Annotated in this window: 50 protein-coding genes and 1 riboswitch (2 of these 51 cut by a window edge); of the genes, 18 read left to right on the top strand and 32 right to left on the bottom strand. The window is 71.4% G+C overall.

Going from position 1 to position 57,545, the window contains the following annotated elements; translation table 11 throughout:
- Positions 1-57, bottom strand: partial view of an ABC transporter permease gene (locus tag ACZ67T_RS03605; RefSeq protein ID WP_469981311.1) — the start only. Its footprint begins 900 nt before the window's first position; 57 of the gene's 957 nt are visible here — the first part of the coding sequence; it begins with the start codon at positions 55-57; the stop codon falls past the left edge of the window.
- 310 nt (positions 58-367) lie between these two features.
- Between ACZ67T_RS03605 and ACZ67T_RS03600 the strand changes: the two genes are divergently transcribed.
- From ACZ67T_RS03600 to ACZ67T_RS03580, 5 genes are all read left to right on the top strand, one after another.
- Complete coding sequence (locus ACZ67T_RS03600; protein ID WP_469981389.1) at positions 368-1,354, top strand: hydroxyacid dehydrogenase; 987 nt, start codon at positions 368-370, stop codon at positions 1,352-1,354.
- A 134-nt stretch (positions 1,355-1,488) separates the two neighbouring features.
- Entirely contained in the window at positions 1,489-2,583 is a 1,095-nt protein-coding gene (locus tag ACZ67T_RS03595) for a LacI family DNA-binding transcriptional regulator (protein WP_469981388.1), read from the top strand.
- Positions 2,584-2,990: 407 nt separating this feature from the next.
- Positions 2,991-4,373: a M60 family metallopeptidase gene (locus ACZ67T_RS03590; protein ID WP_469981310.1), complete on the top strand. Its 1,383-nt coding sequence runs from the start codon at positions 2,991-2,993 to the stop codon at positions 4,371-4,373.
- A gap of 39 nt (positions 4,374-4,412) precedes the next feature.
- The gene (locus ACZ67T_RS03585; RefSeq protein WP_469981309.1) at positions 4,413-6,848 is read left to right on the top strand and encodes a polysaccharide lyase 8 family protein; all 2,436 of its coding nucleotides are present in this window, start codon (positions 4,413-4,415) and stop codon (positions 6,846-6,848) included.
- 95 nt (positions 6,849-6,943) lie between these two features.
- Positions 6,944-8,851, top strand: a complete 1,908-nt coding sequence (locus ACZ67T_RS03580) for a DUF2264 domain-containing protein (RefSeq protein WP_469981308.1) — start codon at positions 6,944-6,946, stop codon at positions 8,849-8,851.
- Positions 8,852-8,856: 5 nt separating this feature from the next.
- Here the strand turns inward: ACZ67T_RS03580 and ACZ67T_RS03575 are convergent, their stop codons facing one another.
- From ACZ67T_RS03575 to ACZ67T_RS03555, 5 genes are all read right to left on the bottom strand, one after another.
- Positions 8,857-9,453, bottom strand: a complete 597-nt coding sequence (locus tag ACZ67T_RS03575) for a GTP-binding protein (protein WP_469981307.1) — start codon at positions 9,451-9,453, stop codon at positions 8,857-8,859.
- Positions 9,431-9,802: a DUF742 domain-containing protein gene (locus tag ACZ67T_RS03570; protein ID WP_469981306.1), complete on the bottom strand. Its 372-nt coding sequence runs from the start codon at positions 9,800-9,802 to the stop codon at positions 9,431-9,433. The genes ACZ67T_RS03575 and ACZ67T_RS03570 overlap by 23 nt, the downstream gene beginning before the upstream one ends.
- Before the next feature lie 2 nt (positions 9,803-9,804).
- A complete protein-coding gene (locus tag ACZ67T_RS03565) occupies positions 9,805-10,239 on the bottom strand; it encodes a roadblock/LC7 domain-containing protein (RefSeq protein WP_100591713.1) in 435 nt (144 codons plus the stop codon).
- A gap of 144 nt (positions 10,240-10,383) precedes the next feature.
- Entirely contained in the window at positions 10,384-12,405 is a 2,022-nt protein-coding gene (locus tag ACZ67T_RS03560; protein ID WP_469981305.1) for a sensor histidine kinase, read from the bottom strand.
- A 407-nt stretch (positions 12,406-12,812) separates the two neighbouring features.
- A complete protein-coding gene (locus tag ACZ67T_RS03555; protein WP_469981304.1) occupies positions 12,813-14,030 on the bottom strand; it encodes an MBL fold metallo-hydrolase in 1,218 nt (405 codons plus the stop codon).
- Between the two features lie 435 nt (positions 14,031-14,465).
- Between ACZ67T_RS03555 and ACZ67T_RS03550 the strand changes: the two genes are divergently transcribed.
- From ACZ67T_RS03550 to ACZ67T_RS03535, 4 genes are read left to right on the top strand one after another with little or no spacing between them, the layout of a single operon-like run.
- Positions 14,466-15,623, top strand: coding sequence for an acyl-CoA dehydrogenase family protein (locus ACZ67T_RS03550; RefSeq protein ID WP_469981303.1), 1,158 nt, complete (start codon positions 14,466-14,468; stop codon positions 15,621-15,623).
- Positions 15,620-17,263, top strand: a complete 1,644-nt coding sequence (locus ACZ67T_RS03545) for a 5-guanidino-2-oxopentanoate decarboxylase (RefSeq protein WP_469981302.1) — start codon at positions 15,620-15,622, stop codon at positions 17,261-17,263. The genes ACZ67T_RS03550 and ACZ67T_RS03545 overlap by 4 nt, the downstream gene beginning before the upstream one ends.
- Positions 17,260-18,447 carry a glutamate dehydrogenase gene (locus ACZ67T_RS03540; RefSeq protein ID WP_469981301.1) on the top strand — a complete coding sequence of 396 codons (1,188 nt, stop codon included), beginning with the start codon at positions 17,260-17,262 and terminating at the stop codon, positions 18,445-18,447. Before ACZ67T_RS03545 ends, ACZ67T_RS03540 begins: the two co-directional genes overlap by 4 nt.
- Positions 18,444-20,621, top strand: a complete 2,178-nt coding sequence (locus ACZ67T_RS03535; protein ID WP_469981300.1) for an acetate--CoA ligase family protein — start codon at positions 18,444-18,446, stop codon at positions 20,619-20,621. The genes ACZ67T_RS03540 and ACZ67T_RS03535 overlap by 4 nt, the downstream gene beginning before the upstream one ends.
- A 482-nt stretch (positions 20,622-21,103) precedes the next feature.
- Here the strand turns inward: ACZ67T_RS03535 and ACZ67T_RS03530 are convergent, their stop codons facing one another.
- Entirely contained in the window at positions 21,104-22,672 is a 1,569-nt protein-coding gene (locus ACZ67T_RS03530) for an APC family permease (RefSeq protein ID WP_469981299.1), read from the bottom strand.
- 192 nt (positions 22,673-22,864) lie between these two features.
- Between ACZ67T_RS03530 and ACZ67T_RS03525 the strand changes: the two genes are divergently transcribed.
- Positions 22,865-23,500 (top strand): TetR/AcrR family transcriptional regulator, encoded by a 636-nt coding sequence (locus ACZ67T_RS03525; protein WP_469981298.1) that lies wholly within the window; start codon positions 22,865-22,867, stop codon positions 23,498-23,500.
- Between the two features lie 108 nt (positions 23,501-23,608).
- Here ACZ67T_RS03525 and ACZ67T_RS03520 read toward each other — a convergent pair whose 3' ends face one another.
- Positions 23,609-24,400 carry an SGNH/GDSL hydrolase family protein gene (locus ACZ67T_RS03520; protein WP_469981297.1) on the bottom strand — a complete coding sequence of 264 codons (792 nt, stop codon included), beginning with the start codon at positions 24,398-24,400 and terminating at the stop codon, positions 23,609-23,611.
- Positions 24,401-24,626: 226 nt separating this feature from the next.
- Positions 24,627-25,427, bottom strand: coding sequence for a M23 family metallopeptidase (locus ACZ67T_RS03515; RefSeq protein ID WP_469981296.1), 801 nt, complete (start codon positions 25,425-25,427; stop codon positions 24,627-24,629).
- Between the two features lie 4 nt (positions 25,428-25,431).
- A riboswitch (cyclic di-AMP (ydaO/yuaA leader) is annotated at positions 25,432-25,612 on the bottom strand.
- Between the two features lie 407 nt (positions 25,613-26,019).
- On the opposite strand from ACZ67T_RS03515, the gene ACZ67T_RS03510 reads away from it, so the two are divergent.
- A complete protein-coding gene (locus ACZ67T_RS03510) occupies positions 26,020-26,817 on the top strand; it encodes a tyrosine-protein phosphatase (protein WP_469981295.1) in 798 nt (265 codons plus the stop codon).
- Between the two features lie 30 nt (positions 26,818-26,847).
- Here the strand turns inward: ACZ67T_RS03510 and ACZ67T_RS03505 are convergent, their stop codons facing one another.
- From ACZ67T_RS03505 to ACZ67T_RS03410, 20 genes are all read right to left on the bottom strand, one after another.
- Complete coding sequence (locus tag ACZ67T_RS03505; protein WP_469981294.1) at positions 26,848-27,021, bottom strand: DUF6126 family protein; 174 nt, start codon at positions 27,019-27,021, stop codon at positions 26,848-26,850.
- Positions 27,018-27,659, bottom strand: a complete 642-nt coding sequence (locus ACZ67T_RS03500) for a helix-turn-helix domain-containing protein (protein ID WP_469981293.1) — start codon at positions 27,657-27,659, stop codon at positions 27,018-27,020. Before ACZ67T_RS03500 ends, ACZ67T_RS03505 begins: the two co-directional genes overlap by 4 nt.
- A gap of 136 nt (positions 27,660-27,795) precedes the next feature.
- Entirely contained in the window at positions 27,796-29,181 is a 1,386-nt protein-coding gene (locus ACZ67T_RS03495) for an aspartate aminotransferase family protein (RefSeq protein ID WP_469981292.1), read from the bottom strand.
- A complete protein-coding gene (gene dxs / locus ACZ67T_RS03490; RefSeq protein WP_469981291.1) occupies positions 29,178-31,091 on the bottom strand; it encodes a 1-deoxy-D-xylulose-5-phosphate synthase in 1,914 nt (637 codons plus the stop codon). Before dxs ends, ACZ67T_RS03495 begins: the two co-directional genes overlap by 4 nt.
- 25 nt (positions 31,092-31,116) lie before the next feature.
- Positions 31,117-32,283: a flavodoxin-dependent (E)-4-hydroxy-3-methylbut-2-enyl-diphosphate synthase gene (ispG, locus tag ACZ67T_RS03485; protein ID WP_469981290.1), complete on the bottom strand. Its 1,167-nt coding sequence runs from the start codon at positions 32,281-32,283 to the stop codon at positions 31,117-31,119.
- 7 nt (positions 32,284-32,290) lie between these two features.
- Positions 32,291-33,313 (bottom strand): adenosyl-hopene transferase HpnH, encoded by a 1,023-nt coding sequence (hpnH, locus tag ACZ67T_RS03480; protein ID WP_266557652.1) that lies wholly within the window; start codon positions 33,311-33,313, stop codon positions 32,291-32,293.
- 5 nt (positions 33,314-33,318) lie between these two features.
- Positions 33,319-33,978 carry a phosphorylase family protein gene (locus tag ACZ67T_RS03475; protein WP_469981289.1) on the bottom strand — a complete coding sequence of 220 codons (660 nt, stop codon included), beginning with the start codon at positions 33,976-33,978 and terminating at the stop codon, positions 33,319-33,321.
- A complete protein-coding gene (shc, locus tag ACZ67T_RS03470) occupies positions 33,978-35,987 on the bottom strand; it encodes a squalene--hopene cyclase (protein WP_469981288.1) in 2,010 nt (669 codons plus the stop codon). Before shc ends, ACZ67T_RS03475 begins: the two co-directional genes overlap by 1 nt.
- 104 nt (positions 35,988-36,091) lie before the next feature.
- Positions 36,092-37,222: a polyprenyl synthetase family protein gene (locus ACZ67T_RS03465; RefSeq protein ID WP_469981287.1), complete on the bottom strand. Its 1,131-nt coding sequence runs from the start codon at positions 37,220-37,222 to the stop codon at positions 36,092-36,094.
- Positions 37,219-38,634, bottom strand: coding sequence for a hydroxysqualene dehydroxylase HpnE (gene hpnE / locus ACZ67T_RS03460; protein ID WP_469981286.1), 1,416 nt, complete (start codon positions 38,632-38,634; stop codon positions 37,219-37,221). The genes ACZ67T_RS03465 and hpnE overlap by 4 nt, the downstream gene beginning before the upstream one ends.
- Complete coding sequence (locus tag ACZ67T_RS03455) at positions 38,631-38,780, bottom strand: DUF6380 family protein (RefSeq protein ID WP_469981285.1); 150 nt, start codon at positions 38,778-38,780, stop codon at positions 38,631-38,633. The genes hpnE and ACZ67T_RS03455 overlap by 4 nt, the downstream gene beginning before the upstream one ends.
- Entirely contained in the window at positions 38,780-39,730 is a 951-nt protein-coding gene (hpnD, locus tag ACZ67T_RS03450; RefSeq protein WP_469981284.1) for a presqualene diphosphate synthase HpnD, read from the bottom strand. The genes ACZ67T_RS03455 and hpnD overlap by 1 nt, the downstream gene beginning before the upstream one ends.
- Positions 39,727-40,632 carry a squalene synthase HpnC gene (gene hpnC / locus ACZ67T_RS03445; RefSeq protein WP_469981387.1) on the bottom strand — a complete coding sequence of 302 codons (906 nt, stop codon included), beginning with the start codon at positions 40,630-40,632 and terminating at the stop codon, positions 39,727-39,729. Before hpnC ends, hpnD begins: the two co-directional genes overlap by 4 nt.
- Positions 40,633-41,059: 427 nt before the next feature.
- Positions 41,060-41,857 (bottom strand): ABC transporter ATP-binding protein, encoded by a 798-nt coding sequence (locus ACZ67T_RS03440; RefSeq protein ID WP_227298363.1) that lies wholly within the window; start codon positions 41,855-41,857, stop codon positions 41,060-41,062.
- Positions 41,850-42,779, bottom strand: a complete 930-nt coding sequence (locus tag ACZ67T_RS03435) for an ABC transporter permease (RefSeq protein ID WP_469981283.1) — start codon at positions 42,777-42,779, stop codon at positions 41,850-41,852. Before ACZ67T_RS03435 ends, ACZ67T_RS03440 begins: the two co-directional genes overlap by 8 nt.
- A gap of 94 nt (positions 42,780-42,873) precedes the next feature.
- The gene (locus tag ACZ67T_RS03430) at positions 42,874-43,746 is read right to left on the bottom strand and encodes a glycosyltransferase family 2 protein (RefSeq protein WP_469981386.1); all 873 of its coding nucleotides are present in this window, start codon (positions 43,744-43,746) and stop codon (positions 42,874-42,876) included.
- Between the two features lie 8 nt (positions 43,747-43,754).
- Positions 43,755-44,534 (bottom strand): CDP-alcohol phosphatidyltransferase family protein, encoded by a 780-nt coding sequence (locus tag ACZ67T_RS03425; RefSeq protein WP_469981282.1) that lies wholly within the window; start codon positions 44,532-44,534, stop codon positions 43,755-43,757.
- The gene (locus tag ACZ67T_RS03420; protein WP_453465568.1) at positions 44,512-45,576 is read right to left on the bottom strand and encodes an iron-containing alcohol dehydrogenase family protein; all 1,065 of its coding nucleotides are present in this window, start codon (positions 45,574-45,576) and stop codon (positions 44,512-44,514) included. The genes ACZ67T_RS03425 and ACZ67T_RS03420 overlap by 23 nt, the downstream gene beginning before the upstream one ends.
- A complete protein-coding gene (locus ACZ67T_RS03415) occupies positions 45,564-46,316 on the bottom strand; it encodes a phosphocholine cytidylyltransferase family protein (protein ID WP_100591690.1) in 753 nt (250 codons plus the stop codon). Before ACZ67T_RS03415 ends, ACZ67T_RS03420 begins: the two co-directional genes overlap by 13 nt.
- Positions 46,313-48,139, bottom strand: coding sequence for a DUF5941 domain-containing protein (locus ACZ67T_RS03410; RefSeq protein WP_469981385.1), 1,827 nt, complete (start codon positions 48,137-48,139; stop codon positions 46,313-46,315). Before ACZ67T_RS03410 ends, ACZ67T_RS03415 begins: the two co-directional genes overlap by 4 nt.
- Before the next feature lie 271 nt (positions 48,140-48,410).
- Between ACZ67T_RS03410 and galE the strand changes: the two genes are divergently transcribed.
- From galE to idi, 4 genes are all read left to right on the top strand, one after another.
- Positions 48,411-49,394, top strand: a complete 984-nt coding sequence (gene galE, locus ACZ67T_RS03405) for a UDP-glucose 4-epimerase GalE (protein WP_469981281.1) — start codon at positions 48,411-48,413, stop codon at positions 49,392-49,394.
- Between the two features lie 156 nt (positions 49,395-49,550).
- Positions 49,551-50,483, top strand: coding sequence for a cation diffusion facilitator family transporter (locus ACZ67T_RS03400; RefSeq protein ID WP_469981280.1), 933 nt, complete (start codon positions 49,551-49,553; stop codon positions 50,481-50,483).
- Between the two features lie 206 nt (positions 50,484-50,689).
- Positions 50,690-51,943, top strand: a complete 1,254-nt coding sequence (locus tag ACZ67T_RS03395; RefSeq protein ID WP_469981279.1) for a bifunctional class I SAM-dependent methyltransferase/N-acetyltransferase — start codon at positions 50,690-50,692, stop codon at positions 51,941-51,943.
- A gap of 114 nt (positions 51,944-52,057) precedes the next feature.
- Positions 52,058-52,651 carry an isopentenyl-diphosphate Delta-isomerase gene (gene idi / locus ACZ67T_RS03390; protein WP_469981278.1) on the top strand — a complete coding sequence of 198 codons (594 nt, stop codon included), beginning with the start codon at positions 52,058-52,060 and terminating at the stop codon, positions 52,649-52,651.
- Positions 52,652-52,660: 9 nt separating this feature from the next.
- On the opposite strand, the gene ACZ67T_RS03385 is transcribed toward idi, so the two are convergent.
- Positions 52,661-53,167 carry an ATP-binding protein gene (locus ACZ67T_RS03385; protein WP_469981384.1) on the bottom strand — a complete coding sequence of 169 codons (507 nt, stop codon included), beginning with the start codon at positions 53,165-53,167 and terminating at the stop codon, positions 52,661-52,663.
- Positions 53,168-53,455: 288 nt separating this feature from the next.
- On the opposite strand from ACZ67T_RS03385, the gene ACZ67T_RS03380 reads away from it, so the two are divergent.
- On the top strand, positions 53,456-54,214 hold the full coding sequence (locus ACZ67T_RS03380; protein WP_469981277.1) for an enoyl-CoA hydratase/isomerase family protein: 759 nt from the start codon (positions 53,456-53,458) through the stop codon (positions 54,212-54,214).
- Positions 54,215-54,229: 15 nt separating this feature from the next.
- On the opposite strand, the gene ACZ67T_RS03375 is transcribed toward ACZ67T_RS03380, so the two are convergent.
- Both ACZ67T_RS03375 and ACZ67T_RS03370 read right to left on the bottom strand, forming a co-directional pair.
- Positions 54,230-54,865, bottom strand: a complete 636-nt coding sequence (locus ACZ67T_RS03375; protein ID WP_469981276.1) for a DJ-1/PfpI family protein — start codon at positions 54,863-54,865, stop codon at positions 54,230-54,232.
- Positions 54,866-54,879: 14 nt separating this feature from the next.
- Positions 54,880-55,887, bottom strand: coding sequence for a GlxA family transcriptional regulator (locus ACZ67T_RS03370; protein WP_469981275.1), 1,008 nt, complete (start codon positions 55,885-55,887; stop codon positions 54,880-54,882).
- A 171-nt stretch (positions 55,888-56,058) separates the two neighbouring features.
- Between ACZ67T_RS03370 and ACZ67T_RS03365 the strand changes: the two genes are divergently transcribed.
- Both ACZ67T_RS03365 and ACZ67T_RS03360 read left to right on the top strand, forming a co-directional pair.
- Positions 56,059-56,928, top strand: a complete 870-nt coding sequence (locus tag ACZ67T_RS03365) for an SCO6745 family protein (protein ID WP_469981274.1) — start codon at positions 56,059-56,061, stop codon at positions 56,926-56,928.
- A gap of 100 nt (positions 56,929-57,028) precedes the next feature.
- On the top strand, positions 57,029-57,545 hold the 5' end (the start) of the coding sequence (locus tag ACZ67T_RS03360; protein ID WP_469981273.1) for a Tex family protein. Its footprint extends 1,967 nt past the window's final position; the window shows 517 of its 2,484 coding nt (coding positions 1-517); it begins with the start codon at positions 57,029-57,031; its stop codon lies beyond the right edge, outside the window.

The following is a 57,545-nucleotide window of genomic DNA, read 5'->3' as shown; positions in this document are numbered from 1 at the left end:
CTGCCCCAGCGAGAGGCGGTGAACTGCCCGTGGCGGGGCGGGCGTTGTATCAGCCATGGGGCGGCAAGTTAGTAATCGGTTACCCCTCGCGTCAATAGGTCGGGGCAATCAGCCTGGACAACACCCGCGGCGAGCACCTTTGGAACTGCCTGTTGAGAATGGGCATTTGGCTCCATCTCGCACTAAGGCGGGCCAGAGGCAGGGTCGGCGTGCTTGACGCTCACCCCCCGCGATCCTTAGCGTGCGGTGACTTCATAGAACACGTTTACTATCCGGAGGCAGGGTGCGTACCACTGACGAGTCGCCGGTCCAGGCCGACTCCGCCGGCTCCACACGGCCCCCACGCAGACCCCGTACCGTCCTGGCCATGGACGCGGGGCTGCTCGACGACGTCTTCCCGCCCGCCGTACGGCTCCGGCTCGAGGAGTCCGCGGACATCCGGCCGCCGCAGGTGGTGAGCGAGTTCGCGAGCCCGGCGGCCGTGGCCGCGCTCGCCGAGTGCGAGGTCCTGCTGACCGGCTGGGGCTGCCCGCCCATCGGCACGGACGTGCTCGACCGGGCACCGCGGCTGGGCGCGGTGATCCACTCGGCGGGCACGGTCAAGACGTTCCTGACCCCTGAGGCGTACGGGCGCGGCATCGCGGTGTCGTCCGCCGCGGCCGCCAACGCCGTACCCGTCGCGGAGTTCACCCTCGCGGCGGTCATCATGGGCGCCAAGCGGGCCTTCCCGCTCGCCCACCTCTTCCGCTCCCGCCGCTCCCACCGCACCGCGGCCGACCTCGACCGCCACCACTGGCTCGGCACCCACGGCATCACCGTCGGCGTGGTCGGCGCCTCACGCACCGGCCGTCGGGTCATCCAGCTGCTGCGTTCGATCGACGCGGACGTCCTGCTCCACGACCCGTTCGTGAGCGCCGCCGAGGCGGAGCTGCTCGGAGCCACCCGCACCGACCTCGACACTCTCGTCGCCACCAGCGACGTCGTGACCCTGCACGCGCCGTCCACCCCTCTCACGCACCACCTGCTCGACGAGCGGCGCATCGCGCTGATGCGCCCCGGCGCCCTGCTCATCAACACGGCGCGCGGCCCGCTCGTCGACACCGAGGCCCTGACCGCGCACCTGGTCAGCGGCCGGATCGACGCCGTGCTCGACGTCACGGACCCCGAGCCGCTGCCCGCCGATCACCCCCTGTGGGACCTGCCCAACGTCTTCATCACCCCGCACCTGGCGGGGGCGCAGGGCAACGAGGTGGGACGGCTCGGCGCCCTCGCGGTCGACGAACTCGCCCGCTACGCGCGCGGGGTGCCGCTCAACCACCCCGTACTCCTGGAGGAACTGGAGCGGATCGCGTGAACGGGCGCCCGTCGGACGCCATAGGCTCTGCGCACGGAAGGGGCGCGGGACGGGTCGCGGGATCCGCCGCGCAGACCGGTGACCAGGACGGTCAGGAAGACCAGGACAACCACGAAGACCAGGGGGAGGTCCGGATGCCCCGGCAGGGCTCGACGGCGAACGGACGGCGCGCGACCGTCGTGGACGTGGCACGGCTCGCGGGCGTGTCGACCGCGACCGTGTCCCGTGTGATGAACCGCAACTACCCCGTCGCGGCCGCCACCCGCGACCGCGTCGAGGACGCCATGCGCGAGCTGGGTTATGTGGTCAACGCCCATGCCCGCGCCCTGGCCGGTGTCTCGGGACGCACGGTCGGGATCATCATCAGCGATGTGGTCGACCCCTTCTACGCGTACATCGCGCGCGGAGTGGAACGCGAGGCGACGGCCGGCGGCCGGCTCTGCCTGGTCTGCAGCACCCAGGGCGACCCGCAGCGCGAGCTGGCTTTCATCGAGCTGATGCACGAGCGCCGCGCCGACGCGGTCATCCTCGTCGGTGGCAGCGTCGCCGACCGGGGCTACCGCACCGAACTCGCCCGCCGCGCCCGCGAACTGGACGCCGGCGGGTCGAAGCTCGTGCTGTGCGGCCGGCCCTCGCTCGGCAAGGACGCACCCACGGTCGGGGTGGAGTACGACAACGAGGGCGGCGCCTTCGCGATCACCGACCACCTCCTGACCGAGGGCCACGAGCGGATCCTGTATCTGGGCGGGCCGCCGGGGCTCTCCACCACCAAGGAACGGATCGCCGGGCACCGTCGCGCCCTGGAGCAGCGCGGGCTGCCGCGCGATCCGGCGCTCGTGCAGCCCGGTGCGTTCAGCCGCCAGTTCGGCCACCGCCGGATGACTGAACTGCTGTGCGACGGGCCGGAGTTCACCGCCGTCTTCGCGGCCAACGACATCGTGGCGGCGGGCGCGGCCCAGGCCCTGGAGGAGGCCGGGCTGCGGGTGCCGCAGGACGTCTCCCTGGTCGGCTACGACGACGTACCCGTGGCGCAGGAGCTGCGGCCACGCCTCACCACCGTGCACATCCCGCTCGAGGAGATGGGCCGCCAGGCCGTCCGCGTCGCCCTCGCGGGCGGCGACGAGGACGACTGGCGAGCCCCGACGACGGGCACCCTGCGCCTCGGCACGCATCTGGTGGTCCGGGACTCCGTGACGGCGCCGCGCGGGGTGCGACGACGCCGGGGGTGAGCTGGGCCGGGGGTGAGCTGCGCTCGGGCTGACGGTGTCTCGGTCTGCGGCGACCCGGCTCACGACGCTCCGGTTTGCGACGCCCCGCCCCACGGCCTCCCGGTTCGCGGCGCCCCGACTCACGACACTCCGGCCCGGCACACGGCACCCCGATACCCAGCACTCCGACACACGAAGCTCCGGCCTGGCTCACGCCACACCGGCACACGGCACCCCGGCTCACAAAATGCCGCCCCCGGACCGTTCAACGCCTTTCCGACCGGCTCTGTTCACCGGTTTCCTCTCTCAGGCCGTAGTAACAGACAGAAACTTGCCGGGCCCTCTTGCGGCGGGATAGCAAACGCTTACATGCTGGCGCGCAGCCCGCACATCACTCCGATGCCGTTGATCCCCATGGGAGTCTCTGGATGCGCTCTGCCCGTATGCCCTCCGCCGCCTCGGCCGACGCCGCTCTCCCCGCCGACGCCCCCGCCACCTCGGGCTTCTCCCGTCGTGCGGTGCTCGCCACCCTGGCCGGCGCGGGAGCCGCCACGCTCCTCGGCACCGGCACCGCACGTGCCGACGCCACGGGCGGTGTCACCGTCCCGCTCATCGCGCGCCCCTCCGCCGAGTCGGAGCGCCTCCGCCTCGGACAGGCCCTGCGCGCCACCGAGTTCCAGCCGACCGGGCAGTACGTCCCGGCCGGGACCGCGCTGCGCTTCGACGTGCTGCCCTACGACGGCCTCGTACCCACGCTCTGGATCGGGCAGTGGGACTACTACGGCACGGTGACGGAGCCGCGCAGCTACGCGCTGAAGCCCGGCGCCAACACCGTCACCGACCCGCACGGCGGTCCCGTCTACTTCTCCCTCGAAGGCGACGGCGAGCGCGCCGCCGTGAGGTTCAAGGCGGGCGCCACCGCGATGCCGGTCTTCACGCTCGGCCACACCTCCGAGGCCGACTACCAGCGGCAGTTGGACACCTTCACGGACGTACCGGTGGTCGAGCTGCACGCGCCGCGCACGATCATGACGCTGACGCGCGACGGCGCGCTCGCGTACCGCGACCAGGACCACGCGGCGCTGCTCCGGCTCGTCGAGGAGATCATCGAGGCCGAGTCGCGGATCAGCGGGCTCGACGGATCGAAGCCGGTGCACCGGCCGAAGGCGGGCGGCTACCACTTCACCGAGGTGTCGGTGGTCCCGTCCGGCGTCGGTGCCTACGCCACGCACGGCTACAACGGCTTCCCGCGCGCCTATCTCGACCGCGCCACCACCGTCGACGGACTGCGCACCCGGGGCTGGGGTCTCTACCACGAACTCGGGCACCTGCATCAGCAGATGGCGTACAAGCCGACGGGCCTGACCGAGGTCACCGTCAACATCTACTCGCTCGCGGTGCAGCGGGCCCTCGGCCAGCCGTCCAATCTGCTGACCGTCGACCCGAAGACGGGCCTCAACCCCTTCCAGTCCGCACGCGCGAAGTTCGGCACGGACGGTCTGACGTACGAGAAGTCCTTCGGGGCCTACGAGAAGCTCGTGCCGCTGCGACAGCTGGAGCTGGCCTTCGGTGACGACTTCTGGCCGCGGCTGCACCGGCTCGTGCGCGAGGAGAACCCGCAGTCCGACTACACCGAGACCGCCAAGCGGTACCGCGCCCTGTCGACCTACGCCAGCCGTGTCTCCGGCCGCGACCTCACGGACTTCTTCGTCCGCGACTGGGCCTTCCCCATCGACACCACCGGACTGGCCGAGATCGCCGCGCTCCAGCTGCCGAAGCCGGCGGTCGAACCGGCCACGCTGACCGACTGACCCGACTGACGTGACCGACCCGGAGGGGACCCACCGAACATGGACCTCACTCGCAGACAGACCCTGACCCTCGCGGGCGCGTCCGCCGCGGCGGCGCTCCCCCTGACAGCGGGCGTCGCGACGGCGGCGGACGCCGTGCAAGCGGGGGACGCCCCTGCCGCCGACGCCTTCGACGTACTGCTGGCGCGCGCCGAGGAGCAGCTCACCGGCGGCGCCTTCGACACCGCCGATCCGGACTTCACCGCCGCCGTCAAGGCCCTCGACACGCAGGCGTCCGCCTGGTGGAAGGACCTCGACCGGAGCGCGGGCAGGAAAGCGCTGTGGGCCGACCTCTCGCCGGCCTCGGACCCCGGCATGTTCGGCCAGAGCTACCCGCGCCTGCGCACCATCGCCACCGCCTGGGCCACCCCCGGCACCTCGCTGACCGGCAGCGCGGAGGTCGCCGACACACTCGTCGCGGCGCTGGGCTTCCTGGGCGGCACCGGCTACAACCCGGCCCGCGCCGAGTCCGGCAACTGGTGGTTCTGGGAGATCGGCGCGCCCCGGGCGCTGATGGACACCTGCGTACTCCTGCGGTCGAAGCTGCCGGCTGCGGACCTGGCCGGACACGTCGCGACCGTCGCGAAGTTCTGCCCGAACCCGGACCGGCGCACCAACTCGCCCTCCCTCTCCGAGACGGGCGCGAACCGCGCCGACAAGGCCGTCATCGTGGCCCTGCGCGGGCTGCTCGCCCGGGACGCGGCCACGGTGGCGCTGGCCCGCGACGGCCTTTCGGACGTGCGGGACAACGGGCGTCGCAGCCTGTTCACCTACGTCACGTCGGGCGACGGCTTCTACGAGGACGGTTCGTTCGTCCAGCACGACAGCGTCGCCTACACAGGGACGTACGGCAGTGTGCTGCTCGGCAGCGCGGGGCAGCTGATCGCGCTGCTCGCCGGGTCGGACTGGGCCGTGAACGACCCGAAGGTGTCGGTGCTGTACGAGGCGGTGGAGCGGTCCTTCTCGCCCGTCATGTTCGACGGGCTGATGATGGACGCGCTGCGCGGGCGGGCGATCTCGCGCGAGCGGGCCCGCGACTACAACGACGGTGCCGTGACGCTCACTTACATCCTCCAGCTCGCCGCGGGCGCCCCGGCCCCGTACGCCGAGCGCTGGCGCTCTCTCGCCAAGGGGTGGATCAGCCGCAACAAGGCCAATCCGTACGCGGGTCTCGTCGGCATCCCGGCTCTGGCGCGCGCGAAGGCTGTCCTCGACGACGGGGCGGTCCCGGCAGCGGAGCGTCTCACGGGTCATTTCTCGTTCGCCGACATGGACCGCGTGGTGCACCGGCGCCCCGGCTGGGCGCTCGCCCTGTCGCTCTCCTCGAAGCGCATCGCGGCGTACGAGGCGGGCAACGGCGAGAACCTGCACGGCTGGTACACCGGCGACGGCATGACGTACCTGTACGACGGTGACGACCTCGGCCAGTTCGGCGACGGGTTCTGGCCGACCGTCGACCCGTACCGGCTGCCGGGCACGACCGTGGACACGCGCGCGCGTGCGGACCTCGGCACGGGCGCCGGCACCGGCACGTACCGCCCGAAGAACGCGGTGGCGGGCGGCGCCGTCCTCCAGGACCAGTACGGCGCGGCAGCGATGGAACTCATCGCCGACGGCAGCACGTTGAAGGCGCGGAAGGCGTGGTTCTGCCTGGACAACGCGGTCGTCGCGCTCGGGGCGGGCATCACCGCGAGCGACGGACGCACCATCGAGACCGTCGTCGAGAACCGCAATCTCCGTGCCGGCGGGGCGCAGCGCCTCCTGGTGGACGGGCGGCGGCAGCCCGGCGAGCAGGGCTGGTCCGCCTCGCTGTCCGGCGCCGAGTGGGCGCATCTGGAGGGCACCGGCGGCTACGTCTTTCCCGACCATCCGGGAAGCGCACCGGATGGCGTCCCGCTGCGCGCGCTGCGCGAGGAACGCACCGGCACGTGGGGCGCCCTCAACTCCGGTGCGGACACCGGCGGCGGCACCGACCCGGTCACGCGTCGCTACGTCACCCTGTGGTTCGACCACGGTTCCTCCCCCACCGACTCCTCGTACGCCTATGTGCTCCTGCCGGGTGCGAGCGCCGTGGCGACCGGGGCGTGGGCGCACTCGCGGCCCGTGCGGATCGTGGCGAACGACGCCACGGTGCAGGCCGTCGAAGCGCGCCGTCTCGGGCTCGTCGCCGCGCACTTCTGGGGGCCCGGGAGCGCCGCCGGACTCACCTCGTCCGGTCCGGCCACCGTCCTGGTGCGGCGGCACGGCGACGGCATCGCGGTCGCCGTGGCCGACCCCGGCCGCACCGGGACGACGCTCTCGGTCGAACTCCCCTTCCCCGTACGCAAGGTGACGCGCGCCGACGACACGATCACGCTCACACCGGGGCGCCGCCCCGTTCTCACGGTCGATGTCGCGGGTTCACGCGGACACAGCCACACGGCCGAGCTGGCATGAGCACCTGTCCGACGGTTCCGACCGTCGACGTGCGTCCCCAGCGCGCATAGGGTCACCCCGGCCCGCCACTTCCGATCAAGGAGCGACACGCCCCCATGCCCGCACCGCACCTCTCGCTGCCGCCCACCGACCGTGTCCTGTCCCCGCTCACGGGCTGGACGCGCAGCCACTGGGAGGCTCTCGCCGACCGGCAGTTGGAGGCGCTCGTCCCGTACGCGACCCCTGGGTTCGCGCAGTACCGGCTGCCGGGGCGGGCCAGCTGGTCGGGGGTCGTGTCGGACGGGCTCGAGGGGTTCGCGCGGTCATTCCTGCTGGCCTGCTTCCGCATAGCGGGCGCGGGCGGGGACGTGGATCCCCGACTCGTGGAGCGCTACGCGGAGGGTCTGACAACCGGCACGGACCGCGGGCGCGGCACGGGCCTCGACGGCGAGGCCTGGCCAGAACTCACCGACTGCTCACAGCAGATGGTGGAGGCGGCGTCCATCGCGATCGGGCTGCACGAGACCCGCCCCTGGATCTGGGACAAGCTGGACTCCCGGGTGCAGGAGCGGATCGTGGACTGGTTCTCCGGCTTCGTCGGCGGCCGCACGTGGGACAACAACTGGCGTCTGTTCCAGGTGGTTTCGGAGCAGTTCCTGGCCTCGGTCGGGGCGCCGTACAGCCAGGACGACATCGACGGCGGCCTCGACCGCATCGAGGACTGGTACGTCGGCGACGGCTGGTACACCGACGGCGACGGCCGCAACTTCGACTACTACATCGGCTGGGCCATGCATCTGTACCCGCTCCTGTGGGCACGGATGGCGGGCCCGGACGGCGACGGCGGCCGCGCGAAGGTATACCGGGAGCGCCTGTCGCAGTTCCTCACCACCTACCCGCACTTCTTCGGCGGGGACGGCGCGCCCGTGCACCAGGGCCGCTCACTGACATACCGGTTCGCCGCCACCGCACCCGTGTGGATGGGCGCGCTCGCGGACTGCACCCCGCTGGAGCCGGGGCTCACGCGGCGCCTCGCGTCGGGCACGGCGCGGCACTTCGTGGAGCGCGGCGTCCCCGACGAGCGCGGCCTGCTGCCGCTCGGCTGGTACGGGACGTTCCTGCCGACGACGCAGGCGTACTCGGGCCCCGCTTCGCCGTACTGGGCGAGCAAGGGGTTCCTCGGACTGCTGCTGCCCGCCGACCATCCGGTGTGGACCGAGCGCGAGGCGCAGCTGCCCGTCGAGAAGTCCGAGCAGTACACGGCGCTGCCCGCGCCGGGCTGGCTCCTGCACGGCACCCCCCACGACGGGATCGTGCGACTGATCAACCACGGCAGCGATCACAACCCCCTCGACGGTCCCGCCACGGACGATCCGCACTACGCGAAGCTCGCCTACTCCACGGCGACGGCGCCCGAGGCGGCCCCGCACGCCTGGCAGCGGACCGTCGACAACCACGTGGCGCTCCTCGCGCCGGACGGCACCCCGTCGCGCCGCCGCCGGATCCACCCGATCTCCTGCGAGGGGCGCGTCGCCTCGTCCCGCCACGACGCCCAACTGCCGGGATACGACCAGGAGTTCCCGATCGAGTCGACGACCGTGCTGCACGGGCCGTGGGAGATCCGCGTGCACCGGGTGCAGGCTCCCGCGGGCGTGACGGTGCGCGAGGGCGGCTACGCGGTCGCCGACGAGACCAGTGTCCACGCCGAGCGGGGCCCGGGCTGGTCGCTGGCGCGCACGGAGTCCGGGGTGACGAGCGCGGTGGTGGCGCTGCACGGCTGGGACGAGGAGTCCGGCATCGCACGCGAGGTCGAGGCCAACGCCTACGGCCCGCACTCGGCGACGCCGTACCTCCGCTCGGCCGGCCACCCCGGGGGATCCAGCGTGCACGTCACGCTCGCTGTCCTGACGCGCGACGTCGTGCACCCGCAGGCCCTGCGCGAGTCGATCTCATGCGTGGCGGACCCCGGGGACTGCGGGCAGGTGCGGATCACGTTCCCCGACGGCGGGACGGTCACCGTCTGACGCCGTCATGTGTGGGCCCCGTACGTCGGCTGGGCGGGGGCGTGGGCCAGGAGGTGCCTGACGAGGGTGAGGAGGGTCTGGATGCCCGAGCTGGAGATCCGCGCGTCGCACCGCACGACGGGCACCTGCGGGTCGAGGTCGATCGCCGCCCGCACCTCGTCGGGGTCGTAACGGTAGGCGCCGTCGAACTCGTTGACGGCCACGATGAAGCCCATGCCGCGCTCCTCGAAGAAGTCGACGGCGGCGAAGCAGTCCTCGAGACGGCGGGTGTCCGCGAGGATCACCGCGCCGAGCGCCCCCTCGGAGAGCTCGTCCCACATGAACCAGAAGCGCTCCTGCCCGGGCGTGCCGAACAGATACAGCACGTGCTGCGGGTCCAGGGTGATCCGCCCGAAGTCCATCGCGACCGTCGTCTCGACCTTGTTCTCGATGCCCTCGAGGTCGTCGGTCTCGGCGCTGACCGTGGTGAGCAGCTCCTCCGTGCTCAGCGGGGCGATCTCGCTGACCGCGCCGACGAAGGTCGTCTTGCCGACACCGAAGCCACCCGCGACCAGGATCTTCAGCGCGGTGGGGAAGGCGTCAGAGCTGTCGTCGTAGTCCATCGAGCACTGCCTCCAGTAGGGACCGGTCAGTGGGGTTGTCGTGGAACGTGGGGGGCTTGGTGGTGATCGCCCCGCAGTCGACGAGGTCGGACAGCAGGACCTTCGTGACGGCGGCGGGGAGTTTCAGATGGGCCGCGATCTCCGCGACCGATGTGGGGTGGGCACACAGATTGAGCGCCTCACCGTGTTCGGGCCCCAGGTAGCCGAGAGGGGTGGCCCCGGTCGCCATCACCAGCGACAGGAGATCCAGCGAAGTGGTCGGCTGCGTCCGCCCGTTGCTCACCGTGTACGGGCGGACGAGGCGGCCGGCCGCGTCGTCGAGCCACGGCCCGTCCTGCGGGGCCGTCATGCTCAGTTCCTCATCGCCGTGGGTTCGGCCGCGTGCTGACGGGGCGCGGTCATCAGGTACGGGCGCACGCTCTTGACCAGCATGGCCATCTCGTAGCCGAGTACCGCCGCGTCGGCCTCACGCCCGGCGAGCACCGCGAGGCACGTGCCGGAGCCCGCCGTCGAGACGAACAGCAAGGTGGAGTCCAGCTCGACGACGACCTGCCGGACCTCACCCCCGTCCCCGAAACGGACGCCGGCGCTACGGCCGAGTGAGTAGAGCCCCGACGCCAGGGCCGCCATGTGGTCGGCGCTGTCGGCGTCGAGGCCGTGGACGGACTTGACCAGCCCGTCGGACGAGAGGAGGACGGCGCTGCGGGTGTGCGGCACACGCTGGACGAGGCCGCTCATCAGCCAGTCGAGATCGGACACATGACCCGTCGGCACATCGCTCGCCATGGGGGATCGACTCCTTGGTGGACTGCTGGGGGTGCGTTGACTGTGGGTGGTGCGGGACCGGTGGCGGCATGTGGCGGGTGCAGAGCGGGCCGGCGCTCAGGGGACGGGATCTCAGGCGGCCGGTGCTCAGGCGGCGGGCGAACGTCATCCGGCGGTGTCGCTCCCGTCGTGCCGTGAGTCCGGTTCGTAGGCGGCGAGTGACCCGGTGGCGGGCCCGCCGGACGGCTCGGGACCGGCGTGGGGCAGGTCGCGCACGCCGAGGGTCAGATCCCGCGCCTCGGCCGCCTCCGCGAGCCCGATGCCTCGCTGGAACGCCGCCATCAGACCCGGGTCGTGCAGTACGGGCGTCTCGTTCTCGGGACGCTCCTGCCGCTGCGCCGGTCCGCCCCTCAGCTGCGGCGCGAGGTGTTCCTGGACACGCCGCCTGGGGAGTTGGGGCCGCCCCATGGTGCCGCGCACGGCGCCGTTGACCGGGGTCGGCGGGACGGGCGTGTGCTCCCCGGCGGCCTGCCGGTCCTCGGCCCGGATGCCGGGCAGCGCGTCGGCGGGTGTGCGTCGCTCGTCCCTGGCGGTACGCAGCGGGAGCGGCGGCGCGATCCCGTTCGCGCCGGGATGCCCTCGGTCGGAGGCGCCGCCCTGAGGCTGCCGCGGGACGACGGCCACACCTGCGTGCGGGGTCTCGCGGGGCGGAGGGGGTTGCTGCGGTGCCTCGTACGGCTGGGGGTCGGGCTGAGGGGGACGGTGGACCTGGTGCTGCGGTTGCGGGCGGTGGGGTTGGGGTTGCGGGCCATGGGTTTGGGGTTGGGGCTGGGGCGGCTGTTCGAGCTGGTGCTGCCGCCCCTGCTGGCCCTGGTGTTGCGAGAGTCGCCGTTCATGCGCCTGGTGCCGCTGGTGCATGGTCTGCGCGCTGTCGTCCGTCGCGTCCGAGGCACTCCGTGGCCTCGGCGCGGGCTCGTTCTCGTCGCCGCCGAGCAGGCTCTGCGGCACGACGAGGACCGCCTGCACACCACCGTAGATATTGCTCTGGAGCCGGACCGTGATGCCGTGCCGGCGGGCGAGCTGCGAGACGACGAAGAGACCGATGCGCCCGTCCTGGAGGAGGCTCGCGACGTTGACCTGGTCCGGGTCGGCGAGCAGCGTGTTCATCTTGTTCTGCTCGGTGACGGGCATGCCGAGGCCGCGGTCCTCGACCTCGATGGCGAGACCGGACGTGACGGTGTTGGCGCGCAGCAGGACTTGGGTGTGCGGGGCCGAGAACACGGTGGCGTTCTCGACGAGTTCGGCGAGCAGGTGGATGCAGTCGGAGACGGCGTGCCCGCGCAGGGTGCCGTCGACCGGCGGGACGAGCTTGACGCGTGCGTACTGCTCGACCTCCGCTATGGCCGACCGCATGACCTCGGTCATGGAGACCGGGCGGCTCCACTGGCGGCGGGACACGGCGCCGCCGAGCACGGCCAGGTTCTCGGCGTGCCTGCGGATCCGGGTGGCGAGGTGGTCGACGTGGAACAGGCCCTTGAGCAGGTCGGGGTCCTCGACGTCGTTCTCGAGTTCGTCGAGGATCGAGATCTCGCGGTGCACGAGGGACTGCAGACGCCGGGCCAGATTGACGAAGACCTCGACCTTCTGTTCGCTGCCCGCGTGGCTGGAGAGCTGGGAGGCCTGGACGACGGCGGTGACGGCCACGTCCTGGGCACGTGAGATGTCCGCGGCCAGCGCGTCGAACTCGTCGGCGTCCGGGGCGGCCGCGAGGGGCTGCCTGCGAGGCGGAGGCCCCTCCCCCTTGCGCAACTGCTCTACGAGACCGCGCAGTTCACCCTGCCCGCGCGCGCTCGCACGGCGCAGGACACCGACCCGTTCGCGTACGGTCCTGGCGGCGCGGCTGGCGGCCACCGCGGCGATCACGATGCCGGCCAGGGTGACGAGGCACGCTCCGGCGAGGACGGCCCAGAGGGCGAGCCCCGGGCGGGCGCCCGTGGAGCGGACGGTGAAGAGGACGGCCGCGCTGGCGCTCAGGGCGACGGCGAGCGGGGGCAGTACGGCGAGGCGCAGAAGCTGGGGCCGTATGTGGGTCTCGGGCTGCGGGGGGACGGACCGGCCGCCCGGCCTGCCGTGCCGACCGCCCTCTCGGCGGTCTGCGCGGGGGGCCGGCGGGCGAAGGTGAGACATTCGGCGTCCTCGTACGTGGGGGCTCCTGCGGGTCGGCGCGAGGCGGGCAGACGGCATCGCGCTCCCGGCCGGGAGCGGGTGGGAATGCCGCCGCTGCGTCGCTCAGCGAGCACACACGGTAGTCGGGGACGGCTCACATGCGGTGGGCAGTTGCCAAAGTCCGGCGGCCCAGATCCCGCTCTGGTATGAGGACTCGTACGACAGACCGATAACAGGGCCGGCCGCCCGAGCGGTCATGAGTACAGGCGTTCCCTCAACCGCAAATACGTCCTATTACGGCGCGCGGCACACCGGATGTTCGTTCGGGGAGTCAAGCCACGACAGCTCGCGGAGATCCGGAATCGCACGCGCGGAGGTCCGGGCTCTCGCAGGACGCTCACCTGAAAGCCCGGACCTCATTGACCTGCTCAGACCGCCGGCACGGCCTCCTGCTCGCCGGAGCCGGCCCCGGCACCTGGGCCACTCGGCGTCGCGCCGGCGTCCGACCGGTCCGCCGGCTCCGCCTCGGGCCATCCTTCCGCCGGCTGCGTGGCGATGCCGCGCCACCAAGGCTGCGCTGGCAGCGTCTCGGCCGTGGGCTCGAAGGGCTCACCCGGGCACGGGAGCGCGACCTTGGCACCGGCGCGCCGCCCCGCCGCAAACGTGCCCTCACCGGGCTCGGCCCACGGATGCGGCGCCAGATTGAACGTGCCCCAGTGGATCGGCAGCAGCGGCCCGCCGCCGGGCCCGCCCTGGAGGTCGAGGTGGGCGCGCATACCCTCCTCGGGGCGCATGTGGATGTCGGGCCAGAAGTCGCTGTACGCGCCGATCTGGATCATCGTCGCGTCGAACGGCCCGTGCTCCGCGCCGATGTCCTTGAAGCCGGGGAAATAGCCGGTGTCACCGCTGTGGTAGACGCGGTGCTCTGGACCGGCGACGGCCCAGGACGCCCACAGGGTGTGCTGCTCGTTGCGCAGTCCCCGGCCACAGAAGTGGCGCGCGGGCGTGGCCGTCAGCGTCAGCCCTCCCACCTTCGTCTGCTCGTTCCAGTCGAGTTCCCTCAGGCGGTCCGCGGGGACGCCCCAGCGCTCCAGGTGCGCGCCGACGCCGAGCGGCACCGCGAACACCGTGTCCGTGTCGGCCAGCGCCCGGATCGTGGGCAGGTCGAGGTGGTCGTAGTGGTCATGGGAGATCACCACGACGTCCACCGGGCCGAGCGCGGCGAGCGGCAGGGGCACGGGGTGCAGTCGCTTGGGGCCCGCGAAGCTGAACGGTGAGCAGCGCTCGCCCCAGACGGGGTCGAAGAGCACGCGGCTGCCGTCGATCTCCGCCAGGACGCTGGAGTGTCCCATCCAGGTGAGCCGCAGGCCGCTCGCCGGGGGCTTCGCCAGGTCGGCGAGCGTCGTGGAGTGCACGGGGACGGTGCCCGTGGGCGCCCGGCGGACGCGCCCCTCCTTGGCGAAGAAGACCTTCGCGAACTCGATCATGGAACCTGCGGGCCTGGTGCGTGCGCCGACCGGGTTCTGGAAGCTGCCGTCCGCGAAGTTCGGTGACCTCCGGATCCGCTCGAGTCGCTCTCCCGCCGGGTCCGCGCCGAAAGCGGCAGGCCGCAGCGGGCGGAGCCCGGAGCTCAGGGAACGTGACACAGCGCCTCCCGGTGGGTCGATCGGGGATTCCCGATCAGGGATTCCATTATGAGCGGCCCCGCTGACAGTGCCCGATCCGGGACCCGGACACACAAGGAATTCCAAGCCACGCCCCGAACCTGTCGCCAACGTGTCGCAGAACCCGTCGCACCGCATCACTGGGCGTTACGGCAGGTCACTCGCCCGCACCTCGCCCGCACTCCGCTCGCACCTCCCGGTGCGGCGAGCCGGGCGTCTCGCCGCCCCGCGCCGGAAAGCCGTGCCGCGGAGTCACGCATGAAAGCCGCGTCGGAAAACTGATTCATCATTCAGTAGCCGTTGCGTTGACACCGGTCTTCGCCGCCTCAGATACTGACTGGCGATTCAGTAATCGGGGCAGCGATCCGCGCCGGTCGGTGATCCCCTCGTCGGTATCCGTCAGTTTCTGGAGGCACCGTGTCAGAGCTCCCCATCGAGCTGGTCCCCCTCACCCCGGAGCAGCGGGACATCGTGGACCTCACTAGGACGTTCGCGCGTGAGGAGATCCGGCCGCGCGGGCGCGCCGTGGACGAGGCGGACGTGGAGACGCCCTGGGATCTGTGGCGCGCGGCCGCGAAGGTCGGCATCACCGGATTCATGCTGCCCGAGGAGTACGGGGGCGGCGGGTTCACCGACGTGTTCACACAGGTCCTCGTCCAGGAAGAGCTGTGCGTGGGCGACCTGGGGATCGGCAACCTCCTCTGCTCGAACGGCTTCTTCGCCGACCCCGTCATGGAGCTCGGCACCGAGGAGCAGAAGCGCGCGTGGCTGACGCCGCTGGCCGGTGCCGACACCCCGATGACCTCGCTGGCGACGACCGAGCCGGGCTCCGGGTCCGACGCCGCGTCGATCGTGACGACCGCGACGCGCACGGCGGGCGGCTACCTCCTGAACGGCCAGAAGGCCTGGATCTCGAACGCGGGCGAGGCCGAGCAGTACGTCGTGTTCGCCAAGACCGACCCGGCGCAGCGCTCGCGCGGTGTCACGGCGTTCCTGCTGCGCAAGGGCGCCGAGGGGCTCACGTTCGGTGAGCCGATGCGCAAGATGGGCCAGCGCGCGATCGTGTGCCGCGAGATGTTCTTCTCCGACGTGTTCGTGCCCGACGCCGACCGTCTCGGCGACGAGGGGCAGGGATTCGCCGGCCTCATGCGGACGTTCGACATCTCGCGCGCCGTTCTGGGCGCGGCCGCCACGGGTGTGGCGCGGGCCGCGTACGAGTACGCCCGTGACTACGCGCGCACGCGCGTGCAGTTCGGCAAGCCGATCATCGAGCACCAGGCCGTGGCGTTCCGCCTCGCGGACATGCGGACGCGGATCGAGCAGTCCCGGCTGATGACGTGGCGTGCCGCGCGGCGCCTGGACGCCGGGCTCGACGCGACCGCCGAGGCGGCCATGGCCAAGCTGACCGCGTCGGAGACCGCGGCGTACTGCACCTGGGCGGCCGTGCAGACGCTCGGAGGCTGGGGCTACTCACGGGAGTTCCCGGTCGAGCAGTGGATGCGGGACGCCAAGCTCGAGGAGATCGAGGAAGGCACCTCCGACATCATGCGCCTGGTCATCTCGAGGTCGCTGTGAAGGATGAGACGGGGGCCGAGGCGATGGGGACCGGGCACCTGCGGACGTCGACCGGCGGCGAGGCGCTCGTCAGCGCGCTCGCCGCCCATGGGGTCTCCACCGCGTTCGGCATCCCGGGCACCCACAACCTGGAGATCTACCGGCACTTGGCGGCGTACGGCATCACGCATGTCGCGCCGCGTCACGAGCAGGGCGCCGGGTACGCGGCCGACGCCTACGCGCGCGTGACGGGGGGTCCCGGGGTGGCGATCACGACGACGGGTCCCGCTCTCCTGAACATCGCGGCCGCGGTGGGGCAGGCGTACTCGGACAGCGTGCCGCTGCTCGTCGTGTCGCCGGGCATGCCGCTTCGCCATCCGCGCCAGTCGACGGGCCTGTTGCACGAGATGCGCAGCCAGACGGAGGCGCTGCGGAACGTGGCGGCGTTCAGCCATCGGGTGTCCTCGGTGGAGGAGATCGGGGCGGCGGTGGCACGCGCGTTCAGCCTCTTCCGTACACAGAGGCCGCGCCCCGTGCACATCGAGGTGCCGCTCGACCTCCTGGAGGCGACGGAGCCCGCCGGGCCGGTACGGCGCGCTCCGCTGGCGGCGCCCCGTGCGGCGGACGGCGCGTCGCTCGACGCGGCGGCCGCGCTGCTCGCCGGCGCGGTGCGGCCCGGCCTGGTCCTCGGCGGTGGCGCACGGCGTGCGGCCGAGCAATGCCGGGCACTGGCAGAGCAGTTGGGCGCTCCGGTGGCGACCACGGCCAACGGCAAGGGCATCGTCGACGAACGCCATCCGCTCGCCCTCGGCGTGTCCCTGCACAGCACCTCCGTACAGAAGTGGCTGGCCGACTGCGACGTCGTGCTCGCCGTCGGGACGGAGCTCGCCGAGTCGGACCTGTGGTCCGCGCCGCCGGCGCTCGGCGGCCGGCTGATCCGCGTGGACGTCGATCCGGCGCAGATGTACGCGGGTGTGCCCGCGGACGTGGCCCTGGTGGGCGACGCGCAGCCCACGGTGCAGGCCCTCAGGGAGCGGCTCGCCGAGGTGCCGGGACCGGCGTCCACGGACGCGGCCTCGCGGACCACGGCCGCCGTGCTCGCCTCCCGCAATGACGAGACACGCGCGCGTGACGCTCGTTGGGTGCCGCATCTCGATGCGGTCAGGAGCGTCCTCGACCCCGATGCCGTGGTGACGTCCGACAGCGCCCAGTGCTGCTACTACGGCGCGCTCCCGCACCTCCCGATCGGCCCCGAGGGGCGCTATCTGCACCCCACCGGGTTCGGCACGCTCGGCTACGCGCTCCCCGCCGCGATCGGCGCGAAGACCGCCTGCCCGGACCGGCAGGTGGTCGCGATCAGCGGGGACGGCGGGCTCCAGTTCTCCGTGCAGGAGCTGGCCACGGCCGCTCAGCTCCACCTTCCGCTGCCCGTCGTCGTGTTCGACAACGGTGGCTACGGCGAGATCCGCGACGAGATGGCCGCGCGCGGCGACACACCGGCCGCCGTCGACCACGCGCGCGTGGACCTGGCAGGCCTCGCACGGGCCTTCGGGGGCCGGGGTGCCCCCGCGCACTCCCCCGGCGAACTCGCCGCGCTTCTGACCCGGGCCCTGGCCACCCCCGGACCCACCCTGATCACCGTCCCCGAGGAGACCGCATGACCGCGCCCGCCACCCCCCTGATGTCGCTCACCTGGACCGACCACGTCACCGGCAGGCATGGCTACCTCGTCGTCGACCGGCTGGTGCGCGGCGTGTCCAGCGGCGGGCTCCGGATGCGTCAGGGCTGCACCCTCGACGAGGTCGCCGGTCTCGCGCGCGGGATGACGATGAAGGAGGCCCTGCACTACAACCCGCAGGGCCGCTACATCCCGCTGGGCGGCGCCAAGGGCGGCATCGACTGCGACCCGCAGGACCCGGAGGCGTACGGCGTCCTCGTGCGCTATCTGCGCGCGATGCGGCCCTACATCGAGTCCTTCTGGACGACCGGCGAGGACCTGGGGCTCACCCAGGACCTCGTCGACAGGGCGGCCGAGGAGGCCGGGCTCGTCTCGTCCGTCCAGGCCGTCTACCCGCTGCTCGACGACGAGGCGGCCGCGCGCCGGCGCCTCGCCGACGCCTTCGCGGTGGACGTCGACGGCATCGGCCTCGACGAGCTCGTCGGCGGCTGCGGGGTCGCCGAGTCGGTGCTCGCGGCCCTGGACCGCGCGGGCGTCCCGTACGAGGGCACCCGGGTGTCCGTGCAGGGCCTGGGCACCATGGGCGGGGCGACCGCCCGGTTCCTGGCGCGCGCCGGTCTGCGGATCGTGGCGGTCGCTGACGTGAAGGGGACCGTCGCCAACCCCGATGGCCTGGACGTGGAGGCGCTCCTCGCCGCCCGTGACGCCTATGGGACGGTGGACCGCTCGGCGCTGCGCGAGGGTGACCGTGAACTGCCGGGCGACGCCTGGCTGTCGGCCGACGCCGAGGTCCTCGTGCCCGCCGCCGTGTCGTACGCGGTGGACGCGGCGAACCAGGAGCAGATCACGGCGCGCTGGATCGTCGAGGCCGCCAACATGCCCGTGCTGCCCGAGGCGGAGGAGCTGCTCGCGCTGCGCGGCATCACCGTCCTGCCCGACGTCGTCGTCAACTCCGGTACGAACGCCTGGTGGTGGTGGACCCTGTTCGGGGACATCGAGGCCAACGCGGACGAGGCGTTCGCGTACACGCGGCGCTCCATGCGCGCGCTGATCGACCAGATGCTGGCGCGGGCCGAGACGGACGGGACCACGCCGCGTGCCGCCGCGCACGCGATCGTCGCGGACCGTCTCCCGGTGATCGCGGAGCGGTTCGGGTGGTACAGGTGACGCCTCCCCCGCCGGACGCCGGTGTGCACGCGCGCGTGGACCTCGACGCGCTCTTCGACCCCCGGTCGGTCGCCGTCGTCGGGGCGTCCGACAACCCGGAGAAGTGGGGCTACTGGCTGGCGTCGGGGGCGCTCTCGGGCCGCGACCGCCGGTCCGTCCACCTCGTCAACCACCGCGGCGGCACCCTGGGCGGCGAACCGTTCCTGCCGGACCTCACGTCGCTGCCCGTAGCGCCCGAGCACGTCGTCGTCGCCGTGCCGCCCCGTCATGTGCGGCCGGTGGTCACGGACGGGCTCGCGGCGGGCGCCCGGTGTTTCACCGTGATCACGTCGGGCGGCGCCACCGCCGAGGAGGAGCGGGCGCTCGCCGAGCTCGTCACGGCCCGGGGAGCGCGACTGCTCGGCCCGAACTGCATGGGCGTGGTGGACACGACAAGTGAACTGCGCCTCAGCTGGGGCGAGTTCCCCGCGGGCGGCCTCGGTCTCGTGTCCCAGAGCGGCAACCTCGCCCTGGAGATCGGCCGTCTCCTCGCCCGCGCCGGGCAAGGCTTCTCGCGGTTCGTCTCACTGGGCAACCAGCGGGACATCGACGCGGCGGACGCCCTGGAGTCGCTGATCGCGCACGGCCCCACGAGAGCGATCGCCGCGTACGTCGAGGACTTCCGCGACGGCCGGCGTCTCGCGCGGGTCCTGGCGGCCGCGCACGCCGCCGGGAAGCCCGTCCTGCTGCTGACCGTGGGACGCAGCGCCGCGTCCGGGCGCGCGGCCGCGTCCCACACCGGCGCCCTGGTGAGCGCCCGCGCCACGGTGGAGGCGGTGTGCCGTGACGCCGGCGCCCTGCTGCTCGACACAGCCGGCGAACTGGTCGACACGGCCGTGTACTTGCTGGCACAGGACGTATGCCACCGGAGTGCGGGTCGCACGGCGGCCGGTGCACCACGACAGCTGCGCAGCGTCGCCGTGGTCGGGGACAGCGGCGGCCAAGGTGCCCTCGCCGCCGACGCGTTCGCCGCCCAAGGTCTCGACGTGCCCGCCCTCGCGGACGGCACGCGCGAGGCGGTGGCGGAGCAGCTCCCGGGCGGGGCCGGGTGCGGCAACCCTGTGGACCTGGCGGGCGCGGGCGAGGCCGATCTCGGCAACTACGCGCGCGTGGCGGGCACCCTGCTGCACTCGGGGGACACCGACACCGTCGTCCTCACGGGCTACTTCGGCGACTACGCGACCGCCAACCCGGCCCAGGCGGAGCGCGAGTGCGAGGTCGCGCACGCGCTCGCGGACGCCGCCGTCGCGTCCGGGCGCGCCCTTGTGGTGCACACGATGGCTCGTGACACCCCGGCCCTGACGGTTCTGCGGCAGCGCGGCGTGCCCGTCTACGAGCGCATCGAGCAGGCCGCGACCGCCGTCTCCTCGGCGGCCCGCCTGACGGATCCTCCGCCCGCCGGTGAGGATCCGACGACCCCGGCGACGTACAGGCTGACGGACGGCGGTTACGAGAGCGTGCGCGAGCTGCTCGCGTCCTATCAACTCGCCTTCCCCGCCGCCGAGTTCGTCACCGACGCCGACGGAGCCGTGGAGGCGGCGGAGCGTCTGACGGGGTATCCGCTCGCCCTCAAGGCGATGGGGCTCGCGCACAAGACCGAGGCGGGCGGGGTCGCGCTGTCGATCGCCGACGCCGACGCCTTGCGGGCCGCCTTCGCGCGCATGAAGGCGGCGACGGCCGCGGACCGCTACGCCGTGGAGGCCATGGCCACACCACCGTACGGACACGAACTGATCGTCGGTGTGCGGCGCGACCCGGCGTTCGGGCCCGTCGTCATGGTCGGCATCGGAGGGGTCACCGCCGAACTGCTCGCCGACACGGCGCTGGCTCTCGCGCCCGTGACACCCGCACGCGCACGCGCCCTGCTCCTGAGGCTGCGGCATGCGCCGTTGCTGACGGGCTGGCGCGGCGCGCCCGGAGCGCATCTGGACGCGGCTGCCGCCGCCGTGTGCGCGGTCGCGCGGGCCGCCGTCGACCATCCCGAGCTGGCCGAACTGGAGGTCAATCCGCTGCTCGTGCACCCGGGCGGCGCGATCGCTCTGGACGCGCACGGTGTCCTCGACCAGGACTGCGCCTCACCGGCGCCCCTCCAAGGCGTCGACCAGGAGGGCGGCGGTCTCCTGATCGAGCGGTAGGAACGCCTCCCGTTGCAGCCCGGCGAGCGCGACGTCGACCGCAGTGCCGAAGCGTGGTGAGCGTGCCCAGGGGGCGCAGCTCACCACGCTTCGTGCGCAGCCGCAGCGGGACGGCGAAGCCGAGGTGGTCCGGACCGGCCCGTCGGGGCCGGTCCGGACCAGGTCCTCTCAGTTCGGCGACCAGCCCTTCCGTAGGCGCGTCGAAGGCCTCCTTGCACGACACGAGATCCCCGCGCCCGTCGATGATGACCGCCGGCACGGCAGATGCGCCTCCATGACCTCCTCCTCCCCCTCGTGAACGAGGGGGAATTTCCATGTCTTGCGCCGTGCGGCTTCCTGCTTCGTCACCGACTGGGAGCGCAGTTCGGAGGAGGCGGAGAAGCGGGCGACAGCGATCAGCGCCCGCCCGGTTCGTAGGGATCCGAACACGCGGGAGGGCCTTCCCCGACCATGGGGAAGGCCCTCCCGTGCGCGCGAGCGCGCTACTCGCCCACGCGCCGGCGCGTCCTCGCCCCCATCGCGTAGAAGACGAGCCCGATGCCGACGAAGAGCAGCAGGGGCACCACCTGGCTGAGTGTGTACTGGGCGCGCTGGCCGGCGAACGACTCCGGCAGTGAGTCCGCCGCGCTGCCCGCCGAGCCGAACCAGCCGACCCCGAAGCCCGGCCAGATCAGCACGATCACGGTGAACGCCACGAACCCGGTGGCGAGGGCGCTCACGACCCACGCGCCCACGCGTCCGCCCGGGACGGCGTACGGGCGGGGCGTATCCGGGTACTTGCGGCGCAGCGCGGCGAGGCTGGGGAACGTGATGACGTACGAGATGAAGGTGGTGCAGATCGTCAGGCCGAGGCCCGCCGCGAAGTACTTCTCGCCGTTGCCGCCCGTGAGGTTGAGCGCGACCACGAAGAGGATCGAGCCGAGCACCGCGGAGAGCAGGTTCACCCGCACCGGCGTCCCGTGCTTCTCGGAGATGCGGCCGAACCACGCCGGACCCGCGCCGTCCGCACAGGCGACGGCCTGCGCGCGGTGGGCGCCCATGGCCCAGGTGACGCCCGAGGTGAGCAGGCCGATGATCAGGCCCGCCGCGGCGACCCCGCCGAACACGGAGCCGAGGCCCGTGAGCGTCACCGTGCCGTCGGCGGCGATCGAACCGCCGTAGACCGTGAACACGGCCTTGCAGGCGTCGATGAAGCCGCCGAGGCTGCCGATCTCCTGGCTGGGCAGCACGAAGAGGATGCCGAGGATCGGGCCGCCGTAGAGGAGGACGGCCGCGAAGCCGGAGCGCAGGATCGACAGGGGGATGTCGCGCCGCGGGTTCGTCATCTCCTCGGCCGCGGAGCTGGGCAGCTCGAAGCCGACGTAGTTGAAGATCAGGACCGGGACCAGCGCCACGAAACCGGCGTACGTCGGGACGAACTCACCCGCGGGCAGCGCGTGCACACCGTGCTGGACGGCGAACACCACCACGGAGATCAGGAAGAACCCGAGGAGCACGATCCGGGCGACGGCGCCCGCGATGGGCACCCACTTGCCGATCCGCACGGACTGTACGACGGCCAGTGCGCCACCCCAGATGAAGACGAGGCCGGCCGCGTACTTCCACAGGCCCGGCAGCGGGGTGAAGAACTCCTCCCACGTGGTGAGCGCGATGATGCACAGACTGCCGCCCACCCAGACGGGGTTGGAGATCCAGTACAGGAGTTGATTCACACCGGCGACGAGCCGCCCGAACGCCAGGCGCGTCCACACGTAGGGGCCACCCTGCACGGGGAAGGCCGAGCCGAGTTCGGCGACGAGCAGCCCGTAGGGGAGGAAGAACGCGAGGGCGAGGATCGCCATCCAGGTCAGACCCTGGGGACCCTGCGCGGCCACGGAGCCGATCGTGTCGAGGCCGACCAGGGTGCAGATGAGGAAGAACAGCACGTCCAGCCTGCGCAGGTCCTTCTTGAGCCTGGAGCGCTGTTCACCCCATCCCTCCGACAGGTCGGGCAGGTCGGGTGCGTCCGTGGCGGACGGCTCGGTCGGCGGGATCGGCGGCGCTTGGGTCACGGGGAAACTCCTGCTGCACGGCTGGGCACGGGCGTGACAGTTGTTCTTGAGACGGCCTATTGACTGAACGGCCAGTCAGTAAGCGAGACTGTGACGGGCACCACTGGGCACTGTCAAGAGTCGTGCACGAGGCGTTCGCACCGGGTTCGCCGCCCGGCACCCGACGCCGGTGCCCGTGTGTAGGGTTACCGCGTGGCAAGAGTGCGGTTGAGCGTGGCCGAGCGGCGCGAAGAGTTGCTGGGGGCCGCCATCGAACAGATCGAGGCGCGGGGCGTGGCAGCCGTGCGCATCGCCGACGTCGCCGCGGCGCTCGGGGTGAGCAACGCGCTGGTTCTGTACCACTTCTCGACGAAGGAAAAGCTCGTCGCCGCCGCGTTCGCGCACGCCGCCGAGGGTGACCTGGCGCATCTGCGCAAGCTGCTCGGCAAGCGCACGACGGCGCTGCGTCGGCTGCGCTCGGCCGTGCGCTGGTACGCGCCGACCGGGCAGGCCAAGGGGTGGCGGCTGTGGATCGAGGGCTGGTCCGCGGCGCTGCGCGAGCCCGCGCTGCGGGAGGTCACCCGCGGCCTGGACAAGCAGTGGAAGGCGGCGCTCACCGAGGTCGTCGCGGAAGGTGTGGCGGCGGGCGAGTTCCGCTGCCCGGACCCGGCGGGCGCCGCGCTGCGCCTGACGGCGCTCCTCGACGGGCTCGCGGTGCAGATGACCGCGTACACGGGGACGGTTTCGCGGACCCGCATGCAGGAGTGGGTGGACGACGCGCTGGCCCGTGAGCTGGGACTTGAGCGGGAGCAGCTGACGGCGACGACGACGGCTACGACGTCGAGCTGACGGCGGCGCGACGTCGGGCTCCCCGGGGAACCCGGGGTGGCACCCGGCAAAGCGGCGCGGGGGAGCCGCCCCCAGAGGCAAGCTCCCCCATCACGTGCGCCGTTCCCGTCAGAGCGGCAGCAAGTCCGGCCGCTTCGCCGCCACATGATCCCCGGACGACTCGCCCCGCAGCCGTCGGCCGATCCACGGCACCAGGAACTCCCGCGCCCAGTGGATGTCGTCGCGCCGGACCTCCAGCGTGCCGCGCGGCGGCTGCGCCGGCCACGGCTGGTCCGGGTCCGCCGGCACCTCGATGCCGAGCGTCTGCCCCGCCCGCAGCGCGACCCGTGTGTGGCCCTCGGGCGAGAGGTGCAGCCGGTCGTCGTCCCAGGCACGCCGGTCCTGCACGGTCTTGAGGGACCACAGGTCGAGCACCGGGCAGCCGTAGCGGTCGGCGACCGCGCGCACATGCCCGTTGTACGTCGCTATCTTGCCGCGCAGATGCTTGAGGACCGGGACGTCCCGGGTGTCGAAGCCGGTGGTCACCATGACCGTGCCGACGGCGGAGGTCAGCCGGGCCACCGCCTTCTCGAAGCGCTGCGCGACGTCGTCGGGGTCGGTGCCGGGACGGATGATGTCGTTGCCCCCGGCGGCGAAGGTCACCAGGTCCGGGGCGAGTTCGACGGCGCGCGGGAGCTGGTCCTCCACGATCTGGTCGAGGAGCTTGCCGCGCACGGCGAGGTTCGCGTACCGGAAGGAGTGCTCGGGGGTCCGGTCGTCCAGGAGGACGGCGAGACGGTCGGCCCAGCCCACGAAGGCCCCGTCGGGACCGGGGTCCCCGACGCCTTCGGTGAAGCTGTCCCCCACCGCCGCGTAGGACCGAATCGTGCCGCTGCTGAGTGATCTCGATTCGTTTGCCACGACCACACATCTTTCACCCTGCGATGTGACCTACGCGACCGTAGGAAGGGGTTGACGGGTGGTGATATAGCCCACCCGGTCAGTTTCGCGATTTCAGGAATACCAGGAATTCGACAGGGTGCGGCGGAGGATACGACGAAGGGGCGGGCCCGGAACCGGGCCCGCCCCTCACGTCACGCCTCAGCGAGACAGCTTCACGTCACACGCTCACGTCACGCCATCGAGGTCAGAGAGAGACCCCGTGCCCACGGAGGTACGCGACCGGGTCCACGTCCGAGCCGTAGCTCGGGGTGGTGCGGATCTCGAAGTGCAGGTGCGGACCCGTGACATTGCCGGTCGCGCCGGAGAGGCCGATCTGCTGGCCCTCGGTCACGGTCTGCCCGGACGAGACGGAGAGGGACGACATGTGGGCGTACTGCGAGTACTTGCCGTCGGCGTGCTGGATGACGACCTCATTGCCGTACGCGCCGTCAAGGCCGGCCGACACGACGGTACCCGCGGCGATGGCCTTGAGCGGGGTGCCCGTCGGGACCACGAAGTCGACACCGGTGTGGTAGCCGCTGGACCACATGGCACCCGCGGTCTTGTACGCCGTACCGATGTTGGCGCCCTGGACGGGCAGCGTGTAGCCGGAAGCAGTGGTGGCCTGGGTGGCCGTGGCCGGGGACTTCGCGGCGGGGGCCGCGGCCTTCTGGCCGATCGTCAGCTTCAGGCCCGGATGGATCAGGGACGGGTTGTCCCCGACGGCCGAGCGGTTGTCGGAGTAGAGCTTCTTCCAGCCACCGCTGACGTTCTGCGCGTCGGCGATCTTCGAGAGGGTGTCCCCGCCCTTCACGGCGTAGGTCTTGGCCGCGGCGGGAGCGGCGACGGCCTGCGCGACCGAGTGGGCGCCCGCCGGGGTCGCGCCGTGGGCTTCGGCGGCACCCATCAGCGGCAGTGCGAGCGCGGCGCCGCCCGCTGCGGCGACGGCGATCGAGCGCGCGAAACGCGGGGACTTGGGACGGCGGTGCTTACCCTTCGCGGGCATGGGGGATTCCTCTCCGTCGCCTGCGAGGTGAGCTGTCGGGTTCGGGCTGGAGTTGCCCGGCCGCACCCCTTTCGGGCACGGCTTCACCCCGAGCCGTGCCCGGTGTTCCGGACACGGCGCTCTACCTGGGTCCCCCGCTCCTGCCGAGCACGGATCGATGTGCGGATTCCGGGCGGCGGCAGGATTAGGCGGTCCGTCCGGATTGCGCTGAACGTAAGCGAGCGGGGAGCGCGGAAACAAGGCGCGAATCCCCTTGGGCATTCCGGTTCTTGATCCTTAAACGGCCTTTTCCGGAAAATGCCGTCACACTCCGTCTATTTACGATCTTTGCGACTGCGATACCTACCGGAAATCCATGCGGCCCGTCCGCCACGTACGGTCACGGCTATGACCCTGCTCACGCATTGCTCACCATATGCCTGTGTTTCAGGGCCAGTTACCCCATAGAGGGCAATTACTCCTTACCGCCTCATATCGGGCATTGGATATGTAATCGCCTGGCGCCTCTCACATGGTTGCCCCTGGCAGCCATGTCGTATCGTCGAAGGCGCCCGCAGGCGAGCAGCGCCGCGGCCGACCGGGAGGAGCCCCCGTGACGCAGCAGGTCCCGTCCACCGAGCCCGAGTTGGCCGGAGTGCGCAACTTCCGCGATGTGGGTGGCCTCCCGACCGTGGACGGCCGTCGGGTCAAGCAGGGCGTGCTGTTCCGCAGCGGTCACCTCGCGCACGCCACGGACGAGGACGCCGCGTTCCTCTCCTCGCTCGGGCTGCACACGATCTTCGACTTCCGCAACGCCGCCGACCAGCGCCTCGAAGGCCCTGACGTCACGCTGCCCGGCGTGCGGAACGTGAACCTGCCGCTGACCGACCCCGCGGACGGCGCCGAGTTCTGGCAGATGGTGCGCGACGGCAATCTCGACGAGCTGCGCGCCGCCCTCTCCGAGGGCCAGGCCGCGGACCGCATGATCACGTCGTACCGGACGATCATCGCGGAGCGCACCGCCGAGCACAGCCAGGTGCTGCACTCCCTCGCCGAGGACAGCGTGCCCGCGCTCATGCACTGCGCGGCCGGCAAGGACCGCGCGGGCCTCTCGATAGCGGTCACGCTCCTGGCCATGGGTGTGGAGCGCGACGCCATCGAGGCGGACTACCTGGAGTCGAACGCGGCACACCGCCGCTACAAGGTGCACCGCAGCAGCGCCTCGAAGGACGCGATGTCCCCCGAGGTCATGGAGCTGCTGAGCCCCCTGTTCGACGCCCGCGCCGCATACCTGGCCGCCGCCTTCGAGACAGTCGCACAGACGTGGGGTTCCACCGACCGCTACCTGGAGGAGGGCCTCAAGCTGTCCCCCGCGCAGCGCGAGCGGCTGCGCGAGCGCCTTCTCGACTGAGACCGGGACCGACAGTCCTGGTGAGGGGCGTCACCCGCGTGACGCCCCCAGCGCGAACAGCAGATAGATGAAGCCCGCGACGAGGTGCCCGGCGAAGACGTAGACGAGCAGGCGCACCCAGATGCCGCGCGGGAGCCTGTCCTCGATGTCACGCCGTGCGGGCTGCCGCTCGGGCTCGGTCACGTCGTCGGGCACTGCGCTCATCGAGAGCCTCCCTGAGATGGTTCGCCGCTGCCCACCGCCGGGCCGAGACACAGCGCGGCGGACGGGCTCTGCAGCAGGGTGTGTACGAACAGGAGCTCGGCGCCGTCGCGGTCGGCGGCGGCGATCCGGTGCGGGGTGAGCGAGTCGAAGTGGGCGCTGTCCCCCGGCGCGAGCGCGTACGCGGTGTCCCCGAGCCGCAGCCGCAGCCGCCCTTCGAGGACGTACAGCCACTCCTCACCGGGGTGGACACGCACGATGTCGCCCTGGGCGCCGAACGGCACATGGACGCGCAGCGCCTGCATGCCGCGTCCCGGGGCGCCCGCCTGCCGGTAGATCCAGCCGCCCGCCTCGGTGGCCTCCATGTCGGCGGAGCGCACGACCGCGTCCCTGTCGGCGGGCGTTTCGCCCAGGAGTTCGGAGACCGTCGTACCGTAGGTGCGGGCGAGGGCGAGCAGCATCGGGAGCGAGGGCTGACGGCGGCCCGTCTCCAGGCGGGAGAGGTGCGCGGGCGAGAGCCCGGCGGCACGGGCCGCGGCCTCCAGGGTCAGGGCGGCGCGACGCCGTAGTTCGCGCAGCTGCGGGGCGACGGCGGGCAGCTCCGTGGGTTCCGGAGCCGGCTCCGGAGGGACAGGGCTCATACCGTCGATTGAGCCAGAGCCGTACCTCTGGGGCAAATTTATTGCCCCAGAGGCAACAGCCCGTCTTCCGGGCGTCCCTCTTCTGGAGGCACCTGGAGGCACCCCTGCGAATCCGAGAGGTGCCCCGACGGTGCGGTCAGCGGTTGGCCACCGCCTGCTTCACCAGCGTCTTCCCGAAGTCCCACATCAGCCCGCCGCCCGAGTGCGCGTCGTCCATGACGGCGGTGAACGCCTCGACGAAGCGGTCCACCTCGTGCTCTTTGATGATCAGCGGCGGGATCAGCTTGATGACCTCCAGATGGTCGCCGGAGACCTGCGTGAGGATCCGGTGCTTCTGGAGCAGCGGCACGACGACCATCTGCGCGAAGAGGCCCTTGCGCGCGGCCTGGAGCATCGTCCAGCGGCTGCGCAGCTTCAGCGACTTCGGCCGCCCGAACTCGATGCCGATCATCAGGCCGCGGCCGCGTACCTCGCTCAGCAGTTCGTAGCGGTCGACGAGGGCGGCGAGCCGGGACTTCAGGAGCTCACCGGTCGCCCGGGCGTTCGCGACGACCTCCTCGTTCTCCATCACGGAGAGCACGGCAAGGCCTGCGGCCATGGCCTGCGCGTTCGAGCCGAAGCTGGCCGAGTGCACCAGGACCCGGTCCAGGGACGAGTAGACCTTCTTGAAGATCCAGTCCTTGCCGAGCGTCGCGCCGACGGGCACATAACCGCCGGAGAGCGCCTTCGCCACGCACACGAGGTCGGGCTCGACGCCGTCCTCGTGCTGGTAGGCGTAGAAGTCGCCCGTCCTGCCGAGGCCCGTCTGCACCTCGTCCACGATGAGCAGCGCCTTGTGCTGGTGGAGCATCTCCTGGGCGGCGCGCAGATAGCCGGGCGGCGTCCCGTGGACGCCCTTGCCCTGGATGGGCTCGACGATCAGCCCGGCCACGTCGCCCTTCGCGAGCTCCGCGCGCAGGGCGTCGAGGTCTCCGAGCGGCACGGCGGTGTCCGGCAGGAGCGGCGCGAAGCCGTCCCGGAATCCGGACTCGCCGTTCACGGACAGAGACCCGGTGGTCAGCCCGTGGAAGGCGTGCCCGCAGTACAGGACCCTGGGCCGGCCCGTGGCGTACCGGGCGAACTTCAGCGCCGTCTCGACGGCCTCCGTGCCGCTGTTGCCGAAGAAGACCCGGTCCAGGTGCGGGCTGTGCGCGAGGAGCCGTTCGGCGAGCAGGCCCGGCAGCGGCTGGCAGTCGAAGCGGGTGAGGTCGGCGAGCGAGGCGTCGAGGACGTCGTGCAGCGCCTTGCGGACGACGGGGTGGTGCCGGCCGAGGCCCATCACACCGAACCCGGCGAGCATGTCCAGGTAGTCGTTGCCGTCCGCGTCCCAGAAGTAGGCGCCCTCCGCCCGCTCGTAGACCTTGTCGAAGCCGATGGTGTGCAGCATGCGCGGGAGCTGGTGGTTGAGGTACCTGGCGTGCAGCTCGTAGCGCTCGGCGCCGCGGTCGGCCAGGAGTCGTGCGAGATCGAACTCCTTGCTCATACGTCGTCGCTCTCCTTGCCGGCCACGAGGGCCGCCGTCTCGGCCCTGCGGGCCATGCTGGTGCCGATCCGCCCGGCGATCTCGACGGGCGTGAGCCCGATGTCCGCGAGCACCTCACCGCGCTTGGCGTGCGCGAGGAACTGGTCGGGGATCCCGAACCGCCGTACGGGTACGTCGACTTCGGCCTCGCCGAGCGCGAGCGCCACGGCGGAGCCGACGCCGGCCGCCTTGCTGTTGTCCTCGACGACGGCGACGAGCCGGTGCCGTGCGGCGAGCGGCGCGAGGTCCGGGTCGACGGGTTTGACCCAACGCGGGTCCACGACCGTGCAGTTGATGCCGCGCGCTGCCAGGAGTTCCGCGACCTGGAGGCACACCGGCGCCATCACACCGACGGAGACGAGGAGCACGTCGGGGTCGTCGGACCGGTGCAGTACGTCGAGGCCGCCGATGCGGTCGACCGCCGGGATCTCGGGGCCGACGGACTCCTTCGGGAAGCGGATCAGCGTCGGGGCGTCGTCCACGGTGACCGCTTCGCGGAGCTGGGCCCGCAGCTGCTCGGCGTCGCGGGGTGCGGCGATGCGCAGGCCCGGTACGACCTGGAGGACGGACATGTCCCACATGCCGTTGTGCGAGGCGCCGTCGACGCCGGTCACACCAGCCCGGTCGAGAACGAAGGTCACGCCGCAGTTGTGCAGCGCCACATCCATGAGGAGCTGGTCGAAGGCGCGGTTGAGGAAGGTGGCGTAGACGGCGACGACCGGGTGGAGGCCACCCGTCGCGAGTCCGGCCGCCGAGACCGCCGCATGCTGCTCGGCGATCCCCACGTCCCACACCCGGCCGGGGAACTCCTCGGCGAACTTGGTGAGTCCGACCGGGTGCAGCATCGCCGCGGTGATCGCCACGACGTCGTCGCGCTCCCGTCCGATGCGGGCGATCTCGTCACCGAACACCGAAGTCCAGGACGGGCCGTTGGACGGCACGAGCGGCTCACAGGTGAGCGGGTCCATCACGCCGACGGTGTGGAACCGGTCGGCCTCGTCCGCGAGGGCGGGCTCGTAGCCGCGGCCCTTCTCGGTGAGGCAGTGCACGAGCACGGGCCCGTGGAACCGCTTCGCACGTCGCAGCGCGGACTCGACCGCGCCGAGGTCGTGCCCGTCGATGGGCCCCACGTACTTGAGCCCCAGGTCCTCGAACATGCCCTGGGGCGCGAAGGCGTCCTTGAACCCCTTCTTGGCGCCGTGCAGGGACTCGTACAGCGTGTGTCCGATGACCGGCGTGCGCAGGAGGACGTCCTTGCCCCAGGCCAGGACCTTCTCGTAGCTGTCGGTGGTGCGCAGGGCCGCCAGGTGGTTGGCGAGTCCGCCGATGGTCGGGGCGTACGACCGTTCGTTGTCGTTGACGACGATGATCAGCGGGCGGTCCTTGGCGGCCGCGATGTTGTTGAGCGCTTCCCAGGCCATGCCGCCGGTGAGCGCCCCGTCTCCTATGACGGCGACGACGTGGCCCCGCTCGCCCAGGACCTGGTTGGCCTTGGCGAGGCCGTCCGCCCAGCCGAGCGCGGTGGACGCGTGGCTGTTCTCGATGACGTCGTGCTCGGACTCCTCCCGCGAGGGGTAGCCGGACAGGCCTCCCTTCCCGCGCAGCTTCGAGAAGTCCTGACGACCCGTCAACATCTTGTGTACATAACTCTGGTGGCCGGTGTCCCACAGGATCCGGTCGACCGGCGACTCGAAGACCCGGTGCAGGGCCATCGAGAGCTCCACCACCCCGAGGTTGGGTCCCAGATGGCCGCCGGTCCTCGCGACCGCGTGGATCAGGAACTCCCTGATCTCCGCGGCCAGTTCACCGAGCTGATCCTCGCTCAGCGCCTTCAGATCGCGCGGCCCCCGGATGCTTTCCAGAATTGTCACGCTCGGGCCCCCTCTCCGGTTGTCCTCAGCTCACGGTGACGTCGGGAGCGCCCGAGGCCGCCCCGGCGTCCGTCATCTGCTCGGCGATCTTCATCGCCTCTTCGATGAGGGTCTCGACGATCTTCGACTCGGGGACGGTCTTGATGACCTCGCCCTTCACGAAGATCTGGCCCTTGCCGTTGCCCGACGCGACACCGAGATCCGCCTCGCGGGCCTCGCCGGGACCGTTCACCACACACCCCATGACGGCGACCCGAAGGGGCACCTCCATCCCGTCGAGGCCCGCGGAGACCTCGTCGGCCAGCTTGTAGACGTCGACCTGCGCCCGCCCGCACGACGGGCACGACACGATCTCCAGGCGCCGATCGCGCAGCCCCAGAGACTCCAGGATCTGGATGCCGACCTTGATCTCCTCGACCGGCGGCGCGGACAGCGAGACGCGGATCGTGTCGCCGATCCCCTCACTCAGCAGCGCACCGAAGGCGACGGCGGACTTGATCGTGCCCTGGAAGGCCGGGCCCGCCTCGGTGACGCCGAGGTGCAGCGGGTAGTCGCACCGGGCGGCGAGCTGCCGGTAGGCGTTCACCATCACCACGGGGTCGTTGTGCTTGACCGAGATCTTGATGTCCTGGAAGCCGTGCTCCTCGAAGAGGGACGCCTCCCACAGCGCCGACTCGACGAGCGCCTCGGGCGTCGCCCTGCCGTACTTCTTCAGCAGCCGGGCGTCCAGGGAACCGGCGTTGACCCCGATACGGATCGGGGTGCCGTGGTCCTTGGCCGCCTGCGCGATCTCCTTGACCTTGTCGTCGAACTGCTTGATGTTGCCCGGGTTCACCCGGACCGCGGCGCAGCCCGCCTCGATGGCCGCGAAGACGTACTTCGGCTGGAAGTGGATGTCCGCGATGACGGGGATCTGCGACTTCCTCGCGATCGTCGCGAGCGCGTCCGCGTCGTCCTGCGTGGGACACGCCACCCGCACGATCTGGCAGCCGGACGCCGTCAGTTCGGCGATCTGCTGCAGCGTGGCCCCGATGTCCGAGGTCCGTGTCGTCGTCATCGACTGCACGGACACCGGCGCTCCGCCCCCCACTGCCACCGGCCCGACGTGGATCTGCCGACTCGTTCTGCGGTCGGCGATCGGTCGGACCGGCAGCGAGGGGAGCCCCAGCGAAACGGGCTCTCCGGCGGTCATGACGGTGTCACCCGCGGTTTCCGGAGACGGTCTCGCGGGCGGCGCGGATGGACTCCTTGAGCGAGCCCATCGTGGCGAGGACGGCCGTCGGCTCGTAGCCGCAGTGCGCCATGCAGTTGTTGCAGCGCTCGTCCTTGCCGCGCCCGTAGGCGTCCCAGTCGGTCTTCTCGATGAGGTCCTTGTACGTGGTCACGTACCCGTCCGCCATCAGGTAGCAGGGCTTCTGCCAGCCGAAGAGCGAGTAGTTCGGGATCGCCCACGCCGTGCACGGGAAATCGACCTTGCCCTCGAGGAAGTCGAGGAACAGCGGTGAGTGGTTGAGGCGCCAGCGGCGCCTGTTGCCGCCCGCGAAGGCCTTCTTGAAGAGCTCCCGGGTCTGCTCCACGCCCAGGAAGTGCTCCTGGTCGGGCGCCTTCTCGTAGGCGTAGGCGGGCGAGAGCATCATCTCGTCGACCTCGAGGTCGTCGTTGAGGTAGTTCAGGACCTCAATGATGTTCTGCGGGGTGTCCGTATTGAAGAAGGTGGAATTGGTGGTGACGCGGAAGCCCCGCTTCTTGGCCTCCTTGATGGCCTCCACCGCCTCGTCGAAGACACCTTCCTTGGCGACGGACTCGTCGTGACGCTCGCGCATCCCGTCGATGTGCACCGTGAAGGCGAAGTACGGCGAGGGCGTGAACTTGTCCATCTTCTTGCGCATGAGCAACGCGTTCGTGCAGAGGAAGACGTACTTCTTCCTCGCCACCAGCTGCCGGACGATCTCGTCGATCTGCGGGTGCATGAGCGGCTCGCCGCCGGCGATGGACACCATCGGCGCGCCGGACTCCAGGACGGCGCCCACGGCCTGCGCCACGGGCATCCGCTGCTTGAGCACTCCGGCGGGGTGCTGGATCTTTCCGCAGCCCTCGCACTTGAGGTTGCAGGCGTACAGCGGCTCCAGTTCGACAATGAGCGGGAACTTGTCGCGCCTGCGAACCTTCTGTTCAAAGAGGTACGTCGCGACCTTGATGGACTGACGAAGCGGCATGGCCATCTGGCTCACCTCCGGGGGAGCAGCAAAGAACGGTGCCATTCGAAAAATGCGGGAAGCACGGCACGAAGAACGCGGAAAGCCGATATTCCACCGCGCACCGTGCTGATACGGACGAGTTCATGTTCTGGAGCGTCCACGACCACCCGTACGGCCGCAACCGGGCGCGGGCCCCGCGCGGCCGCCGTGCGCAGCGTGGCCGCGGACTCCATGTCCACGGCGATCGCGCCCGTGGCGAGCAGGTCACCGCGCTCGTGACCGCGCACGACATGGTCGGATCCGGTGAGCGGACCGGTGTGCACGGTCCGTCCCGGTACCGCCCTGACCAGCTCCTTGACGAGGAGTTCCGTGCCGGTGCACGGCGTGGAGCCGTCCGTGTCACGGGTCTCCTCGGCGACGACCAGGTCGCCCGGGTGCATGCCGGGGGCGAGGCCGGCGCAGAAGCCGGTCGCGACGACGGCCGCGTCGTGCAGGGCGGGGTCCTCGATGGCCTTGGCCACGGACCGCTCGGCCGCCTTGGGCCCCATGCCGGTGCGCAGCACGGTGACCCGGGCCGGTGCTCCGGTGCGGGCGCCGGTGCGCAGGGCGAAGTGCTCGATGCCGAGCGCGCAGGCGACCAGCAGCGGGGCGGCGTCCGGCGGGCGCGGGGCCGCCGGTGATCCGGTCATCAGCTCCCCTTGCCCGTCAAGGCCGCCTGATCGGCGAACGGCTCCCCGTGCACGTACCGGCCCAGTGCCGTGAGCGGGAAGACGTGGCGGTAGAGGTGATAGTTGATCGAGAAGTCCCACGGGAAGCCGGTGCCGGTGAAGTACGGCTCGTCCCAGGTGCCGTCCTCCAGCTGGGTCTCGGTCAGCCAGGCGACTCCTCGCTCCACGGCCTTGGAGTCCCGCTCCCCCGCCGACAGGAGCGCCATCAGCGCCCAGCCGGTCTGCGAGGCGGTCGAGACGCCGTGGCCCTTCCAGTCCTCGTAGCGGTAGGAGCGCAGGTCCTCGCCCCAGCCGCCGTCGTCGTTCTGGACGGATTCGAGCCAGGCGACGGCGCGGCGGACGGCGGGGTGCGAGGCGGGCAGTCCGGCTGCGGTCAGGGCGGGCAGCACCGACCCTGTTCCGTATACGTAGTTGACGCCCCAGCGGCCGAACCAGGCGCCGTTCGGCTCCTGTTCGGCGAGCAGCCAGTCGATGCCGCGCCGGGTGCGCGGGTCGTTCGACATGCCCTCGACGGCGAGCATCTCCACCACGTGCCCGGTGACGTCCGCGGACGGGGGATCGATGACCTCACCGAAGTCGCAGAACGGCAGCCGGTTCGGGAAGGGGCTGGTGTTGTCGACGTCGAAGGCGGCCCAGGCGCCGTTCCTCGACTGCATGCCGAGGTTCCAGCGCACGCCCCGCTCGATGGCCTTCTCCATGCGCGGCCGGTCCGGGTGCCGGACGCGGCGCAGCGCGAGGACGACCTCGGCGGTGTCGTCGATGTCGGGGTAGTTGTCGTTGTGGAACTCGAACGCCCACCCGCCGGAGTCGAGTTGGGGCCTGCGAACGGACCAGTCTCCGGGCCGGTCGACCTGCTCCCGGAGCATCCAGTCGGCGGCCTTGACGAGCCGGGGGTGATCGGCGGGCAGGCCGGCGTCGGCGAGGGCGATGACGGCGAGGCAGGTGTCCCACACGGGCGACTGGCAGGCCTCGATCATCCGGGCCCCGTCCTCGCGCCACACGGCGAACCGGTCGAGGGACTCCAACCCCGCCTTCATCACCGGGTGTTCGAGGTCGTAGCCGAGCAGATGGAGCGCGATGACGGAGTACACCGCCGGGGGCTGGATGCCGCCCCAGCAGCCGTCGTTCTCCTGGCGCTCGATGATCCAGCGGGCGGCCGAGTTCATGGCCGCCTTGCGCAGCCGGCGCGGCGCGACCCTTCGGTACAGGTGCATCGCCTTGTCGAGCCGCTCGAAGACGCCGTCCCAACTCGCCACGGGGGCAGGAGGCTTGGCCGGGTTGGGATTGCGCGCGTCGGTGTGGAGCTCGTCGAGCGGGAAGGGCGCGGGCCGTACCGGGCGCTTCGCGGAGACGACCGTGAGCGGCACGATGGTCTGGCGGGCCCAGCAGCCGAAGTCGTAGATGTTGAGCGGCATCCACTTCGGGAAGTAGATGAGCTCCGGAGGCAGTTCGGGCAGGTCGTCCCACTTCCACCAGCCGAACAGGGCCAGCCAGATGCGGGTGAAGACGCGGCTCGCGGCGATCCCGCCCCGCTCCCGGATCCAGGCGGAGGCCTTCGCCATGTGCGGCTCGTCGGGGGCGTCCCCGGCCAGGCGCAGGGCCACGTACGCCTCGATGGTGGTGGAGAGTTCGCCCGGGCCTCCGTAGAACGTGGCCCAGGTGCCGTCGTCACGCTGTTCACCGCGGATGAAGAGCCCGGCGGCTCGGGTGGTCGCCTCGTCCCCGATCCCGAGGAACTGGCGCAGCAGCAGGTCCTCGGCGTCCATCGTGACGTTCGTGTCGAGGTCCCCCTTCCACCAGCCCTGTGCGTCCTGCCGGGCGAGCAGGAAGTCCGTGGCGCGCTGGACGGAACGGGTGGCGGCGTCGTGCGTCCCGGCCGCCCCGGGGCTCGTGTCGGTCAATTGGGCAGTGGTGGCCGAGGTCGCGCCCGGAGCTGCCGCTCCGCTGCTTCCTTCGGTCGTCGCTGTCATGGCTTCCCCTTCGTGCAGTGCTCGATCTCTGCTGGGTCCGCCGTCGGCCGATGCCCTGGATGGACACCGGCCGGCGACTGCGAGTCATATGCGGCCGATAGTGATCATCTCTTTCGTACGACGACGAAGTCCGCGAGCGCGACGAACTGCGCCCGCACCTGATCCTGCATCTGGACGGAGTCCAGGGCCTCGATGGCGACGGCGTACTGCCGACGCGCCTCCTCGGCGGTCCAGTCCCGGCCGCCGGCCTCTTCGATGAGGGCGGCGCGGGCCGCGAACTCCTCCTCGGAGAAGGTGTCGAAGTCGCTGCTCTTGGCGTCGGCGGCGAGAAGTTCACCGAGCCGCTCGGACGCGGGGCCGCCCGCGGCGAGCGCGGCGACGACGGGCAGGGACTTCTTGCGCTGGCGCAGATCGCTCCAGGTCTGCTTGCCGGTGGCCTCCGGGTCGCCCCAGATGCCGAGCAGGTCGTCGACGGCCTGGAAGGCGAGACCGAGGTGGTAGCCGTACTTCTCCAGCTGGTCCGCGGTCCGGTCGTCGGCGCCGCCGAGCACGGCGCCGATGGAGGAGGCGCAGGCCAGCAGGGCGCCGGTCTTGTTGCCCTCCATCTCCAGGCACTCCTCGACGGTGACCCGCTCGCGGTGCTCGTAGCTGATGTCCTGCGCCTGCCCGTCGATGAGGGCACGCGAGGCGGTGGTCAGGCGGCGCGTGGCACGGCCGGCCTCGGCGGTGCCGAGTTCGAGGAGCACCTCGTTGGCGAGGGCGAAGAGGGCGTCGCCGACGAGGATGGCCTGCGCCGGGCCGTGCACCTTCCAGACGGTGTCACGGTGGCGGCGCTGTTCGTCGCCGTCCATCAGGTCGTCGTGCAGGAGCGAGAAGTTGTGCACCAGCTCGACGGCGACCGCGCCGGGCACGCCCACCTCGGGTGCCGCGCCCGGGACCTGGGCGGACAGCACGGCGAGCGCGGGACGTACGGCCTTGCCGCCGTCCCCGTCGGCCGGGTTGCCCTGTGCGTCGATCCAGCCGAAGTGATAGGCGGCGACGGTGTCCATCGGGTGTGCGAGGCGGTCCACGGCGGCCCGCAGCACCGGGGTGGCCAGGGTCCGGCCGCGCTCGAGCAGCGCGGTCACGTCCACCGCGTCGGCAGCCGGTTCGGCCGAGGGCACAGCGGGCACAGGGTCTCCTTTTGTTGCGTCGCCGGGGGCCGGATGGTCCGCCCCCTGGAGATCGAGCTTCATGCCGCCTCCCGGAACAGATGACCGCGTGGGCGGTCGAGTGCGGCGAGAGCGGCATCGGCGGCGCTGACACCGCTGCGTACCGCGCTTTCCATGGTCGCGGGCCACCCGGTGGCGGTCCACGCGCCGGCCAGGTACAGGCCGGGGGCGTTCGTGCGGGCCGTGGGCCGCAGCGCGCCGACGCCCGGGGTCGGCGCGAAGGTCGCCGTGCGCTCCCGGGTGACGAAGAAGTCGAGCACTTTCGCGCCCCGCGCGGCGGGCAGCAGGCGCTCGAACTCGGGAAGGTAGCGCTCGCGGAGCACGGCGACGGGCTCGTCGATCTCGTCCTGCGCGGCGGACTGGGACACCGCGAGGTACTGCCCCTCGGTGAGTCCGGAGGCTTCCGTGCGGTCGAAGACCCACTGCACGGGCGAGCCGAGCGCGGTGAAGAAGGGCCGCTTGAGGACCTTGCGGTCGTAGACGACGTGCAGGTTGAGGATCGGCGCGGTCCCGATGGAGAGCAGCCGCTCGGCGTCGTCGAGCGCGCCGTCGGGCAGCAGGTCGTACGTCTCGCGCTGGGGCACGGCGAGCACGACGGCGTCCGCCACGATCCGCTCCCCGGGAACCTCCACACTCCAACGCCCGTTCTCGGTACGGGAGACGGAGGTGACGCGTGCACGGAGTTCGGTGCGTACGCCCGCGGAGTCGAGCGCCTTGCGGGCGAGAGTGTCGTGGAGTTCACCGAGGGGGACGCGCGCCCAGCCGATGTCGGCCGCGCCCGGTTCGGACAGCAGCCCCGTCTTGAACACCATGGCGGCGAGCCCGAGCGAGGACTCGCCGGCGACGGCGTTCAGGGTGGCGACGCCCACCAGGTCCCAGAGGGCCTCGATGGCGCGCCGCGACTGGCCGTGCTCGGCCAGCCAGCTGCCGAAGTCCCGTTCGTCCAGGGCCGGATCACCCAGGTCGAGCCCCTTGAGGGCCAGCGCGGCACGCCCTACGTTGGCGCGCTCGGCGAGCGAGAGATGCGGATACGTCGCGAGGCTCGCGGCAAGATGCAGCGGCACGGGCAACGCGGTGCGGCGCAGTCTGCCGAGCCGGTTCCTGTCGGCGTCGAGCACGGGTACGTCGAGACGTTCCTGCAGGGGCGCCAGGGCCGTGCCGTCGATGCGGTCGAGGAACCAGCGGTATGCGGTGCAGCAGCGCAGGTACACGTGCTGGCCGTTGTCGACGGTGAGGTCGCCGCGCTTGAAGGAGAACGCCAGGCCGCCCAGTCTCGGGCGTCCTTCGAGCAGGGTGACGTCGAGGCCCGCGTCGGCGAGCGCGAGGGCGGCCGTGGCCCCGGCGAGACCTCCGCCGACCACGACCGCGGTCTGCCGTCCGGTGCCGTCGGCGGTGTTCGCGTCCGGCCCCTCGGGCCGCATGTTCCCGTCGCTCATGCGCCCTCCCCTTCGGCCGTTCCGTCAGTGTGCGCGCGATGGTTGAAAGACGCACGGCAAGCCGCTGAAGTCATGGACGCCGCGTCGGCGTGGAGGGTTGCCCGCCGTTTCCCGTCGGTGCGGACCGCTCTGTCGGACGTGCTCATCAGACACGCCTCCTGAGGGACTGCCGGGAGACGCTGCGGGCGTCGAGTCCGGACAGGCCGCGCACGGCGACGTAGGCCTTCTCGCGCCCGGGGAGCGAGACGCGCCCGCGCAGGACGGCCTCGGGCTCGCGCTCGATGCGGTCGAGCAGGCGCCGGTAGATGCCGGCCATGGCGGCGACGCAGGCGCCGCTGCGCCGGTCGAGAAGCGGAAGCAGCCGGTATCCCTCGGCGAACAGGGCGCGGGCGCGGCGCACCTCGAAGTGCACGAGGCCCGCGAAGTCCGAGCCCGCCGGGGGCGTCGGGGCGTCGAAGCCGGCCGAGCAGCCGAACTTGGCGAGGTCGTCGGCCGGCAGGTAGGTGCGGCCGTCCGCCGCGTCCTCCCGCACGTCGCGCAGGATGTTCGTGAGCTGGAGCGCGAGCCCGAGCGTGTCCGCGTACTCGGAGGCGCGCTCGGCGCCGCGCGCGCCCGGCTCGGTGCCGAAGACGCCGAGCGAGACCCGGCCGATGGCGCCGGCGACGCAGCGGCAGTAGACCTTGAGGTCGTCCCAGGTCTCGTACGTCTCGCCGCGCAGGTCCATCAGGACACCGTCGATGAGTTCGTCGAGGCCGCCGAGCGGGATCGGGAACCGCTGCGCGGCATGCGCGAGGGCGACGCCCACCGGGTCGGTGTCGTCCTCCGCCACAGCGCCGTCACGGATCCGGGCGAGCAGTGCCCGGGTCTCGTCGAGCCGGTCGGCCTTGACGTCCTGCGGCAGCCCTCCGTCGCCGATGTCGTCGACGCGGCGCGAGAACGCGTACACCGCCGACATGGCCCGCCGCTTGGCCGTCGGCAGCAGCCTGATGCCGTAGGCGAAGTTGCGCGCCTGCTGTCCGGTCACGGTCTCGCAGTAGCTGTATGCGGCGAGTACCGCTGCCGACACGTGCTGGTCTGACTCCACGGTCCGGCTCACCCCTCTCCTCGCAGAGTCGCTCCCACCTCACGCAGCAACCGGAGCTTGGTGGGCTTGGGCGGTCCAGGAAGTACGTCGTACGAAACGGCGGCGATCGCGGTGACCGCCGCCCTCCCCCCAGCCACGAACCCGGCAAGCAGCAGCTTCAGCCTGCCGTGGACGCTACCCACGAGGGGGGTGCCTTCATTCAGGAGACCGAGGGCGCGTTCGGCCTCGAACGCGACCAGGGCGCGCACCGACGCGCCCGCCGTGGGTGCGGCGAGATCGGACTCCTGGACGTGGAACTGTTTCATGTCCTCGGCGGGCAGATAGATCCGCCCCTGCCGCAGGTCCTCGCCGACGTCCTGAAGGTGTTCGACGATCTGCAGGCCGGTGCACACGGAATCCGAGAGGCGGATGCGCTCGGGGGTCGCGGTGCCGGTGATCGCGAGGACGAGGCGGCCGACCGGGTTGGCGGAGAGCTCGCAGTAGGCCAGCAGGTCGTCGTACGTCTCGTAGCGCGTGACCAGCTGGTCCTGGCGGTTGGCCTCGATGAGGCCGAGGAAGGGTTCGGGGGTGAGGCCGCGACGGTGCACGGTGGGCTGCAGGGCACGCAGAAGGGGGTGTCGGGGGATGGAATCGAACACCCGGTGAAGATCGGCCTCGAAGGCGTCGAGCAAAGCCAGCCGGTCCCCGTCAGCCCGTTCGGGTGACACGCCGAGGAGGCGGGCGTCGGCGCCGCCGGGAGCGAGGTCGCCGTCACCGATGTCGTCGACGAGGCGGGCGAAGCCGTAGACCGCCATGAGGTCGTCGCGCCAGTCCCGGGGCAGGAAGAAGGGGGCCACCGGAAAATTCTCGTCGGTGGCCTTGTCGAGTGTCGCCCCGGCCGGGGACCCGGCGGACGCTCCCGATGATCCCCTCACCACGCGCTGCCCGGTACTAGGACGGCGAAAGCATCGTGGAGCTGGAGAGTTTCCATAGCCATTGCCGTCACATCTCCCGTTCTACACTGCCGATCCAAAACATCCTATTTCGGACACGCCGCCCAATCTCGGGCACGACAGACCGACCCCCTACGTCGGGATGTCGCGCATTATCGCCCCTTTGCCGCGAATCGGCACCGGTACAGCTTACGTTGTACAACCGGCCCTGCCCCGACGGGGTTTCGTGCAGATCACAACAACACACCGATTGACTCCAAGCTTCCCTGCACGCAAGGAAGTTGACCTTCACTTGACCTCGGCGGGAATCAATTGCCATCTACATGCATATCAAGGCCCCGCCGAAGATGTCCCGGCGGGGCCTTGAGACGCGAAATCGGGTGCGGAGGGTTGCCCGGGGGCGACCGGACTACTTGCCCGTGAACTTCTCGTACTCCTTGAGTACCTCAGCTGTCGGTCCGTCCATACGCAGCTCGCCGCGCTCCAGCCAGAGCACACGGTCGCAGGTGTCACGGATCGACTTGTTGTTGTGACTGACGAGGAAGACCGTGCCGGCCTCCTTGCGCAGCTCCCGGATGCGGGCCTCGGAGCGCTTCTGGAACTTGCGGTCACCCGTGGCCAGGGCTTCGTCGATCATGAGGACGTCGTGGTCCTTGGCGGCCGCGATGGAGAAGCGCAGCCGCGCCGCCATACCGGAGGAGTAGGTGCGCATCGGGAGCGTGATGAAGTCGCCCTTCTCGTTGATGCCCGAGAAGTCGACGATCTCCTGGTAACGCTCCCGGATCTGCTCGCGGGACATACCCATCGCGAGCCCGCCGAGTATGACGTTCCGCTCGCCCGTCAGGTCGTTCATGAGCGCCGCGTTCACACCGAGGAGCGAGGGCTGGCCGTCGGTGAAGACCTTGCCCTTCTCCGCCGGCAGGAGCCCGGCGATGGCGCGCAGCAGGGTCGACTTGCCGGACCCGTTCGAGCCGATCAGGCCGATGGCCTCGCCGCGGTACGCGGTGAAGGTGACGCCCTTGACGGCGTGCACCTTGCGGACTCCGCGCTCCTCGCCGCGCTTGACGATGCGGCTCAGCGCGGAGGTCGCGCTGCCCTTGCCCGTCTTGGCGCCGTTGACGCGGTACACGATGTGCAGCCCGTCCGCGATGACGGTCGGGATGTGTCCCTTGCCCGCGTTCTTGCCCAGGATGTCTTCGTCAGCCACGGCCGTACCGCTCCTCGGACTTCCAGAAGTAGACGAAGCCGCCGACGGCGACCAGTACCGCCCAGCCGACCGCGACCGCCCATACGTGCGGCGGCAGGTTGCCGGAGTCGTATCCGTCGATGAGCGCGAAGCGCATCAGGTCCATGTAGATGGCGGCCGGGTTCCACTGCAGGACGTCGGCGACCCACGCGGGCTTGTCGGCCAGCATGATCGGGATGGAGAACATCACGCCGGACGCGTACATCCACGTACGCATCACGAACGGCATGAGCTGCGCCAGGTCCGGGGTCTTCGAGCCCATCCTCGCCATGATCAGCGCGAGTCCGGTGTTGAAGAGGAACTGGAGCGCGAGCACCGGGACGATCAGCAGCCAGGACAGACCCGGGTAGCTGCCGAAGCCGATCGCGACGATGAACAGGACGGTCATCGAGAACAGCAGCTGCTGGAGCTGCTGGAGCGCGAACGAGATCGGCAGCGAGGCCCGTGGGAAGTGCAGGGCGCGCACCAGACCCAGATTGCCCGAGATCGCCCGCACGCCCGCCATCACCGAGCTCTGCGTGAAGGTGAAGACGAAGACGCCCGTGACCAGGAACGGGATGTACACGTCCATCGACATGCCCCGGCTGGCGTGCAGGATGAGGCCGAAGATGAGGTAGTACACGGCCGCGTTCAGCAGCGGCGTCGCCACCTGCCAGAGCTGGCCGAGCTTGGCCTGGCTGTACTGGGCGGTGAGCTTCGCCTGTGAGAAGGCGAGGATGAAGTGACGCCGGCCCCACAGCTGGCTGACGTACTCGAACAGGCCGGGCCTGGCGCCACTGACGGTCAGACCGTACTTGGCGGCCAGGTCGGCCGGGGAGAGCCCCTCATCGGGCGACGGACGCGCGGTCACCGCGACACCGCCGTCATGCGTTGTCTCACTCACTAGTGGAAACTTTCGTCTTCAAAGTGCGCAGCCGGTCGGGCATAGGCATGAGCCAGGGACCGGGGTACGGGCCGAATGCTCAGACACGAGCTTGTCAGATGATCGGAGGTCGGCCCAGTCGGGTCAGGCGCCACACCGTACGCCACTTCATGGGCCGCCTGGGGCCGCACGGGCTCGTCCAGCCTTCCTTGAACCCGCCGAACCAGGCCTTCAGCGCAGGTCCGGAGGGTCGGCGGGCGAGCGTGAGGAGCAGCCAGACGCCGAGGTAGACGGGGACGATGAGCGCGGGCAGATTGCGGCGCGCGAGCCAGACCCGGTTCCTGGCGACCATGCGGTGGTAGACCGCGTGCCGGGAGGGGGCCGTCGTCGGGTGGTGCAGCACCATGTCCGCGCGGTAGTCGATCATCCAGCCCGCGTCGAGGGCACGCCAGGCGAGGTCGGTCTCCTCGTGGGCGTAGAAGAACTCGTCGGGCAGGCCGCCGACCTCCGCGATCACGCGGGTGCGCACCGCGTTGGCGCCGCCGAGGAACGTGGTGACGCGCGAGGAGCGCATCGGGTCGGCGGCGCGCAGGCGCGGGACGTGGCGGCGCTGGGTGACGCCGGTCTCCGGGTCGGCAATCCGGAAGCTGACGATGCCCAGCTTCGGGTCGGACGCGAAAGCCTCGCGGCACAGCTGAGCGGTGTCCGTCTTCGGCAGGAGGCCGTCGTCGTCGAGGAAGAGCAGCACGTCCACGTCGGAGCCCGAGGGCCCGAAGGCCTCGATGCCGACGTTGCGGCCGCCCGGGATGCCGAGGTTCTCGGGCAGTTCGACGGTGCGCACACCGGCGGGGACGTCCGGGACCGGGGAGCCGTTGCCGACCACGACCACCTCGACCCGGTCGCCGTCCTGCTTGGCGACGGAGTCGAGGAGGGCGCGCAGCTCCTCGGGGCGGTTGCCCATGGTGATGATCACCGCGCCGACCTTCATCGCCGTACTCACTTCAGCCTGCTCGACGCGAGGATGGACACCAGGTGCAGCACGGTCTGGAGCAGCGCGATGCCGGCCAGGACCGCGACCCCCAGGCGCGTGAAGAACAGGTCGCCCCGGATCTGGTCGACGATCGCGAGGACCAGGATCAGCAGCGATGCCTCGATGCCGAGGATGAGGCGGTGGAACTTCAGCGCGGACGCCGCCTTGCGGGCGAGCGCCATGCCGGAGGACTTGATCTCGGAGGCGGACTCCTTGACCTGCTCCCGGCCGCTCTGCGCGCGGGCCACGCCGACCAGGTCCGTCTCGGCCTTGATCAGGATGGCGCCGAGCGCGGCGAGCGTCCCGAGGAAGGCCCACAGCCAGTCGATCCGGCCGGAACCCCACAGGTCGGCGGCGCGCAGGCCGAAGCCGACGAGGACCGCGGCGTCGGTCAGGTACGCGCCGACGCGGTCCATCCAGACGCCGGCGAGCGAGTACTGCTTGCGCCAGCGGGCGATCTCGCCGTCGACGCAGTCGAGCAGCAGGTACAGCTGGACCGCGACGACGCCGAGAACGGCGCCCCAGACACCCGGGACCAGCAGCGCGGGCGCCGCGAGGACGCCGCACACGGTCATCAGGTAGGTCAGCTGGTTGGGGCTGACCTTGGTGTTCACGAGGTGGCGGTCGATGCGCAGCGAGATCTCGCGCATGTAGAGCCGGCCGCCCCAGTGCTCGCCGCTCCGCCGGTCCTTCACCCCCGCGGGGTGAACGACCGGGCGCAGCTCAGCTACCGATGGCTTTTGCATAGTCGGCGTAGGCGTCCCTGATCTGGTCGGTGGACAGATTGAGGTGCTCGAGGATCGTGTACCGGCCCGGACGGGTCTGCGGCGCGAACTCCACGACCTGGACGAACTCGTCCACGGTGAAGCCGATCTCCTCGGGGGTCACGGGCAGGCCGTGCCTGCGCAGGACCTCGACCATATACAGCGACTCCTCGCGCGCTCCACGGAGGAACATCGCGAAGGCCGCGCCCAGGCCGCACTGCTCGCCGTGGCTCGCGGCGCGCTTGGGGAAGAGGAGGTCGAAGGCGTGGTTGATCTCGTGGCAGGCGCCGGAGGCCGGACGGGAGTCGCCCGACACCGACATCGCGATACCGGTGAGGACCAGTCCCTCCGCCAGGACCTGGAGGAACGAGTCGTCCCCCACGCCGCCGGGGTGGCGCAGCACGGCCTCGCCGGCCTGGCGGGCCATGGCGGCGGCCAGTCCGTCGATGTCCTCGCCGCGCTCGCGCGCGGCCAGTTCCCAGTCCGCGATCGCGGAGATGTTGGACAGGGCGTCGCCGATGCCGGAACGCACGAAGCGGACCGGGGCCTCACGGATGATGTCGAGGTCGATGACGACGGCGATCGGGTTCGGCACACCGTACGAGCCGCGGCCCGCGTCGTTGTCGAGCGTCGCGACCGGCGAGCACAGGCCGTCGTGCGACAGGTTCGTCGCGACGGCGACCAGCGGCAGGCCGACGCGCGCCGCGGCGAACTTGGCGCAGTCGATGATCTTGCCGCCGCCGAGGCCCACGACCGCGTCGTAGCGGCCCTTCTTTATGGCCTCGGCGAGCTTGATCGCGTCGTCCAGCGTCCCGCCGCCGACCTCGAACCACTCCGCACGGGGCAGCTGCGGTTCGAGGCGCTTGCGCAGGACCGCGCCCGAGCCACCGCTGATCGCGATGGCCAGGCGTCCGGTGGACGACGAGATCCGCTGGTCGGCAAGGACGGTCGCCAGGTCGTCGATCGCCCCCGCCCGGATGTCGACGACAACCGGCGAGGGGATGAGCCTCGTCAGTACTGGCACGCGATCTCACGTCCCTTGGCGAGGTCGTCGTGGTTGTCGATCTCGACCCACTTCACCTCGCCGATCGGGGCGACGTCGATCCTGAAACCGCGGTTCACGAGCTCCTGGTAGCCGTGCTCGTAGAACTGCTGCGGGTCCGTCTCGAAGACGGTCTTGAGCGCGTCGGCGAGCTCGTCGGCCGCCTCGCCCTCGATGAGCGTGACGCCGATGTACTCACCGGTCGCCTCGGCCGGGTCCATCAGCTTGGTGATCTTCGTCATGCCGCCCTCGGGGCCGACGACGACCTTCATCTCCTCGTCGGCGAGGGACTTCACCGTGTCGAGGGCGAGGATGATCTTCTTGCCGTCGCCGCGGGCGGCGAGCAGCGTCTTCTCGACGGAGACCGGGTGCACGGTGTCGCCGTTGGCGAGGATCACCGAGTGCTTGATCGCGTCACGGCCGCACCACAGGGAGTAGGCGTTGTTCCACTCCTCGGCCTTGTCGTTGTCGATCAGGGTGATCTTGACGCCGTACTTCTGCTCGAGCGCCTCGCGGCGCTCGTAGACGGCCTCCTTGCGGTACCCGACGATGATCGCGACCTCGGTCAGACCGATCTCGGCGAAGTTGCCGAGAGTCAGGTCCAGGACCGTGAGGCTCTCCTCGTCACCCTCGGGGCCGACCGGCACCAGGGCCTTGGGCAGGGTGTCGGTGTAGGGACGCAGACGCCGTCCGGCGCCGGCAGCCAGCACGAGGCCGATCATGCGGGTTCTCCTTCATCGTGTACGGCGGGTGCGCCGCGCCTGTGGGCGGTCACCCAGTAGCGGATGCTCTCGACGAGCACCACCAGTGCCACGGCCACGGCGCAAACCGTGAGCGCGACAGTGAAATCTGTGTCGGTGAGCAGTGCGGCGATCACCGTGACCACCAGCGTCCTGCCCTCGTGCCCGCCGATCGCCCGGACCAGCCAGTGCGGGGGCGCGCCGGTGCCACCGCGAATGCGGTACACCGTGTCGTAGTGATGGTAGGCGACCGCGGCCACCAGTCCGAAAGCTGCCGGCAACGCTCCGTTTACGTCCGCTTTCGCTGCGATCAGCAGGATCGTGCCGTATTCGGCGGCGCGGAAGACGGGCGGGACCAGCCAGTCGAGAGGGCCCTTGAGGGGGCGCGAGACGGCCGCGGCGGAGGTCAGCGCGTAGACGGCGGCGCCGAGGACGGGCCACCAGCTGCCGTAGTCCGACAGCGCTGTGGCGAGTACGAGGACCAGGGCGCCGAGCGCGGCGACGGCCGGGGCCGTGTGACGAGGCACACCGCGCACCGCGCGCTGGAGGAGTTCGCTCAGCGGGCCGCTGTCGGAGAGCTCCGCGAGGGCCTGGGCGGCACGGTCCGTGCGGGTGGCCCGCCGGGTCAGCGAGCGCAGGACGCGGCCGGCCGTGGTGTACGTCGCCGCGAGGGCGCAGCCGATCAGCAGGACGATGAACGTGACACGCGGTGTCGTCAGCGCGGTGAGTACCGCGATCAGGGCCCAGCGTTCGCCGATCGGCAGCACTATCATCCGGCGCACCCAGACCGTCCACCCGACGCTGTCGAGCTTGTCGGAGAGGGCCGCGGTGGGGCTGGTGTTCGCCGTCGCGTCGTGATTCGCCTCGTTGAAGGAGAAGTCCACGACATGGCGGCAGGTCTGCAGGACCATCGCGCCGAGCGCGAGCGCCCACACGTCGTCACCGCCGCGGGCCGCGCCGAGCGCGAGGCCCGCGTAGTAGGCGTACTCCTTGGCCCGGTCGAAGGTCGCGTCGAGCCAGGCACCGAGCGTCGAGTACTGCAGGGAGTAGCGGGCGAGCTGCCCGTCCGTGCAGTCCAGGACGAAGGAGAAGAGGAGCAGCAGGCCCGCGGCGACGAAGCCGAGGCGGGTGCCGGTGGCCGCGCAGCCCGCCGCGATCAGCGCGGTGACCAGCGAGGCGGTCGTCACCTGGTTCGGGGTGAGACCGCGCCGGGCGCACCAGCGGGCGATGTAGCGGGAGTACGGGCTGATGCAGTAGGTCGTGAAGAAGCCGTCGCGCGCCTTGACCGCCGTACGCAGCCGGACCGCCTCGTCGTCGACGGCGGCGACCGCCTGGCGGGCCTCGTTGCGGGCCTGCGGGTCGGCGGGCACGGCGGCGACGAGCTCACCGAGCTCGGGCCGGTGGACGTCGGTGCCGTACGCCGCTGCCAGGCGCTCGGCGACACGGTCGGCGAGCACACCGGCGAGGGTGCCGGCCCGCGCGCCGAAGTCCGCCGCGGACGGCCCTTCGGCGGTGTCACGCAGGGCGCCGGTCAGCGCCTCGCGGGCCGCGGGCTGTACGGAGACGGCTCCGGGGACGGCCGAGGCGGCGAAACGGGGGTCGGTGAGGCCGAGGCGCAGGGCGTGGGTGTGGCCCACGAAGCCCGCGTCGACGAGCGCGACCCGCTGTCCTGCCGGGACCGCGGCGAGCGCCGCCCCTGCCTGTGCGGCGTCCGGGGCGAGCCGCACGTCGAAGCCGAGTGCCCGCAGCTCGCCCTCGAGCGACGACCCGGGTACCGGCTGACCGGTGACGATGGCGGTCGACAGACGAACTCACTCCTTGGATTGCCTGCACGCCGGCGTAGTGGGCACAGGCGTGATGGGGGCGCCCCGGGCCGAGTACGGCCGGGCGGCACGTCGGCAGAGGCTATCGGATGATGAGAAGCGGACGTTCACCGCCCGTTCATGGCCCGATAAGAGCGGTCTGAGCGTGCGCGACCGCCCCGTCATCATTGTCGATCAAGGCCCCGCCCTACAAACTGCCGCTCGCGCGAGGGCCCGGCAGGGCCCATGGGGACACGCCCTAGGGTGGTCGACCATGACATGGCTGATCACAGGCGGAGCGGGTTATATCGGGGCACATGTGGCGCGGGCGATGGCCGCCGCCGGGGAGGACGTGGTCGTCCTCGACGACCTCTCGACCGGGGTGACCGAACGGCTGCCGTCGGACATCGAGCTGGTCAGGGGCTCGGCCCTGGACTCCGAGCTGGTGAAGCGGGTGTGCGCCGAGCACGCCGTGACCGGTGTGGTGCATCTCGCGGCCCGCAAACAGGTCGGCGAGTCCGTGGAGCGGCCCGAGCTCTACTACCGCGACAACGTGGGCGGCCTGGCGGTGCTCCTGGACACGGCCGCCGCGGCCGGCGTGCGGCGCTTCGTCTTCTCCTCGTCCGCCGCCGTGTACGGAAACCCGGATGTGGACCTCATCACGGAGTCCACCCCCTGCGCGCCGATGAGCCCCTACGGCGAGACGAAGCTGGCGGGCGAGTGGCTGGTGCGGGCGGCCGGGCGGGCGCACGGCATGGCGACCGTGTGCCTGCGCTACTTCAACGTGGCGGGCGCCGCTTCCCCCGAGCTCGCGGACACCGGCGTCTTCAATGTGATCCCGATGATCTTCGACCGGCTGAGCCGCGGCGAGGCCCCCCGGATCTTCGGTGACGACTACGACACGCCGGACGGCACCTGTGTACGTGACTATCTGCACGTCGCCGATCTCGCCGAGGCCCACCTCGCCGCCGCGCGCCGGCTGACCGAGCCGGGCGCGACGGGCGACCTGACGGTGAACATCGGCTCCGGCGAGGGCGTCTCCGTGCGCGAACTGGCCGACCTGATCTCCGAGGTCAGCGGTGACGCCCGGGCGGCAGTGGTCGAGCCGCGCCGCGCGGGCGACTCCCCGCACGCCGTGGCCTCGGCGGAACTCGCCGCGAAGGAACTCGGCTGGGCGACGAGCCGTGGGGTGCGCGACATGGTCGAGTCGGCCTGGGCGGGCTGGCGGCTGCGGCATCCGGACACCACCGCCGACTGACCCGGGCGACGCCCTGACCTGCGGCCATTTCCGCAGGTCAGGGCATATGACAACGGTGTTCAGTGCAGTGTTTGCAGATACCCCCTACCCGTAGTTCACTGTGATCGCGGGGGCGGCCGGCCAGGCGCGCCGACGAGCGGACGGAGGGCGGTTTCCATGGGGGCCGGACACGATCACGGGCACAGCCACGCACCCATGGGCACGGCCTCGGCCGCGCATCTGGGCCGGCTGCGCATCGCGCTCGGCATCACGCTGACCGTGATGGTGGTCGAGATCGTCGGCGGACTCCTCGCCGACTCGCTCGCCCTGGTCGCGGACGCCGCCCACATGGCGACCGACGCCCTCGGCCTCGGCATGGCGCTGCTCGCCATCCACTTCGCCAACCGCCCCGCGAGTGAACAGCGCACGTTCGGCTTCGCCCGCGCCGAGATCCTGGCCGCGCTCGCCAACTGCCTGCTGCTGCTCGGCGTCGGCGGCTATGTGCTGGTCGAGGCGATCCAGCGGTTCTTGCAGCCGGCCGAGACCGAGGGCGGGCTGACGATCGCCTTCGGCGTGATCGGCCTCGTCGCGAACATGATCTCGCTGGCGATCCTGATGCGCGGCCAGAAGGAGAGCCTCAACGTGCACGGCGCCTTCCTCGAGGTGGCCGCCGACGCACTGGGCTCGGTCGCCGTGATCATCTCGGCGACGATCATCCTGGCCACCGGCTGGCAGGCCGCCGACCCGATCGCGTCGATCGCGATCGGCCTCATGATCGTCCCGCGGACCGTGAAGCTGCTGCGGGAGACGCTGAACGTGCTGCTCGAAGCGGCACCGAAGGGCGTCGACATGGCGGAGGTGCGGGCCCACATCACGGAGCTGCCCGGCGTCCTGGACGTCCACGACCTGCACGCCTGGACGATCACTTCGGGCATGCCCGTCCTGTCCGCACACGTGGTCGTGAGCTCGGAGGCCCTCAACGCCATCGGCCACGAGAAGATGCTGCACGAGCTCCAGGGCTGCCTCGGCGTCCACTTCGACGTCGAGCACTGCACGTTCCAGCTGGAGCCGGTCGGTCACGCGGAGCACGAGGCCAAGCTCTGCCACTGACTTCCCGCACCCCCCGGCAGGCGCGCACGCAGCGTGCTACGTTGGCCACGAATCTTGAGGAGGTGGGTTGATGACTGTCGTCGCGGTGAGCGCTGCCCCGCGCAGCGACAGGTGCATCCCCGCCTTCCGGGCCCACGCCTGACCCCTCCCGCCCACCCGGCAGGAGCGCGCGTCAGCGGGGCCCTCTCACCCAAGGGTTCAAACCGTTGACCGACAACGTCGTACGTGACGCCTTCTTCGCCCTGCACCATGGACTTCCCCGGCAGGGCCCCGGCTCCGACTCCACCACCCTGCGGCTCCTCACCTTCGTGGGGCCGCTGCCCGAGCGCCCGCGCGTGCTCGACCTCGGCTGCGGCCCCGGCCACTCCGCGCTGCTCCTGGCCGCCGAGACCGGCGGCGAGGTCACCGCGGCCGACCTCCACGAGCCGTTCCTCGACGAGCTGCGCGCCGCCGCGAAGGCACGGGGCCTCGCCGACCGGATCCATCCCGTCCACGCCGACATGGGCGAACTCCCCTGTCAGGATGCTTCGTTCGATCTGATCTGGGCCGAGAGCTCCGCGTACTCCATCGGCTTCGACACCGCGCTGCGGCGGTGGAAGCGGCTGCTCGCCCCGGGCGGCTCGCTCGTACTCACCGAGTGCGAGTGGACCGCCGCCGACCCGTCCCCCGAGGCGCGGGCCTTCTGGGAGCCGCACTACGCGCTGCGGACGGCCGAGGAGAACCTCCGGGCCTGCACCGGCGCCGGGTACTCCGTGCTCGGTGTCCACCGGCAGCCCGAGTCCGACTGGGACGAGTACTACGGCCCGCTCGCCGAGCGCGCCGACGCCACGGACCCGCAGGCACCCGGCATGGCCGAGGCCCTCGCGGGCGCGCGCGCCGAGCTGGCGATGCGGCGCGAGCACGGCGGGGACTACGGCTACACCGGCTACGCGCTGCGCCCCGCGGCGTCGTGGCCCACGCGGCCGGAGACGGCCGCCGACATCGCGGCCGTGCACGCCGTGAACGCCGCCGCCTTCCCGACGGAGGCGGAGGCCGACCTGGTGGACGCCCTGCGGGCGGACGACGACGCGTGGCTGACGGGCCTGTCGTACGTCGCCGAGGCACCGGACGGCACCGTGGCGGCGCACGCGCTGATCACCCGCTGCCTCGTCGGCGGGGCGCCCGCTGCGGCCCTGGCACCCGTCGCGGTGCTTCCGCGGCACCAGCGCACGGGTGCCGGTTCGGCCGTCGTCAACGCGGTGCTCGACGCGGCACGCGCGCGTGGGGAGCAGCTCGTCCTCGTGCTCGGGCACCCCGAGTACTACCCGAGGTTCGGCTTCACGCCCGCCTCCGGGTACGCCATCCGGCCCGGGTTCGAGGTGCCCGACGAGGCGATGATGGCGCTCGTCCTGGGCGCGGCGGACGGTTCCTGGCAGGTGCCACAGGGCACGATCACCTACCCGGCCGCTTTCGGCGTCTGACCCTGTGCATGTCCCGCCCGGCCCCCGGGCGGGACATGCTGGCGCCGCCAAGTGCCTGGGCTGTCTGTCCCGTACGGCAGACTTGGGGTTCGAGGACCGAAGCGAAGGATGGGTATGCCGACCACACCTGCCACCGCGGCGAACAGCTCGTCGAACGGCACCGGAGAAGCGATCTTGCTGGAACTCGTGGACGAGGACGGCAGGACGATCGGCACGGCGGAGAAGCTCTCCGCGCATCAGGCGCCCGGACAGCTGCACAGAGCGTTCTCCGTGTTCCTCTTCGACGAACAGGGCCGGCTGCTGCTCCAGCAGCGCGCGCTCGGCAAGTACCACTCCCCCGGCGTGTGGTCGAACACGTGCTGCGGGCACCCGTACCCGGGCGAGGCGCCGTTCGCCGCGGCCGCCCGCCGGACCTTCGAGGAGCTGGGGGTCTCGCCCTCACTGCTCGCGGAGGCGGGGACCGTGCGCTACAACCACCCGGACCCGGACTCGGGCCTCGTGGAGCAGGAGTTCAACCACCTGTTCGTGGGGATGGTCCAGGCGCCGCTGCGGCCGGACCCCTCCGAGGTGGGCGAGACCGCCTATGTGACGGCGGAGGAGCTGACCGTGCGGCACGCCCAGGGGCCGTTCTCGTCGTGGTTCATGACCGTGCTGGACGCGGCGCGGCCCGCGATCCGGGAGCTGACGGGGCCGTCCGCCGGCTGGTGAGAACGCCGCTCAGACGCCGGCGGGTTTGAGGGGCAGGGCGGCCCAGATCACCTTGCCCCCGCTCGCCGTGTGCTCGACGTCGCACACCCCGCCCGCCTCGCGGGTGACCTCGCGCACGAGGAGGAGGCCGCGCCCGCCCGTCTGCCCGTCGGTGGCCTCCAGGGCGGTCGGGCGGTAGGGGTGCTCGTCCTCCACGGAGACGCGCACCCACTCGGCGCCGACCGCGACCTCCACCGCGAGGACGGGTGAGAGCAGGGCCGCGTGCCGCACGGCGTTGGTGACCAGCTCGGAGACGATGAGCAGCAGTCCCTGGACGAGGTCGTCGGAGGCGGGCACGCCCTGACGGACCAGCAGGTCACGGACGGCGTGCCGGGCCTGCGGCACGGACGCGTCGACGGCCTGCGCCGTGAAGCGCCAGACCCCCTCGTACGGCAGCGGACTTCCCGGTTGCTGGTCGGGGAGCACTCCCCCAGCGTCTTGAGGACTCGGGCGGGACCCCCACCCCTGGTCGCTCATCGTCCGGTCGCCGCCCTTGCGCTCGATTGTCACCACACATCGAGTGTTGGGAATCCACTGGTCCATACCGAATGACTGACCAGAATTCAGCGAGTATCGACGCAATTTGACCGTTGGCGTATGACAGCGTCAGGTGTGCGACTGATCCTGCCGTTCTAGTTTTCTCTTCCCTGGCTATTCAGGTTGTACGCGTTTGAACTCGTCATCGGCCGTCATGAGCCCGCCGGCGCGGCGACCGCCCGCCCCTTCTTGATCGCACGTTCGAGGCATGCGGATAGCATCCGGCGCATGTCGCACACACCGCCGCAGGTCACGCACTCGGTCACCGACGGCATCGCCACCGTCGTCATCGATCACGCCGCCAAACGGAACGCCATGACGGACGGCATGTGGCGTTCGCTGCCGTCGCTGCTCGCTTCCCTCGACGCCGATCCTGCGGTGCGGGTGCTTGTGCTGACCGGGGCCGGCGGGACGTTCTGCGCGGGCGCCGACATCTCCACGCTCGGCGGCTCGGGGTCGCGGGCGCAGGAGCTCGCGGTCGCGGCCGAGGAGGCGCTCGCGGCCTTCGCCAAGCCGACGCTGGCCGCCGTGCGCGGCTACTGCGTGGGCGGCGGCTGCCAGCTGGCCGCGGCCTGTGACCTGCGGTTCGCGGCCGAGGACGCGCTGTTCGGGGTCACGCCGTCGAAGCTGGGGATCGTGTACCCGGCGAGTTCGACGCGCCGCCTCGCCTCCCTGGTGGGCCCCGCGACGGCCAAGTATCTCTTGTTCTCGGGCGAGTTGATCGGTACGGAGCGTGCCCTGCGGACCGGTCTGGTGGACGAGGTGCTCGCCGGGGACGAACTGGACAAGCGGGTCGGCGAGTTCGCCCGGATTCTCGGTGAGCGCTCGCAGCTGACGCAGGCCGCGGCGAAGGAGTTCGCCGACGGCCGCGTGGAGCGGGCCGCGCACTGGGCCGAGCAGGCGCGCGGGAGCGGCGACACCGCGGAGGGCGTCGCCGCGTTCCTGGAGCGCAGGAAGCCGCGCTTCACGTGGACCACGTCAGGGTGAAGCCGGTCTCCCGGACTACTCCAGGATGAAGCGGCTCTCCGCGCGGAACTTCTCGACGAGGTGTGCGGGGGCCTTCTCGGGCGAACCCGCGTCGTACGGCGGCTGCGGGTCGTACTCGGTGAGCAGCTGTACGGCCTGCGCGTGCTCGTCGCCCGCGATCGTACCGACGAGGGTCAGGCCCATGTCGATGCCGGAGGAAACCCCGGCGGCGGTGACGTACTTGCCGTCGACGACGACCCGTTCGCCCGTAGGTTCGGCGCCGAACTTCTTCAGGGAGTCGAGCGCCAGCCAGTGCGACGTCGCGCGCCGGCCGTCCAGCAGACCGGCGGCGGCGAGGAGCAGCGACCCCGTGCACACGGAGGTCGTCCAGGTACTGGTGGCGTCGGCGGCGCGCAGCCAGTCGAGCAGGACTTCGTTCTCCATCTGCGCGCTCTGGCCCGGCCCGCCGGGGACGACGACGACGTCCGGGTCGGTCAGCTCCGACAGCGTCTTGTCGGCAGTGAGGGCGAGCCGTCCGGTGTCCGACCGCACGGGCCCGGTCCGCTCGGCGACGAAGGTGAGTTCCGCGTCGGGGAGTCTGCCGAGCGTCTCGTAGGGGCCGACGGCGTCGAGTGCGGTGAAGCGGTCGAAGAGGACGATGGCGATCTTCATCGGGTGCCTTTCGGTCAGGAACGGGTGGGCTCGGACGGGCGTCGGCCCGTTGTACGGGTTCCGGGTGCGCAGAAGCGGCGGCGGTACTCGGCCGGGGACGCGCCGAGCGCTCTGGTGAAGGCGCGGCGCATCGCCTCGGGGGTGCCGTAGCCACAGGTGCGGGAGATCTCCTCGACGCCGTCGGAGGTGTCCTCCAGGAGGCGGCGCGCCTGTTCGAGGCGGACCAGGTCGACGTACCGGCCCGGGGTCATGCCGGTCTCGGCCTGGAAGGCGCGGGCGAAGTGGCGCGGCGAGAGGCGGGCGCGGGAGGCGAGCGACTCGACGGAGAGGTCGTCGTCGGGGTGCTCGGTGATCCAGTGCTGGACCTCGCGCAGCGGCTCGCGCCGTGCGGTCTGGGCGGAGAGCTGGGCGCTGAACTGGGCCTGGTTTCCCGGGCGTCGCAGGAACACGACGAGGTGGCGGGCGACCGTCAGCGCGGTGTCGCGGCCGTGGTCCTCCTCGACGAGCGCGAGGGCGAGGTCGATGCCCGCGGTGACGCCGGCCGAGGTCGCCACGTTCCCGTCGCGTACGTAGATGGGGTCCGGGTCGACCTCGACGGCCGGGTGGTCGCGGGCGAGGCGGTCGCAGTACGCCCAGTGCGTGGTCACCCGGCGGCCGTCGAGCAGGCCCGCCTCGGCGAGCAGGATGGCGCCCGTGCAGACGGAGACGAGACGCTCCGCGCGCGGGCCGTGCTCCCGCAGCCAGGCGGTCAGACGCGGATCCGGGCGGCGCGTGCCCCGGCCGCCGGGGACGAGGAGCGTGTGCGGGGCGGGCGCGTCGGCGAGTGCGTGGTCGGGGACGAGTGTGAGCCCGCTGGAGGTGCGGACGGGCCCGCCGTCGAGGGAGGCCGTGCGGATGCGGTACGTGTCCCCGGGGCGCGGGCCCCGGCAGAGGGCGGCTCCGGCGAAGACCTCTGCCGGGCCGGTCACGTCCAGGCTCTGGACGTCGTCGAACAACAGGATGAGCACGGTGCGGGCGGCCATACGGCCAGTCTTCGGGCACGCCGGTACGGCCGCAATGACAAGTACCCCACCTTTCCTGCCGTCGCGCCTGACGTGGGTGGGAGCGGTGCGGTGAAGGGTGTGGCGAACGTTTCGGCGAATGGTCCATGCCCGCACGTTCCACCCGTACCAACCAGTCGGTAACGTACTCGCATGACGACCTCTTCGGACCCCCGCGCCGCCCGCCGCTGCCACAACATGCTCAACCCGTTCCACTCGACGCACTACTTCTCGCCCGACCTGGGCAAGGAGTTGGGCGCCATCGGGATCACCCACCGCAGCGCGGCGTACTTCGCGGCACGCGCGGCGGCGATGGGGGCCGTCGGTGCCGGAACCGTGACGGCGACCTTCTACAACTTCAAGCACGAGCTCGTCGCCGAACACGTGCCCGCCGTGTGGGAAACGGCCTCCCCGGAGACGGTCCTCGCGGCACGCGCGCGTGCCGTCGACTCGACGCTGCGCAGGCTCCTGGGCGACGAGATCGTGGCCTCCCCTGAGATGGCCGAGGCCGCCACTCTCGCGCTGCGGGCCACGGAGGCCTGCACCCGCCACGCCCGGCCGCTGTACGCCGCCCACGCCGACCTGCCGGTGCCCGAGGAGCCGCACCTCGCGTACTGGCACGCCACCACGCTGCTGCGTGAGCACCGCGGCGACGGGCATCTGGCCGCGCTGCTCGCCGCCGGCCTCGACCCCGTCGAGGCGCTGGTGAGCCATGTCGCGACCGGCAAGGGCATGGCCCCGAAGTGGCTGCTCGCCACGCGCGGCTGGACCCGCGAGGACTTCGACGCGGCCGCCGACCGGCTGCGGGAGCGCAAGGTGCTCGACGAGCAGGGCGAGCTGACCGAGCTGGGCGTGGCGCTGCGCCGCGACCTCGAGGCGGAGACCGACCGGCTCGACCGGGAGCCGTACGCGCACCTGGGCGAGGCGGGCGTGGCCCGGCTCACGGAGCTGGCGGGCGGCTTCATGGGCACCGCCCTCGGCGCGGGCGCGTTCCCCGCCGACCTGATCGGCAAGACCGTCTGATCGGACACCCGGCGCCGGCAGGCGGGTGGGCTGCCCCCCGTTGTCGGCGCCACCTGCCACAATTGCCGCGCACCCTCAGTTGAGAAGGCGGTACGGCATCGTGGCGACACCCAGCGCAGGTCCCATCACGGGGTCCATCGAAGGCAGGATTGCCGAGGAGCTCGGCGTACGGGAGCGGCAGGTGAAGGCCGCCGTCGAGCTGCTCGACGGCGGTTCGACGGTCCCGTTCATCGCGCGCTACCGCAAGGAAGCGACCGAGATGCTCGACGACGCGCAGCTGCGCACGCTCGAGGAGCGGCTGCGCTATCTGCGGGAGCTCGAGGAGCGGCGTGCGGCGGTCCTCGACTCGGTCAGGGAACAGGGCAAGCTGACCGACGAGTTGGCGGCGCAGATCATGGCCGCCGAGACCAAGGCGCGCCTCGAGGACATCTATCTGCCGTTCAAGCCGAAGCGCCGCACCAAGGCGCAGATCGCGCGCGAGGCGGGGCTGGAGCCGCTGGCGGACGGGCTGCTCGGGGACCCCACGGTGGAACCGGCCGCCGCGGCGGCCGCGTTCGTCGACTCCGACAAGGGCGTGGCGGACGCGCAGGCCGCGCTCGACGGCGCCCGCGCCATCC

The sequence above is a fragment of the Streptomyces sp. NPDC107517 genome, from assembly GCF_055582645.1.
This window is presented reverse-complemented; position numbering and strand designations above follow the sequence as displayed.

Coding starts and splice junctions, on each gene's coding strand:
- galE (WP_469981281.1), top strand. CDS start 48,411: ATGACATGGCTGATCACAGGCGGAGCGGGTTATATCGGGGCACATGTG.
- ACZ67T_RS03495 (WP_469981292.1), bottom strand. CDS start 29,181: ATGAGCAAGGAGTTCGATCTCGCACGACTCCTGGCCGACCGCGGCGCC.
- ACZ67T_RS03595 (WP_469981388.1), top strand. CDS start 1,489: ATGCCCCGGCAGGGCTCGACGGCGAACGGACGGCGCGCGACCGTCGTG.
- ACZ67T_RS03370 (WP_469981275.1), bottom strand. CDS start 55,887: ATGGCCGCCCGCACCGTGCTCATCCTGTTGTTCGACGACGTCCAGAGC.
- ACZ67T_RS03375 (WP_469981276.1), bottom strand. CDS start 54,865: ATGAAGATCGCCATCGTCCTCTTCGACCGCTTCACCGCACTCGACGCC.
- shc (WP_469981288.1), bottom strand. CDS start 35,987: ATGACAGCGACGACCGAAGGAAGCAGCGGAGCGGCAGCTCCGGGCGCG.
- ACZ67T_RS03580 (WP_469981308.1), top strand. CDS start 6,944: ATGCCCGCACCGCACCTCTCGCTGCCGCCCACCGACCGTGTCCTGTCC.
- ACZ67T_RS03500 (WP_469981293.1), bottom strand. CDS start 27,659: ATGAGCCCTGTCCCTCCGGAGCCGGCTCCGGAACCCACGGAGCTGCCC.
- ACZ67T_RS03430 (WP_469981386.1), bottom strand. CDS start 43,746: ATGAAGGTCGGCGCGGTGATCATCACCATGGGCAACCGCCCCGAGGAG.
- ACZ67T_RS03385 (WP_469981384.1), bottom strand. CDS start 53,167: ATGAGCGACCAGGGGTGGGGGTCCCGCCCGAGTCCTCAAGACGCTGGG.
- ACZ67T_RS03505 (WP_469981294.1), bottom strand. CDS start 27,021: ATGAGCGCAGTGCCCGACGACGTGACCGAGCCCGAGCGGCAGCCCGCA.
- ACZ67T_RS03570 (WP_469981306.1), bottom strand. CDS start 9,802: ATGACGGCCCCGCAGGACGGGCCGTGGCTCGACGACGCGGCCGGCCGC.
- ispG (WP_469981290.1), bottom strand. CDS start 32,283: ATGACCGCCGGAGAGCCCGTTTCGCTGGGGCTCCCCTCGCTGCCGGTC.
- ACZ67T_RS03600 (WP_469981389.1), top strand. CDS start 368: ATGGACGCGGGGCTGCTCGACGACGTCTTCCCGCCCGCCGTACGGCTC.
- ACZ67T_RS03365 (WP_469981274.1), top strand. CDS start 56,059: ATGACGACCTCTTCGGACCCCCGCGCCGCCCGCCGCTGCCACAACATG.
- hpnH (WP_266557652.1), bottom strand. CDS start 33,313: ATGGCCATGCCGCTTCGTCAGTCCATCAAGGTCGCGACGTACCTCTTT.
- ACZ67T_RS03400 (WP_469981280.1), top strand. CDS start 49,551: ATGGGGGCCGGACACGATCACGGGCACAGCCACGCACCCATGGGCACG.
- ACZ67T_RS03515 (WP_469981296.1), bottom strand. CDS start 25,427: ATGCCCGCGAAGGGTAAGCACCGCCGTCCCAAGTCCCCGCGTTTCGCG.
- ACZ67T_RS03575 (WP_469981307.1), bottom strand. CDS start 9,453: ATGGACTACGACGACAGCTCTGACGCCTTCCCCACCGCGCTGAAGATC.
- ACZ67T_RS03585 (WP_469981309.1), top strand. CDS start 4,413: ATGGACCTCACTCGCAGACAGACCCTGACCCTCGCGGGCGCGTCCGCC.
- ACZ67T_RS03425 (WP_469981282.1), bottom strand. CDS start 44,534: ATGCAAAAGCCATCGGTAGCTGAGCTGCGCCCGGTCGTTCACCCCGCG.
- ACZ67T_RS03380 (WP_469981277.1), top strand. CDS start 53,456: ATGTCGCACACACCGCCGCAGGTCACGCACTCGGTCACCGACGGCATC.
- idi (WP_469981278.1), top strand. CDS start 52,058: ATGCCGACCACACCTGCCACCGCGGCGAACAGCTCGTCGAACGGCACC.
- ACZ67T_RS03465 (WP_469981287.1), bottom strand. CDS start 37,222: ATGAAGCTCGATCTCCAGGGGGCGGACCATCCGGCCCCCGGCGACGCA.
- ACZ67T_RS03560 (WP_469981305.1), bottom strand. CDS start 12,405: ATGTCTCACCTTCGCCCGCCGGCCCCCCGCGCAGACCGCCGAGAGGGC.
- ACZ67T_RS03565 (WP_100591713.1), bottom strand. CDS start 10,239: ATGGCGAGCGATGTGCCGACGGGTCATGTGTCCGATCTCGACTGGCTG.
- ACZ67T_RS03475 (WP_469981289.1), bottom strand. CDS start 33,978: ATGACCGGATCACCGGCGGCCCCGCGCCCGCCGGACGCCGCCCCGCTG.
- ACZ67T_RS03540 (WP_469981301.1), top strand. CDS start 17,260: ATGACCGCGCCCGCCACCCCCCTGATGTCGCTCACCTGGACCGACCAC.
- hpnE (WP_469981286.1), bottom strand. CDS start 38,634: ATGAGCGACGGGAACATGCGGCCCGAGGGGCCGGACGCGAACACCGCC.
- ACZ67T_RS03415 (WP_100591690.1), bottom strand. CDS start 46,316: ATGATCGGCCTCGTGCTGGCTGCCGGCGCCGGACGGCGTCTGCGTCCC.
- ACZ67T_RS03455 (WP_469981285.1), bottom strand. CDS start 38,780: ATGAGCACGTCCGACAGAGCGGTCCGCACCGACGGGAAACGGCGGGCA.
- ACZ67T_RS03590 (WP_469981310.1), top strand. CDS start 2,991: ATGCGCTCTGCCCGTATGCCCTCCGCCGCCTCGGCCGACGCCGCTCTC.